The sequence below is a fragment of the Streptomyces sp. NPDC004031 genome (assembly GCF_053604375.1).
Window position 1 is genome coordinate 1 of sequence record NZ_JBSGHL010000057.1, and the last position, 54,059, is coordinate 54,059.

At 75.1% G+C, this 54,059-nt stretch carries 49 protein-coding genes and 2 pseudogenes; 26 read left to right on the forward strand and 25 right to left on the reverse strand.

The genetic code is table 11. From position 1 onward, the window contains the following. Positions 1–368: 368 nt before the first annotated feature. From ACWERV_RS28960 to ACWERV_RS28970, 3 genes are read left to right on the forward strand one after another with little or no spacing between them, the layout of a single operon-like run. On the forward strand, positions 369–2,042 hold the full coding sequence (locus ACWERV_RS28960; protein WP_452938532.1) for a SpoIIE family protein phosphatase: 1,674 nt from the start codon (positions 369–371) through the stop codon (positions 2,040–2,042). 37 nt (positions 2,043–2,079) lie between these two features. Then, on the forward strand, positions 2,080–2,577 hold the full coding sequence (locus tag ACWERV_RS28965) for a DnaJ family domain-containing protein (RefSeq protein WP_452938534.1): 498 nt from the start codon (positions 2,080–2,082) through the stop codon (positions 2,575–2,577). Between the two features lie 12 nt (positions 2,578–2,589). Then, on the forward strand, positions 2,590–3,198 hold the full coding sequence (locus ACWERV_RS28970; RefSeq protein ID WP_452938537.1) for a hypothetical protein: 609 nt from the start codon (positions 2,590–2,592) through the stop codon (positions 3,196–3,198). Between the two features lie 7 nt (positions 3,199–3,205). Here ACWERV_RS28970 and ACWERV_RS28975 read toward each other — a convergent pair whose 3' ends face one another. Continuing rightward, positions 3,206–4,243 (reverse strand): hypothetical protein, encoded by a 1,038-nt coding sequence (locus ACWERV_RS28975; RefSeq protein WP_452938540.1) that lies wholly within the window; start codon positions 4,241–4,243, stop codon positions 3,206–3,208. Between the two features lie 280 nt (positions 4,244–4,523). Between ACWERV_RS28975 and ACWERV_RS28980 the strand changes: the two genes are divergently transcribed. From ACWERV_RS28980 to ACWERV_RS28995, 4 genes are read left to right on the forward strand one after another with little or no spacing between them, the layout of a single operon-like run. Next, complete coding sequence (locus tag ACWERV_RS28980) at positions 4,524–4,991, forward strand: FluC/FEX family fluoride channel (protein ID WP_452938543.1); 468 nt, start codon at positions 4,524–4,526, stop codon at positions 4,989–4,991. Beyond that, positions 4,988–5,395, forward strand: coding sequence for a DUF190 domain-containing protein (locus ACWERV_RS28985; RefSeq protein WP_452938546.1), 408 nt, complete (start codon positions 4,988–4,990; stop codon positions 5,393–5,395). The genes ACWERV_RS28980 and ACWERV_RS28985 overlap by 4 nt, the downstream gene beginning before the upstream one ends. Beyond that, positions 5,392–5,766 carry a fluoride efflux transporter CrcB gene (gene crcB, locus ACWERV_RS28990; protein WP_452938549.1) on the forward strand — a complete coding sequence of 125 codons (375 nt, stop codon included), beginning with the start codon at positions 5,392–5,394 and terminating at the stop codon, positions 5,764–5,766. Before ACWERV_RS28985 ends, crcB begins: the two co-directional genes overlap by 4 nt. A 41-nt stretch (positions 5,767–5,807) precedes the next feature. Continuing rightward, a complete protein-coding gene (locus ACWERV_RS28995; RefSeq protein ID WP_452938552.1) occupies positions 5,808–6,080 on the forward strand; it encodes a hypothetical protein in 273 nt (90 codons plus the stop codon). A 168-nt stretch (positions 6,081–6,248) separates the two neighbouring features. On the opposite strand, the gene ACWERV_RS29000 is transcribed toward ACWERV_RS28995, so the two are convergent. After that, positions 6,249–6,752 (reverse strand): DUF5949 family protein, encoded by a 504-nt coding sequence (locus ACWERV_RS29000; protein WP_452938554.1) that lies wholly within the window; start codon positions 6,750–6,752, stop codon positions 6,249–6,251. 183 nt (positions 6,753–6,935) lie between these two features. On the opposite strand from ACWERV_RS29000, the gene ACWERV_RS29005 reads away from it, so the two are divergent. Continuing rightward, positions 6,936–7,256, forward strand: coding sequence for a chaplin (locus ACWERV_RS29005; RefSeq protein WP_452938557.1), 321 nt, complete (start codon positions 6,936–6,938; stop codon positions 7,254–7,256). An 87-nt stretch (positions 7,257–7,343) separates the two neighbouring features. On the opposite strand, the gene ACWERV_RS29010 is transcribed toward ACWERV_RS29005, so the two are convergent. Further along, complete coding sequence (locus tag ACWERV_RS29010; RefSeq protein WP_452938560.1) at positions 7,344–8,210, reverse strand: tyrosinase family protein; 867 nt, start codon at positions 8,208–8,210, stop codon at positions 7,344–7,346. 32 nt (positions 8,211–8,242) lie between these two features. Next, the gene (locus ACWERV_RS29015) at positions 8,243–8,719 is read right to left on the reverse strand and encodes a tyrosinase family oxidase copper chaperone (protein ID WP_398175554.1); all 477 of its coding nucleotides are present in this window, start codon (positions 8,717–8,719) and stop codon (positions 8,243–8,245) included. A 484-nt stretch (positions 8,720–9,203) separates the two neighbouring features. On the opposite strand from ACWERV_RS29015, the gene ACWERV_RS29020 reads away from it, so the two are divergent. Continuing rightward, positions 9,204–10,511 (forward strand): glycosyl hydrolase family 26, encoded by a 1,308-nt coding sequence (locus ACWERV_RS29020; RefSeq protein WP_452938563.1) that lies wholly within the window; start codon positions 9,204–9,206, stop codon positions 10,509–10,511. 25 nt (positions 10,512–10,536) lie between these two features. Here the strand turns inward: ACWERV_RS29020 and ACWERV_RS29025 are convergent, their stop codons facing one another. The 8 genes from ACWERV_RS29025 to ACWERV_RS29060 all read right to left on the reverse strand — a co-directional run bounded on the left by ACWERV_RS29025 (position 10,537) and on the right by ACWERV_RS29060 (position 21,453). Beyond that, the gene (locus ACWERV_RS29025; RefSeq protein ID WP_452938566.1) at positions 10,537–11,760 is read right to left on the reverse strand and encodes a GNAT family N-acetyltransferase; all 1,224 of its coding nucleotides are present in this window, start codon (positions 11,758–11,760) and stop codon (positions 10,537–10,539) included. Further along, a complete protein-coding gene (locus tag ACWERV_RS29030) occupies positions 11,757–12,416 on the reverse strand; it encodes a lipopolysaccharide biosynthesis protein (RefSeq protein ID WP_452938569.1) in 660 nt (219 codons plus the stop codon). The genes ACWERV_RS29025 and ACWERV_RS29030 overlap by 4 nt, the downstream gene beginning before the upstream one ends. Further along, complete coding sequence (locus tag ACWERV_RS29035) at positions 12,413–13,561, reverse strand: glycosyltransferase (RefSeq protein ID WP_452938572.1); 1,149 nt, start codon at positions 13,559–13,561, stop codon at positions 12,413–12,415. The genes ACWERV_RS29030 and ACWERV_RS29035 overlap by 4 nt, the downstream gene beginning before the upstream one ends. Positions 13,562–13,765: 204 nt before the next feature. Continuing rightward, positions 13,766–14,521 (reverse strand): polysaccharide deacetylase family protein, encoded by a 756-nt coding sequence (locus ACWERV_RS29040; protein ID WP_452938574.1) that lies wholly within the window; start codon positions 14,519–14,521, stop codon positions 13,766–13,768. Next, complete coding sequence (locus tag ACWERV_RS29045) at positions 14,511–16,013, reverse strand: lipid II flippase MurJ (protein ID WP_452938577.1); 1,503 nt, start codon at positions 16,011–16,013, stop codon at positions 14,511–14,513. The genes ACWERV_RS29040 and ACWERV_RS29045 overlap by 11 nt, the downstream gene beginning before the upstream one ends. A 629-nt stretch (positions 16,014–16,642) precedes the next feature. Further along, a complete protein-coding gene (locus tag ACWERV_RS29050) occupies positions 16,643–18,016 on the reverse strand; it encodes an O-antigen ligase family protein (RefSeq protein ID WP_452938580.1) in 1,374 nt (457 codons plus the stop codon). A gap of 159 nt (positions 18,017–18,175) precedes the next feature. After that, the gene (locus ACWERV_RS29055; protein ID WP_452938583.1) at positions 18,176–19,753 is read right to left on the reverse strand and encodes a sugar transferase; all 1,578 of its coding nucleotides are present in this window, start codon (positions 19,751–19,753) and stop codon (positions 18,176–18,178) included. 413 nt (positions 19,754–20,166) lie between these two features. After that, entirely contained in the window at positions 20,167–21,453 is a 1,287-nt protein-coding gene (locus tag ACWERV_RS29060) for a glycosyltransferase (protein WP_452938586.1), read from the reverse strand. A gap of 477 nt (positions 21,454–21,930) precedes the next feature. Here ACWERV_RS29060 and ACWERV_RS29065 point away from each other — a divergent pair, with 477 nt between their 5' ends. The 8 genes from ACWERV_RS29065 (at position 21,931) to ACWERV_RS29100 (ending at position 30,929) form a co-directional block, all read left to right on the forward strand. Next, positions 21,931–22,344: a rodlin gene (locus tag ACWERV_RS29065; protein WP_398175534.1), complete on the forward strand. Its 414-nt coding sequence runs from the start codon at positions 21,931–21,933 to the stop codon at positions 22,342–22,344. A 339-nt stretch (positions 22,345–22,683) separates the two neighbouring features. Then, positions 22,684–22,878, forward strand: coding sequence for a chaplin (locus tag ACWERV_RS29070; RefSeq protein ID WP_398176074.1), 195 nt, complete (start codon positions 22,684–22,686; stop codon positions 22,876–22,878). Between the two features lie 139 nt (positions 22,879–23,017). After that, positions 23,018–23,653, forward strand: a complete 636-nt coding sequence (locus ACWERV_RS29075) for a chaplin (RefSeq protein WP_452938589.1) — start codon at positions 23,018–23,020, stop codon at positions 23,651–23,653. Positions 23,654–23,813: 160 nt separating this feature from the next. Further along, a complete protein-coding gene (locus ACWERV_RS29080; protein WP_398175530.1) occupies positions 23,814–24,227 on the forward strand; it encodes a hypothetical protein in 414 nt (137 codons plus the stop codon). A gap of 193 nt (positions 24,228–24,420) precedes the next feature. Further along, the gene (locus tag ACWERV_RS29085; RefSeq protein WP_398175528.1) at positions 24,421–24,828 is read left to right on the forward strand and encodes a rodlin; all 408 of its coding nucleotides are present in this window, start codon (positions 24,421–24,423) and stop codon (positions 24,826–24,828) included. 230 nt (positions 24,829–25,058) lie between these two features. After that, on the forward strand, positions 25,059–26,006 hold the full coding sequence (locus tag ACWERV_RS29090) for a GlxA family transcriptional regulator (protein ID WP_452938639.1): 948 nt from the start codon (positions 25,059–25,061) through the stop codon (positions 26,004–26,006). A 3-nt stretch (positions 26,007–26,009) separates the two neighbouring features. Then, the gene (locus ACWERV_RS29095) at positions 26,010–26,645 is read left to right on the forward strand and encodes a DJ-1/PfpI family protein (RefSeq protein WP_452938593.1); all 636 of its coding nucleotides are present in this window, start codon (positions 26,010–26,012) and stop codon (positions 26,643–26,645) included. 201 nt (positions 26,646–26,846) lie between these two features. After that, entirely contained in the window at positions 26,847–30,929 is a 4,083-nt protein-coding gene (locus ACWERV_RS29100; RefSeq protein ID WP_452938641.1) for a molybdopterin-dependent oxidoreductase, read from the forward strand. 191 nt (positions 30,930–31,120) lie between these two features. Here the strand turns inward: ACWERV_RS29100 and ACWERV_RS29105 are convergent, their stop codons facing one another. Together ACWERV_RS29105 and ACWERV_RS29110 are read right to left on the reverse strand one after the other, a co-directional pair. After that, a complete protein-coding gene (locus ACWERV_RS29105; protein WP_452938596.1) occupies positions 31,121–31,528 on the reverse strand; it encodes an SHOCT domain-containing protein in 408 nt (135 codons plus the stop codon). A 58-nt stretch (positions 31,529–31,586) separates the two neighbouring features. Beyond that, on the reverse strand, positions 31,587–33,059 hold the full coding sequence (locus ACWERV_RS29110) for a DUF2252 domain-containing protein (RefSeq protein WP_452938598.1): 1,473 nt from the start codon (positions 33,057–33,059) through the stop codon (positions 31,587–31,589). A gap of 179 nt (positions 33,060–33,238) precedes the next feature. Here ACWERV_RS29110 and ACWERV_RS29115 point away from each other — a divergent pair, with 179 nt between their 5' ends. Genes ACWERV_RS29115 through ACWERV_RS29130 form a run of 4 tightly spaced genes read left to right on the forward strand, consistent with a single transcriptional unit; the run spans position 33,239 to position 37,015 of the window. Beyond that, entirely contained in the window at positions 33,239–34,099 is an 861-nt protein-coding gene (locus ACWERV_RS29115; RefSeq protein ID WP_398175518.1) for an ABC transporter ATP-binding protein, read from the forward strand. Beyond that, positions 34,099–34,956: an ABC transporter permease gene (locus ACWERV_RS29120; protein ID WP_452938601.1), complete on the forward strand. Its 858-nt coding sequence runs from the start codon at positions 34,099–34,101 to the stop codon at positions 34,954–34,956. Before ACWERV_RS29115 ends, ACWERV_RS29120 begins: the two co-directional genes overlap by 1 nt. Next, a complete protein-coding gene (locus ACWERV_RS29125; protein WP_452938603.1) occupies positions 34,953–36,398 on the forward strand; it encodes a sensor histidine kinase in 1,446 nt (481 codons plus the stop codon). Before ACWERV_RS29120 ends, ACWERV_RS29125 begins: the two co-directional genes overlap by 4 nt. Next, entirely contained in the window at positions 36,395–37,015 is a 621-nt protein-coding gene (locus ACWERV_RS29130; protein ID WP_452938606.1) for a response regulator, read from the forward strand. The genes ACWERV_RS29125 and ACWERV_RS29130 overlap by 4 nt, the downstream gene beginning before the upstream one ends. Before the next feature lie 303 nt (positions 37,016–37,318). Here ACWERV_RS29130 and ACWERV_RS29135 read toward each other — a convergent pair whose 3' ends face one another. Both ACWERV_RS29135 and ACWERV_RS29140 read right to left on the reverse strand, forming a co-directional pair. Further along, a complete protein-coding gene (locus ACWERV_RS29135; RefSeq protein ID WP_452938609.1) occupies positions 37,319–38,542 on the reverse strand; it encodes a S8 family peptidase in 1,224 nt (407 codons plus the stop codon). A gap of 221 nt (positions 38,543–38,763) precedes the next feature. Beyond that, entirely contained in the window at positions 38,764–39,810 is a 1,047-nt protein-coding gene (locus ACWERV_RS29140; RefSeq protein WP_452938612.1) for an ArsR/SmtB family transcription factor, read from the reverse strand. Between the two features lie 364 nt (positions 39,811–40,174). Here ACWERV_RS29140 and ACWERV_RS29145 point away from each other — a divergent pair, with 364 nt between their 5' ends. Next, positions 40,175–40,843, forward strand: coding sequence for a hypothetical protein (locus ACWERV_RS29145; protein ID WP_452938615.1), 669 nt, complete (start codon positions 40,175–40,177; stop codon positions 40,841–40,843). 114 nt (positions 40,844–40,957) lie between these two features. Here ACWERV_RS29145 and ACWERV_RS29150 read toward each other — a convergent pair whose 3' ends face one another. Further along, on the reverse strand, positions 40,958–41,860 hold the full coding sequence (locus ACWERV_RS29150) for an NAD(P)-dependent oxidoreductase (protein WP_452938618.1): 903 nt from the start codon (positions 41,858–41,860) through the stop codon (positions 40,958–40,960). A gap of 93 nt (positions 41,861–41,953) precedes the next feature. Here ACWERV_RS29150 and ACWERV_RS29155 point away from each other — a divergent pair, with 93 nt between their 5' ends. The 4 genes and pseudogenes from ACWERV_RS29155 to ACWERV_RS29170 all read left to right on the forward strand — a co-directional run bounded on the left by ACWERV_RS29155 (position 41,954) and on the right by ACWERV_RS29170 (position 46,172). Then, the gene (locus ACWERV_RS29155; RefSeq protein WP_452938620.1) at positions 41,954–42,547 is read left to right on the forward strand and encodes a GNAT family N-acetyltransferase; all 594 of its coding nucleotides are present in this window, start codon (positions 41,954–41,956) and stop codon (positions 42,545–42,547) included. 11 nt (positions 42,548–42,558) lie between these two features. After that, positions 42,559–43,152, forward strand: a complete 594-nt coding sequence (locus ACWERV_RS29160; RefSeq protein ID WP_452938622.1) for a TetR/AcrR family transcriptional regulator — start codon at positions 42,559–42,561, stop codon at positions 43,150–43,152. 187 nt (positions 43,153–43,339) lie between these two features. Then, a pseudogene (locus tag ACWERV_RS29165) lies at positions 43,340–43,771 on the forward strand (universal stress protein); the annotation flags it as partial. A 652-nt stretch (positions 43,772–44,423) separates the two neighbouring features. After that, positions 44,424–46,172: a S9 family peptidase gene (locus ACWERV_RS29170; RefSeq protein WP_398175498.1), complete on the forward strand. Its 1,749-nt coding sequence runs from the start codon at positions 44,424–44,426 to the stop codon at positions 46,170–46,172. Here ACWERV_RS29170 and ACWERV_RS29175 read toward each other — a convergent pair. The 8 genes and pseudogenes from ACWERV_RS29175 to ACWERV_RS29210 all read right to left on the reverse strand — a co-directional run. Beyond that, positions 46,152–47,033 carry an SURF1 family protein gene (locus tag ACWERV_RS29175; RefSeq protein ID WP_452938625.1) on the reverse strand — a complete coding sequence of 294 codons (882 nt, stop codon included), beginning with the start codon at positions 47,031–47,033 and terminating at the stop codon, positions 46,152–46,154. The two genes, ACWERV_RS29170 and ACWERV_RS29175, sit on opposite strands and share 21 nt — an antisense overlap. A gap of 112 nt (positions 47,034–47,145) precedes the next feature. After that, the gene (locus ACWERV_RS29180) at positions 47,146–48,375 is read right to left on the reverse strand and encodes a hypothetical protein (protein ID WP_452938628.1); all 1,230 of its coding nucleotides are present in this window, start codon (positions 48,373–48,375) and stop codon (positions 47,146–47,148) included. After that, on the reverse strand, positions 48,372–49,010 hold the full coding sequence (locus ACWERV_RS29185) for a SigE family RNA polymerase sigma factor (RefSeq protein WP_452938631.1): 639 nt from the start codon (positions 49,008–49,010) through the stop codon (positions 48,372–48,374). Before ACWERV_RS29185 ends, ACWERV_RS29180 begins: the two co-directional genes overlap by 4 nt. Positions 49,011–49,489: 479 nt before the next feature. Then, entirely contained in the window at positions 49,490–50,803 is a 1,314-nt protein-coding gene (locus tag ACWERV_RS29190; RefSeq protein ID WP_398175490.1) for an aspartate kinase, read from the reverse strand. Between the two features lie 215 nt (positions 50,804–51,018). Continuing rightward, entirely contained in the window at positions 51,019–51,753 is a 735-nt protein-coding gene (locus ACWERV_RS29195) for a DUF5063 domain-containing protein (protein WP_452938635.1), read from the reverse strand. After that, complete coding sequence (gene recR, locus ACWERV_RS29200; protein ID WP_398175486.1) at positions 51,746–52,345, reverse strand: recombination mediator RecR; 600 nt, start codon at positions 52,343–52,345, stop codon at positions 51,746–51,748. The genes ACWERV_RS29195 and recR overlap by 8 nt, the downstream gene beginning before the upstream one ends. 94 nt (positions 52,346–52,439) lie before the next feature. Further along, positions 52,440–52,772 carry a YbaB/EbfC family nucleoid-associated protein gene (locus ACWERV_RS29205; RefSeq protein WP_078861873.1) on the reverse strand — a complete coding sequence of 111 codons (333 nt, stop codon included), beginning with the start codon at positions 52,770–52,772 and terminating at the stop codon, positions 52,440–52,442. A gap of 385 nt (positions 52,773–53,157) precedes the next feature. After that, a pseudogene (locus ACWERV_RS29210) lies at positions 53,158–54,059 on the reverse strand (DNA polymerase III subunit gamma and tau); the annotation flags it as partial.

Genomic DNA, 54,059 nt, shown 5'->3' on the forward strand with positions numbered 1-54,059 from the left:
CCCGCGCCCCTGGGGGTGCCCGGCGGGGCATCGCGCACCCGGTGCGTGGGTGGGTCGGGTGCCGCCACGGGGCACCTCCTCGGAATGCGCGTACGGCCTCATCCGCACCCTCGACGGAGTCGATGCGCATTCCTGCGGGGGCACCCCGCACCGTCCCCCTCCCGGGCAGGAGAAGCGGCCGTCCCGCCGGTGGGGGCGGAGAACGGCTCGCCCGGCGGGGCAAAAACTCGCTCACCCCCGGAGGGAAGCGCACGCTGGAGGGCAGGGTCGGCGGACGGGTGGAGGTGCGGGTGGGCGGGAGGGCAGGCGGAGCGGGCGCTCCGGAGGACGTCTCCCCGCCCGGAGCGGGTGTTCCGGGCGGGGAGTGGGTGCGTGCTGCCCTCCTGGAGGGCACCGCGGCGGGCGTGGCCGTGCTGGACACGGATCTGCGCTTCGTCTACGTCAACCCGGCGATGGCCCGCCTGAACGGCGTGGCGGCCGAGGCGCACCTGGGCCGTACGATCGCGGAGGTCGTGCCGGGTGTGGACGCGGGGCTCGGGACGTTGCGCCAGGTGCTGGCGGACGGCCGTACCCGGGAGCTGGTGTCGAGCGGGCAGACCCACGCGGAGTCCCCGCACCGGCTGCGGGTGTGGCGTGGCAGCTACCACCGGCTGGAGGACCCGCAGGGCCGTGTGCACGGCCTGGGCGTGGTGCTGCTGGAGGTGAGCGACGACCGCGAGGCGCGCGCGGAGCTGGAGCGGGCCCGGGAGCGGCTGCAGCTCATGGACACCGCGGCGGTGCGGATCGGCCGGACGCTGGAGGTGGACCGCACCTGCCAGGAGCTGTGCGATCTGCTCGTGGAGGTGATCGCGGACGTCGCGACGGTGGAGCTGCTGGCGATGAGCGGCACGGACGGCCGCCGTCCGCCCGCGACGGGCACGCTGCGGCTGCGCCGCGCGGCGCTCGCGTCGGTGCCGGGGCTGCGGGAGGCGGTGCAGCAGTTCGGGGTGCCCGGCGAGCACGTGGACTACCAGCCGGGTTCGGCCGTCCCGCGCTGTCTGGGCGCCGGGCGCCCGCTCGCGTACAACGTGCCGGGCGACGCGGAGATGGGCCGGTCCGCGCCGAACACCGGCCGGGTGTCGGCGTACCGCGCGGCGGGCATCCACTCCGCGCTGGTGGTGCCGCTGGCGGCGCGCGGAGCGCAGCTGGGGACGGTGACGCTGGTGCGGGCGGGGTCGTCGCCGGCGTTCGGCGAGGAGGACGTGACGGTGGCGGTCGCGCTGGCCGACCGCGCGGCGATCAGCATGGACAACGCGCGCCGCTACAGCCGCGAGCACGGCATCGCGGTGGAGCTGCAGCGTGCGCTGCTGGCCACGCCGGGCGGGGGCGCGCAGCCGCAGCTGGACGTCGCGACGCGCTATCTGCCGTCGGGCGCGTCGGATCTGGTGGGCGGCGACTGGTACGACACGTTCGCGCTGCCCGGCGGTGTCACGCTGCTGGCCATGGGGGACGTGATGGGCCACGGTGTGGAGGCGGCGGTGGAGATGAGCCACTACCGCTCGCTGCTGCGGGTCGTCGCGGGCAACGGCGATCCGCCGGACGTCATCCTGGGCCGGATGGACGCGCTGCTCACGGCGGCGGGCACCGAGCGCCCGGCGACATGCCTGCTGGCGCTGGCCGACCCGGAGCACGGCTGCTGCCGCTTCGCCAACGCCGGCCACCTGCCGCCCGCGCTCGTCGATCCGCGCGGCCGGGTGCGGCTGCTGGAGGTGCCGCCGGGGCCGCCGCTGGGCGCGGACCTGGGCGGTACGTACGAGGGGGTGTACGTGCGCTGGCCCGCGGGCGACACCCTGCTGCTCTACACGGACGGCCTGGTCGAGCGCCGCGGCGAGGACATCGACGCCTCCCTCGCCCGCCTGGCCGGCATGGTGCTGCCGCACGCCGCGGGCCCCCTGGACACCCTGCTGGCCCGCGTCGTGCAGCACCTGGCCCCGGAGGCCGCCGAGGACGACGTGGCGGTGCTCGCGGCCCGCGCACGGCCGCTCGGAGCGGCACCGGGCTAGCCTGGGGGCAGCGGCGACGCACGGGGAGGAGTGCGCGATGACGGAACGCAAGCCGCCCGGGGTCTCCTGGGAGACGTGGGCCGACAAGCAGATCCAGGACGCCGAGCGGCGCGGGGATTTCGCGGGTCTGGACGGCGCGGGCAAGCCGCTGCCGTCGCTGGACGAGCCGTACGACCCGATGTGGTGGGTGCGGCGCAAGATGCAGGCCGAGGGGCTGTCCGCGCTGCCGCCGTCGCTGGTGCTGCGCAAGCGGGCGGAGGACGCGGAGGCGGCGGCCGCGGCCGCGCCTACGGAGGCGGTGGCGCGGCGGATCGTGGAGGCGGTCAACGAGGAGCTGCGGGAGGCGCTACGGCGCCCGCCGCAGGGTCCGCCGCTGATGCGCGGGTTCTTCGACGTCGAGCAGGTCGCCGCCGACTGGCGCGCGGCGCACCCGGAGCCGGAACCGAAGCCGGAGTCCGCGGAGCCGGAGGCGGAGCCGCGGGAGGTCCCCGCGAAGGGTTTCCGGCGGCTGTTCCGCCGGACGCGTCCGGCCTGATAGAGAGGGGCGGTGCGCTTCGAATCCGTCCCCGTGCCGCCCGCCGTCGATGCCCGTCCGCGGGACTCCCGGGGCTATCCGGTCCCGGCGATCACTCCGTGGGAGGGCGACCAGCCGCAGTTCGCGCTCACCGACTACGAGCGCAGCGCGAGGTGCGCGCGGGAGCGGCTGTGCTCGGTGTGCGACCGGCTGATGGCGCGCGGCCCGGTGTGGCGGGTGGTGGGCGCGTCGGAGTGCGCGGCGATGGGTGAGGCGTTCGCGGCCGGGCGGCCGTACCGGAACATGGCGCCGACGCTGGAGGGCCCCGGGCACCGGGCGTGCATGCTGTACGCCTCGATGGTCTGCCCCTACCTGGCCCGGCCCAACGCCCGCCGCCGTACGGGCGCCGACTCCCCCGACGACATGACGGACCATGTGGTCAGGGGCGCGGTGCGGGGTGCGACGGGTGCGGTGGTCGGGTTCGCCGACTACGAGTTCGCGATCACGCCGTCGAAGGTGGTCTTCCGCTTCCTCGACATCGTGGAGTTCCTGCCGCACGAGGTGTCCGACACGCATCTGGACGAGTTGCGGGCCGAACTGGCGGCCAGGGCCGCCGAGGTCTCCGGCGGGGTGGACGGCTGAGCGGGCGTCACGCGCGGTACGCGGGCAGCCCGGTGTAGTCGGACACCTTGACGGGCGCGGCCGAGCCGTCGGCCGGAAGCGTCACGATGCCCGCGGGGGTGCGGGCCGCGACGGTCTTTCCGTCGGGCGAGAAGGCCGGCTCGGTGTAGTCGGTCGTGGCGTTCGGGGTCAGGTCCTTGAAGACCGGACCGTTGTCCCCGGGCGTCTCGCGGAAGAGGTGGTCGTGGCCGCCGACCGAGCGCACGAAGACGAAGCCCTCGTCGTCGCCGGGGGCGGGCGCGGGCTCCGAGCCGGGGGCGATCGCGGCGCCCTGCTGCCGCAGGTAGTCGTCGCGGACGTAGACCTTGCCGTCGTCGGCGTTGGCGTAGACGGCCGCGCCGAACTTGCCGGCGGCGTTGGGCCAGACGTTGCCGGTCTGCGGCAGCGGCTTGACGTTCTCGCCGGACTCGTTGCCCAGGCTGAGGACGTGCGGGGTGCCGTTGTGCGCGGTGGCGGCGACACCGTAGAGGCGGGAGACCCCGCCCTTGCGGCCCGCGAAGAAGATGTTGTTCAGCTTCGGGAGCTGGTTGGTGGTGTCCGCGGCACGCACCTGCCAGGTGGGGTGCGACCAGTTCTCGTTGCCGGGGTTCTTGGCGACGATCGTGCGGTTGCTGCCGTCGGGGGCGCTGACGACGAGGTCGCCGTCGCCGTCCACGAAGGCGGCCTTCGTGCCGTCGGGCGACCAGGCGAGGTCGCGGACGACGGTGCCGAAGTCGACGCGGGTGCCGTTCATGACGACGAAGCGCGAGCCGTTGCTGATGGTCAGGCCGTTCTTGGCGGTGCCGTTGAGCTTGGCGGGCTGCACCTTGCCGTCCGAGCCCTGGGAGGGCTCGGTGGAGCCGCCGTCGCCGGTGCCGGTGGCGGTGCTGGTGGCGGACGGGTTCGGGTCGTCGGTGCCGGTGGCGTCCTCCGGGCCGCAGCCGGTGAGGACGAGGCCGAGCCCCGCGGTGACGCTCGCGACGACGGCGACGGCGGCGGCGCGGCGGTTTCTGGAACGTACGGACATGGCTGTATTCCCCCATGGACATGATGTGGTCGTACGCCGATCGCGTTGCCGCGGCGGCGCTGCGGTCATCCTGGCAGGCACAACGTCCCTGCCCTGTGCGCCCGTTGTCACGTGCGTGCAACGGTGTCGCCGACCGCGGCCGGGCGCCCTTCCGGGCCGTCGCACCGGCCGCTCCCCGAACGCGCCGCGAGCCGTTCCGCGGTTTCGCGCCCGTGGTGCGGAGCGGCCGCGCACTACGCTGACCACCGGGGCCCGGCACGGCACGAGAGGACGCCCGCGCATGCAGCAGCCGCAGCCGCCCCACCCGTCTCCGGTACGGCGCGGGGTGCCCGGTCTGATGCACGACCAGTGGCCCGTGGTGGGCGTCGTCGCGGCCGGCGGCGCGGCGGGCGCGTGCGCGCGGTACGGCGCCGCGCTGCTGTGGCCGCAGCGCGCGGGCACCTTCCCGTGGACGACCTTCGGGGTGAACGTCACGGGCTGCGCGGTCATCGGCGCGTTCATGGTGGTCATCACCGAGGTCTGGGCCGCGCACCGGCTGGTCCGGCCGTTCTTCGGCACAGGTGTGCTGGGCGGCTACACCACCTTCTCGACGTACGCCGTGGAGTCCCGGCGGCTCGTCGACGCGCACCAGGCGGCGACGGCGGCCGCGTACACCGCCGCGACCCTGGCCGCCGCGCTCGGCGCGGTGTGGGCCTCGGCGTGGGCGACCCGCGGAGTGCTGGCCCTGCGGGCACGATGGCATCCGTGACCCCTGACACGAATTCCGGCACCGGCCCCGGCGGCGCAGCGGCGGACGGGGAGCGGCGGCTGTCCGGCGCCGCGCTGCGGCTGACCGTCCTGCTCGGCGAGAGCGACCGGTGGCACCACAAGCCCGTCTACACCGAGATCGTGCACCGCGCCCGCCGCGCGGGCCTGGCGGGCGCGAGCGTCTTCCACGGCATCGAGGGCTTCGGCGCGTCCTCCCTGATCCACACCTCGCGGCTGCTGTCGCTCAGCGAGGACCTGCCGGTGGCGGTGATCGTCGTCGACACCGAGGAGCGCGTACGGGCCTTCCTCCCCGAGCTGGACGGCCTGGTGGAGAAGGGCATGGTCGTGCTGGACGCGTGCGAGGTCGTCCGGCACAGCGCCCGGCCGGGGAACGCGACGGCGTGAACTGGCTGCTCGTCGTCGCGGGCGCGGCGGTCGGCGCCCCCGTGCGCTACCTCACCGACCGGGCGGTGCAGTCCCGGCACGACTCGGTCTTCCCGTGGGGCACCTTCGTCGTCAACATGTGCGGCTGCCTCGTCCTCGGCACCCTGACCGGCGCCGCGGCGGTGGGCGCCGCCTCCTCGCACGTGCAGCTGCTGCTCGGCACGGGGCTGTGCGGGGCGCTCACGACGTACTCGACCTTCTCCTACGAGACGCTGCGGCTGGCCGAGGGCGGCGCCAAGGCGTACGCGGCGGGGAACGCGCTGCTCAGCGTGGCCGTCGGGCTGGCCATGGCCTTCGCCGGGGTGACGCTCGGCACCCGCGTGTGGGGGTGAGGCGGCGTGCCCTCGGGGGGCGGTGGGTCGTTGGACGGACCATGAACGTACGCCGATTCCTCAGCAAGGCGGCGGCAGGCTCGGTCCTGCTCGCCGCAGCCACGTCCGCGACCGCCGCCTCCACCGCGTCGGCCCAGGCCGCCGACCTCGGCAGCACCCTCAGCGGCACCGCCGTCACCGCCCAGACGGTGGGCCAGCAGGCCGCCGGAGGGCTGGTCGCGCAGTCCGGCGTGGCCAAGAAGGTGGGCGCCGTGAAGAAGGCCGTCCAGGCCGGCACGGACGCCGTCAACGCGGGCAACGAGCTGGTCAACTAGCGGCGCCCGCCCCTCGCCCGGCCCGCGGCGCACCGGCCCCCTCCCGGCCGGGGCCCGCGGGCCGTTCCCGTCCCGGGGGTGCCGCGGGCCGTCCCCGTCCCGGTGCCACCGGTCGTCGTACGGACGACCGGTGGCCTTGTGGCGTGCGCGGCAGGACGGGGCGGCGCGTCAGGACGTGAGCGAGCCGACCGGGACGAAGCAGTGGGCGGCGGTCGTCAGCGCCGTCTCGTCGGCGAGGAAGGCCTTGAGGTCGTCCTCGGTGACCTGGCGGCCCGGCACGGCCTGCGGCCAGGGGCGGCTGGCGAGGATCACGTACACCGTGCCGCGGCCGCGCGCCGCGGCCGTCCACTCCTCCGGCACCGCGCTCGCGACGTGCAGGTGGGGCATCGTCAGGACCGCCTTGCCACCCTCGACCAGCAGCTTGACGGGCGCCCTGGGCGTCTGCGCCACGTCGAGGATCGCGCCGCCGACCGGCAGCCCCGCCTCCTCCGCGACGGCGAGCGCGGCCGCCTCCGAGCCGGCGGGGCCCTCGACCCCGTCACCGAGGGTGTAGGCCATCAGAAAGGCCATGTCGCGGCCGTCCTGGTGATTCTCTCCGGACCACGGGATCACCATGAAGGTGCCCAGCCGGCTCAGCAATGACGCGTCGGACGCGGAAGTGGTCTGGCTCATGGGCCGGACCCTAACGGCCGGGGGCGCCGGACCGGGGCGCTTGTCACTCCAACGGCGTAATCCGATAACGAATCACCGGTTCAGCTCAACCTGCGTGACTATTGCTGATCCGTTCCCGTTGCCCACTGCGTCAAAGCCGCAGCGTATTGCGGCCGCTCTTTCATCTCAGTCAGGGAGATCTCGATGTCGCGTATCGCAAAGGCCGCGGCCGTCACCGCCGCCGCGGGCGCCGTTCTGGCCGCCGGCGCGGGGATTGCCGCCGCCGACGCCGGCGCCGCGGGCGCCGCGGTCAATTCCCCGGGCGTGCTGTCCGGCAACCTCGTCCAGGTGCCGGTCCACGTGCCGGTCAACCTGTGCGGCAACACCATCAACGTGATCGGCCTGCTGAACCCGGCGTTCGGCAACCAGTGCGCCAACACCTCTTCGGGCACGGCCGTCCCGACCCCCGTCACCAACCCCACCCCCATCGGCGAGCCCACCCCGGGCGACGACGACAACTGGTAGACCGCGCGCTCCCCGTACGCACGAACGGGCCTCCCCGCACCGCACGGCGCAGGGAGGCCGTTTCGCGTCCTGCCGCAGGGGCCGCGGCTACTCCTCGTACCGGTAGTACGGCCGGTGGTCGAACATCTCCGACGGCTTCACGTTCCACGGCGGCATCGGCTCGTCGGCGCTGATCACCCGGCCGCTCTCCGGGTCGTCCCCGGCCAGCGGCTTCACCGGCAGATAGCCGGACTTCGGGTGCTGCCGCTGCCAGCGCACCCAGATGAGGTCGATGAAGGCGTGGTGCAGCCAGAAGACCGGGTCGTTGGGCGAGGCCGCGCCGATCATGTGACCGCCGACCCACTGGTGCACCCGGTTGTGCAGGTAGCCGCCCTTGGTCTCGCTGACCGTCCAGCCCTCGATCTTGTTGCGGAAACCCTGCGTGCCGGGCGCCGAGTTCCACGGCGCGGTGTCGTAGGTGCCGAGCGCGAGCGCCCCGTCCAGCTCGGCCTTGGTGGGCAGCGCGATCGGCCGGTCGGGGCGCCCCATGTTGCGCGTGAGGTACTTCTCGTCGGTCACCCCGAAGGTGATCGGCCACCTGCCCCCGCTGTACGCGAACGGGCCGGTCATCACCTGGCCGTCGCTGTCGCGCCCGTTGCCGCCCATGAAGTCCGCCGACCACAGCGCGGACGTCTCCTTGTCGTCGACCGTCCAGTCCCAGTAGGGCACGGTGACGGTCGGGTCGATCAGCTGGAGGTCGCGCTCGAAGTACAGCACGAACTGCCGGTGCCAGGGGAAGAACGTCGGTGCCATGTGCGCCACCCGCAGACCGCTCTCGCCGTCCGAGGCGAAGTACTGCGCGTGCGTGCGGACGTACTTCTCGTAGCGGCCGGACCGCTTGAGCTCGAGGACGGCCTCGACGAAGCGGGTGCGCTGAGTGCTGGTCAGATTGCGCTGGTTCTTGCGGGTGTTCACCGGTGGCGCCCCGATCGGTGGTGGTACGCGGGTCAGTGGTGGTGCAGCTGCGCGAAGGCCGCGGACAGCTTCGCCCGGCCGATGACGTCGACCGCCGCCCGCGCGGTGGCCAGCGGCGTCGTGTAGGGCTGGTAGTGGTTGGCGGTGCTGATCCAGCTGCCGTCGACCCGGCGCATGAGCGGCAGCGCCTCCCCGTCGACGGTGACGGCCACGCCGTCCTCGCCGGTGTCGGCGACACCCCGGATCCGGCGGCCGCGGTAGACCTCGTCGAAGAGCGCGGGCCGCACCTCGATGTCGCCGCCGCTGCCGTCGGTGCCCGCGGGGCCGCCGACCGCGACCGCTCCGGCCGGGCCCGTCGGCTGACCGGCCGTCAGCATCGGCCGCAGCGCGGCGACGGTGCCCGCCACGGCGGCGGCGGACGTCACGCCGGACGTGATCACCCGTCGGCGGGTGACGGCGGTGCGGGCGGGTTTCCGGCGGCCTTCCCGTGCTGCGTCGGACTCGCTCACGACCGACTCCTCTCGTCCGTTCTCATCGGGTCTCATCGGGTCTCATCGGGTCTCGTCGGGTTCCCTCGGGGCCCATCGGGTCTTGTGCGGTGGCGTCCGGTCTCGTCCGGTCTCGACCGGTCTCATCCGGTCTCATCCGGTGGTGTCCGGTGGCGTCCGAACTCATGCGCTCTCCGTCCGTTCGTGACCGGTCGGCTGCCGGGCCATCATGCAGACACGGCGGCGCAGAATTGCGGATTATCGGTTTATGCGGGCCGGAAGTTCATCCGGGCGAGTGATGCGGCGGCCGGATTCGCACGCGTATGCCATGGGCATATTGACGATACGTCGGAAATCACTGCCAGGGGGCGAGGGGAAATGCGGACCACGGAACTGACCGCGCGTTTGGGCTACTCCGCGACATCGGATTATCGGTCATACGTTATGACTTGCCGGAAGGGGAACACTCATCCCGTCGTTTCCGACGAGCGAGGAGTGACGGACCATGGCCGACCGGCACCGGTGGATCACGGGAGCGGGGGCGGGAGTCGCCACGGCGACGCTGCTGGCGGGCCTGGCGGCGGGCGCGTTCGGCTCAGCGGCCGCGGGCGGAAGTGGGGACGGGGACGGGGGCGGGGGCGGCTCCGCGCGGGCCCGCGCGACCGGCCGGTCCGCGACCCTGTCCTTCCCCTACCTTGGGGCCTTCACCGACTCCGGCGCCGAGGGCGTCGCGAATCTGGCGGGCCTGCAGAAATGGCTCGGCGGCACCCCGGTCCGGGTCGGCCACACCTACCTGCCCGGCGGCACATGGGACGACATCGAGGGCCCCCAGGAACTGCTCCAGCCCTGGGCCGACTGGCGGCGGGCCGCCGCCGACCGGATGTTCGTGCTCAACGTGCCGATGCAGGCGGGCAACGAGGAGCGCACCTCGGACGCCCAGGTCCGCAGCCTGCTGCGGCAGGGCGCGAACGGCGCCTTCGACCCGCACTTCGCCCTCCTCGCCGAGCATCTGGTCGAACTGGGCGTGCCGGACACGGTGATCGTCCTCGGCTGGGAGATGAACGGGACGACCTACGCCCACCGCTGCGGCCCCGACCCACAGGGCTGGCGGGCGTACTGGCGGCGGATCGTCGCGGCGATGCGCGCGGTGCCCGGCCAGAAGTTCCGCTTCGACTTCGCGCCCAGCCGCGGCACGGACGCCGTCCCGTGGACGGAGTGCTACCCCGGTGACGACACCGTGGACGTCATCGGCATGGACTCCTACGACCAGCCGCCCGGCGAGACCTTCGACCACCAGGTCAGCGAGCCGTACGGCCTCCAGGCCCAGGTGGACTTCGCGGCGCAGCACGGCAAGGCCGTCTCCTACCCGGAGTGGGGCCTGTTCCAGAACGGCGACGACACCTCGTACGTCGAACAGATGCTGCGGTGGATGAGCGACCACCACGCGCTCTACCAGACCATCACCGACTACTGCCCGCACGGTGTGTGGCAGTGCACGGCCAACCCGCAGTCCTCGAAGGTCTTCCGGGAACTGCTGTCCGCGCCCACGCCCACGCCAACGCCCGCGCCCGCGAGCGGTACGTCCTCGCCGTCGCCGGGTACGGGGGCGGGGGCGGGCACGCCTGGGCCGGTGCCGGACGCGTCGGGCACGCCGGGTACGCCGGGTACGCCTGCGCGGGCGACGGCTTCGACACCGCCGGGTAAGGCCGCGGGGCCGTCCGGATCGCCGACCGTGTCTCCGTCGGCCGCGTCTCCGTCGAAGGTGCCGGGCGCCGCTGCCGTGCCGAGCCCGTCCGGGGCGGCGCGGGGGTGAGGAGCCGCGGGCGGGCCCGGTGGGGTCAGGTCCGGGGGCGGAGGCGGGCGAGCAGACCGTGCAGGCGGGCCCGCCAGGTGCGCAGGGCGGGCAGTCGGGCGGCCGCCGCGCGGGCCAGCCGCCTGCGGGCGACGGCGAGCGCGTAGCGGGCGTGCAGCGCGGGGCCGAGCGGGCGGCTCGCGAGCATCAGCCGCTCGTTGCCGACGTGTTCGGGCCGCCAGTGGAATTTGTGCGGCTCGGCGCCCCGCAGCAGGCTCAGCACCGGCCGTCCCGCGCCCGCCGCGTGTCGCACGCCGTGCCGCATCAGCAGCGTCGTGACATCGACCTTGGTGCCGCGCAGCGCCGGGTCGGCGCCGTAGAGGTAGCCGCCGGCCAGGGTGGGGGAGAGCACGGTGAGGTTCGCGGCCACGACACGGCCGCCGAGGTGGAATTCGGCGACCGCCGCCTCACCCGCCGCCACCATCGCTGTCGCCGCGCGTGTCAGGTGCGCGGCGAAACGCGGCCGCAGGTGCTCCGGCGTCACCCCGCGGCCCTGCCACTGCACCCGGTGCAGCCGCAGCATGCCCGCCACGGCGTCCGGCACCTCGTGCGGCGCGGCCTCGCGCACGGTGACCCCCGCGGCGTCCAGCCTGCGCAGGTTCGCGCGGATGCGCTGCCCGCGCGAGCTGCCCACGCGTGCGATCAACTCGTCCATCGGCAGCCCCGGGAGCTCCAGGCACACCGACCCGGCGGTACGCCGCTTCGGGCCGTGCCACGCGTCGTACACCGCGAAGGCCGCCGACCCCGGCCGCACTTCCCGCAGGTCGACGACCGCCCCGCGCGCCACCGCGCGGATCCCCCCGGCGAGCGCGCGGGCCACCGCGTCCGGTGCCGTTCCGGCCGCACCGTCCGCGGCGACCAGCACGTCCATGTAGTCCGTGATCCCCCCGCCGAGCGCCACCACGACCGGCTCCGGCCGGTACGTCCGCATCAGCGGCGCCGCTCCCACCAGCACCCCCGCGCTGCGCACCAGCACGACCCGCAGCCGGTCGTGGCGCCGCCCGTAGGCCAGCCACCACGAGTGCAGCCACCCGTGCCCCTGGAACCCCGTCACCCCGGGGCACCGCCCCCACAGCTCGCCCCACTCCCCCGCGAGCCGCGCGAACTCCGCGCTCTCCCGGCACACGCTGACCACGAGCGGCGCCCCGGCCTCCGCTGCAACGGCGGGCGCGGCCTGCGGAGAAGCGGATGGCGACACCTCGGCGGTCACGCGGTTTCCCGGACGGACGGCGCGGGCGCGGGGACGGGAGCGGCTCCTTCGGCGGGGCCGACCGACGCTGCGGGCTCGGCGGGCGCGGGGCCTGCCGGTGCCGGGGTGCGGCGCGGGGCCGGGCGGACCAGCAGCGCGAGGGCGCCCAGCAGGCCGCCCGCACTCCCGCCGACCGCCGCCGACAGGCCCGCGGACGGCGAGGACGGCGCAGTGGGCGCGGCGGCCGGGGCGAAGAGCAGCAGGCTCACGCCCGTCCCGGCGGTGTCCCGGTTGCCGGTCGCGGCAAGGGACTTGGCCACCGCGTTGGCGTAACGCGCCGCCGCCGCCCCGCTCGACGCGGTACCGGTCACCGAGATCATCGGCGCGTCGGGGGAGGTCTGGGAGTCGATGTGCCCGCGCAGCCGCTGCGCGGGCGTACCGGCCTCGGCCTGCGCGCCCGCGAGCACGGCGGTGCCGGTCACCACCCGGCCGTACGCCTGCGCGAACCCCAGCGCGGTCGGCGCGTCGGCGTGCTGCGACACGACCATCACATAGCTGGTCGCGGCGTATTGCGGGGTCGCGGCAATGCCCCAGCCCAGACCCGCGAGCATGCCGAATCCGACGCCCAGCGGCAGCGCGGCCCACCGCGCCGACCTCGGGAGTGCGAGTGCCCTCATACAGGAGCTGCTTTCTTCCGGGCGGACCCGAGCGCCACGGCGTACAACGCCAGGACCCGGTCCGCGGTGTTGGCGATGTGGTAGTGCGCGACCGCCGCGGGCACGGCCAGCCGCACCGGCCCCGCCCGGCGCTGCCGTCCGATCGCCGCGGCGATCTCCTCCGCCGAGCCGCCCGTGCGGCTCGCGCCGGGCGCGTCCTGCGGGGGCAGGTCCTCGATCGCCGGGCAGGCCGCGTACAGCACCGGCAGCCCCGCCGCGAGCGCCTCCACCGCCGCGAGCCCGAAGGCCTCCTCCGCGCTCGGCGACACGAAGAGGTCGGCGGCGGCCAGCACGCCGGGCACGTCCCCGTCCCCGGAGCTGTCCCCGCGCCCGTCCCCGGTGCCGCCGACGATCCTGACCCGGTCCGCGGCCCCCGCCTCCGCGGCGAGCCGCAGCACCCGGGAGCGCTCCGGCCCCGTCCCCGCCAGCAGCAGATACGTGCCCGGGACCGCGGCCACCGCCCGTACCAGCAGGTCGAACCGCTTGCCCGGCACAAGGCGGCCCACCCCCGCGACGACGTAGGCCGCCCGGTCCAGGCCGAGCGCCCGGCGGGCCGCCTCCCGCACGGCGGGGTCGAAGCGGAAGCGCTCCGGGTTGATGCCGTTGGGTACGACATGGATGCGCTGCTCCGGCACGCCCCAGGCGCGCAGCCGCTCCCCGACCGTCGCGGACACGGCGACCGTCCCGGCGCCCAGACGTTCCGTCACGCGGTACAGCGCCCGCGTGCCCGCGCTCAGCGGACGTCCCTCGATCTGCGAGTCCCCCAGCGAGTGCTCGGTCGCCACCACCGCCCGTACCCCCGCCAGACGTGCGGCGATCCGCCCGTACACGCACGCCCGGTACAGATGTGTGTGGACGAGGTCGAAGCCGCCCGCCCGGATCAGCCGCGTCAGCCGCGGCAGCGCGGCGAGATCGCGGTTGCCCCGCATCCCCAGGTCCGTGACCCGGACCCCGTCCGCCCTGATCCCCTCGGCCACGGCCCCGGCGTTCGTCAGCGCGACGACCTCCGCCTCCACGCCCTCCGCCGTCATGTGCCGCACCAGCAGCCTGAGCTGCTGCTCGGCCCCGCCCACCCCGAGCCCGGTGATGACATGCAGCACCTTCATCCCCGTACCCCCGCCGGGAGGCCCGCAGGCCCGCGGTGCGCCTCGGCGGGAGCAGGCGCGTGCCCTGCCGGGCGCGTCAGGGGCGCGGAGAACCACGCGCCCGGCCGGAACGGACCGGCACATCGCCACGCCGCAGCAAGCGGCACCCCCTCCGCAGCCGCCCCAGGCGCGAAGCCGGGCCCCCTTCCCCGCACCCCGCGGGGCCTACGCACCGGACCCCACCCCCCGGCGGAGCACGGAGCGGGCCGCGGGCAGGCGGTGGAGGAGGCCCTTCGCCAGCAGCCGCCCGGCGTGGTCGCGTTCACCGACGTAGGCGCGCGGCAGGGCGTACGGCCAGGCGGCGAGCCCCGCGGGCGGCGTCACCGCGCACGCGTACGCGTACCCGGCGGCCCGCACCGCCGCCACCGCCCGCGCGTCGACGGCCCCGTACGGGTAGCAGAAGCCTGCGGGGGCCTCCCCCGTGAGCGGTGTGAGCATCCGCCTGCTCGTGGCGGCCTCGGCGGCGAGGTCGGCGTCCTCGCACGCGGTGAGGTCGCGGTGGAGCAGCCCGTGCGAGCCGACCTCCATCCCGGCTCGCACGGCGGCGCGGATCCCGTCGGCGTCCAGCAGCGCCCGGCGCGGCCCCTGCGCGTCCCACGCATTGTCGCCGCCGAGCCGGCCGGGCAGCACGAAGACGGTGGCCCGGTGCCCGTACGCCCGCAGCAGCGGCACCGCGCCGGTGAGGAAGTCCGCGTAGCCGTCGTCGAAGGTGAGCCCGACCAGGCCCCGCCCGCGGCCCTCCGCGCGGGCGCGCAGCAGTTCGCCGACGCCGACGCCGGTGAGCCCGGCCCGCCGCAGCCAGCCGAGGTGCGCGGCGAGCCGCCGCGGACTCACGGTGACGTGGTAGGGGTCGGCGCCGCCCTCGGCGACGGAGTGGTACATCAGCACCCACGGTGCCGGTGCTGCGGCGTCAGACGGCATGGCTCAGGCTCCTCAGGGGCGCGCCGACCGCGGCGGCCGCGGCGGCGAAAGCGAGCGGAACGGTCAGGCAGCAGACCCCCGCACCGGCCACGGCCGGTCCGGGCAGCAGCCGCGCGGTGCACCACCCGGCGCCCGCGGCCACGGCGGCGGCGAGCGCGTACCGGGCCACGACCGCCGCGAGCGGGCCCACCCGGACGGGCACCGCCCGCGCGGGCAGCCCGCGCAGCAGCAGCACGGCGGTCACGCTGATCCCCGCGGCATTCCCCGCGGCGATCCCGTACGCGCCCCAGGCCCCCACGGCTGCCGCGTCCGCGCCGAGCGTGACGGCGAGACCCGCGGCCATCGCCGCGACGGGGAACCATGTGGCCCGCGCCGCGGAGAAGTACGGGCGGACGAGCGCGCCGACGAGGCTCTGGCCGAGCAGCCCGAGCGCGTAGACGCGCATGACGGCCGCGGTCGCGGCGGTGTCCGCGGCGCCGAACGCGCCGCGCTGGAAGAGCGCTCCGACGATCTGCGGCGCGCACGCCACGACGTACGCCGTACCGAGCAGGACGACGACGCAGGCGAGCGCGAGGTCGCGCTCCACGCGCCGCCGCGCCGCCTCCCGGTCCCCGGCGGCGAGCGCGCGGGCCACGACGGGGAAGGTCACGGTGCAGACCATGAGCGAGAGCGTCATCGGCAGTTGCGCGACCTTCTGCGCGTAGTTCAGGTGCGAGATGGCCCCGGCGGGCAGCCCGGCCGCGAAGTACCGCTCGACGAGCACCTGCGCCTGCCGGCTCACCGCGAAGACGACCACCGGCACGACCAGCCCCACCGCGAGCCCGCCGCCACCCTTGCCCCGCACGCTGCGGTACGGCCTCCGGGCCTCGGCCCCCGCACGCCCCTGCCGCACCACCCGCAGGAACGGCGGCAGCTGCACCAGCACCATCAGCGCCCCGCCCACCGCGACCCCCAGCGCCGCGGCCCGGACGCCGAACGGGCGGTGGAGCGCCAGCAGGGTCGCGACGATGCCCACGTTGTAGGCCACGTAGATCGCCGCGGGCGGCAGGAAGCGGTGGTGGGCGCGCAGCGCGGCACTGAGGTAGCCCGCCAGGCCGAAGGCGAGCACGGTGGTGGCGGTCAGCCGGGTGCACGCGGCGGCGAGCGCCGGATCGGGCAGCCCCGGGGCCAGGACACGGACGACGAGCGGCGCCGCGGCGCAGAGTCCGGCCGTGACGGCGGCGAGCAGCGCGGCGAGCCGCGGCAATGTGCCGCGGATGAGCACAGACGTGCCGCCCCTGGCGATCGCCGCGCTGAAGGCGGGCACGAGCAGCAGCGCCATCGCGTCCTCGATGAGCACGGTCGCGGCCAGTTCCGGCACGGTCCAGGCGACGAGGAAGGCGTCACTGCCCGCCCCCGCCCCGAAGTACCGCGCGACAGCCTGGTCCCGCACCAGCCCGAGCACCGACCCGCCCACACTGAGCCCCGCGGTGAGCCCCGCAGCCCGCGCCACGAACCCCCGCCCGCCGCCCGGGGGCCCCGCTCCCGGCCCCCCGGCACCCCGCGGGACGAACAACGACCCGGACGCGTCCGCTGCCCCCGGACCACCACCGCCCGACGCATGGTCACCCCGCACTCCGGGCGACGTCTTCCTCGCAGACTCCGGCGAACCAGCACCCAGCGGGGCGCGCGGCGGCCCGGACGCATCCGCTTGCGCCGCCCCCGAACCGCCCCAGCCCGACACACCGTCTCCCCGCACTCCGGGCGATGCCTTCCCCGCAGGCTCCCGCGAACCAGGAGCCATCACGGCGCGCGGCGGCCCGGACGGGTCCGGCGCCACGGTCCCCGGACCACCACCGCCCGACCGACCGTCACCCCGCACCCCGGGCAACGCCTTCCCCGCAGGTTCCGGCCCGCCAACACCTCGCACGCTGGACGACGGCCCGGACGGGCCCGGCGCCGCGGCCCCACCCGCTCCGTCCGGAGCCGCGGTGCGGCTCACGGCGGCCTCCGCCGCGTCGGCAGGCCTCGCCGTGGGTGGTGGGACGGCGACCGTGCCCGCGGGCGTCCTGGCGCCGCGCAGGCGGCTCAGGGCCCGCGTCCGGGCGGCAGCGAGGGCGGCGGCGGGTCGCAGCGGGGCGTTCACCGTTCGGGCCCGGCGGGGTCGGCGGAATCGGCGGGGTCGGCGTGCAGGGCCCACCAGGCCGCGAGGCCGAGCAGGAGGGCGGTCGCGGCGGTGGAGGGGCCGCCGATGTCGGCGTAGCCGAAGTCCGTGCACTGCCACAGCAGCAGGCCCACCGCGCCGAGCCCGGCGCCGCGGGCCGCCGCGGGCGCGGTGCGCAGTCGGCGCAGGCCGAGGACGAGCAGCGCCGCCCAGCCGCCCGCCAGCAGGGTGCAGCCGAGCAGGCCCTGCTCGCTCAGGACGAGCAGGTACATGTTGTGCGGGGAGAGCAGGGGTTCGCGCGCGAAGCCCTGCCCCGCGCCGCCGGTGTCGCTCGCCGAGGAGAGGCCGAGGGCCGCGTGCCCGTCGCGTTCGGCGGGGAAGCGCTTGAGCCCGACGCCGGTCAGCGGGTGCTCGCGCCACATGTCGAGCGCGGCGGACCAGAGGGTGTAGCGGTCACTGACGGAGGAGTCGGGCGCGGCGGTGACCTCCGTGATGCTGGCGGCCCGCGCGCCGATCACCTGCGACCCGGCGCCGAATCCGCCGACCAGGACGACGCCCGCCGCCACGACGGCCAGGAGCCCGGCGAGGGCGCGCAGCACCTGCCGCCGCCCGGCGAGCGGGACCAGCACGGCGCAGGCGACCGCCGTCGCGATCCACGTGCCGCGGCTGAAGGACACCGCGAGCGGTACGGCGAGGAGCGCGGCGCAGCACATCGCCGCGGGCCGCAGCCGTCGCGGGGCGCCAGGCGGCGGCGGGGCGAGGGCGTAGCCGAGGGCGATGACGAGGCCGTAGGCGACGACCGTGGCCATCCCCATGACATCGGAGGGCCCGAAGGTGCCGACCGCGCGGATGTCCCGGCCCATGTACGAGGCGCCGTGCGCCGTGGCGTACTGCCACGTGCCGACCGCACCCTGCACAAGGGCGAGCAGGACGACCGCCGCGGCGACGACCGCGAAGTCCCGCCGGTCGCGCAGCAGCACGACGACGGCCGCGGGCACAGCGACGAAGACCTGCACGTAGCGCAGGAATCCGGTGGCTCCCGCGCCCGGGTCGAGCGACGTCACGGCGGCGACGGCGAACCCCACCAGCGGCGCGCCGAGCACGGCCGCGGCGGCGGCCGTCAACGGCCGGGCCCGCTCCCGCAGGCACCGGACCGCGGCGGTCAGGACGAGGACGGCGGAGGCGGCGTCGGCGGGCGTCACTTTGCCGGACGCGCTCACGTTCCCCGCGGACACCGGCAGGGCCAGCAGCAGCACGGTGGCCAGCGCGGGCAGGAGCGGGGCGTAGCGGCGCAGCAGAGGTGCGACCCGCCCGGCGGCGGAGGGCAGGCCGACGGCGGCGGTGAGCGTCACGGCACCTCACCTCCCCCCGCGCAGGCGGACGAGGGCGCGGGCAGGCGCAGGCCGCCGGTCACCGCACGGCGGCGCAGTATGCCGAGCCCGCGCCATATGCCGCGCGCGGGCCGTGCGCGGCCCGCGCGACAGGAGCAGAAGCGTCATGTCCACGGCCCGTCAGCTCCCCGCGTGGCGGAACACCGTGACGGCGGTGCGCAGCAGGATCGTCACGTCCTGCCAGAGCGTCCAGCTGTCGATGTAGTGGTTGTCGAGCCGCGCCCGGTCGGCGATGGAGGTGTCGCCGCGCAGTCCGTGCACCTGTGCGAGCCCGGTGATGCCCGCGGGCATCCGGTGCCGGTCGGCGTACCCGGGCAGGGTCCGGCTGAACTGCGCCACATAGTGCGGGCGTTCCGGGCGCGGCCCGACGAGGCTCATGTCGCCGCGCAGGACGTTCCACAGCTGGGGCAGCTCGTCGAGGGAGGTACGGCGCAGGAGCCGGCCCGCGCGGCTCATCCGCCGGTCGCCCGCGACGCTCCACAGCGTCGCCGACTCGCGCTCGTCGGCGGGGCGCAGGGTGCGGAACTTGAGCAGGGTGAAGGGCCGCCCGTGCAGCCCGATGCGCTCCTGCCGGAAGATCACGCCGGGGCCGTCCGCGAGCCGTACGGCCAGCGCGCACACGCCGAACACCGGTGCCAGGCACAGCAGCGCGGCGGCGGCGAGGGCCGCGTCCAGTGCCCGTTTGGCGCCCCGCGCGGTCCGGGCGGCGGTCGGCGGGTACGGGTCGAGCCGGTGGCACGCGTACCCCCACAGGTGCCCGCGGGCGGACCGCCCGCGCCCGTACGGCAGGGCGCCCTCCGCGCCTTCGACCCGCCACAGCACGCACCCTTGTGCGGCCAGCAGCCGCACCGTGGCAATGGTGCGGGCGTCGGGCACCGCGGATCCGGTCACGACGGCGTGCCGCACGGCGTTCTGCACCACCGCCCGCGTCACCTCGCCCGGCGACGGCAGCACGGGCAGGACCGGCGGCGGCAGATGCGGCGCCTGCTGCACGGGTACGGCGACGGGAACGGCGATGGGAACGGACGAGGGCGCCGCGGACATGGCCGCGGACGGCTCGGACTCCTGCGGGGCGGGCCGCACCGGCGCGGGCGCGGCGAGGCCCACCGGGCGCATCCCGTACTCGGGCCGCGCGTGCAGGACCGCGGCGATACGCCCCGCGGAAGCCGCGTCCGCCGCGACGACCAGCGTCGAGGCGGGCCTCCTGCGGGCCGCGAGGCGCCGCGCGCCGTACACCGCGGCCCGCAGCGCGCCCGCCACCGTGACGGTCACGCACACGGCCGCGAGCAGCGCCGACCAGCCGGGCGCCCCGGGCGCCGCGACCGCGGCGAACAGACCCCAGGCCAGCGCCGTACGCCCGGCGATCCCGGGCAGTTCGGCGAAGGCCCCGGGCGCGAAGGCCGGACGGTAGTGCCCGGCCCGCTGCTGGGCCACCAGCAGGCACCCGGTGACGACCCCGCAGGCCAGCGCCGCCCGTGGCGGCAGGACGGCCAGCACGCCCGTGAGGGCCCCGGCGCAGTCCGCGGCGGCCAGTACCATCCCGACGCGCTCCCGCGCCGCCCGGCGCCGCGGCAGCCCCGCCGCACGCGGTACGGACCCGCCGCCGTGCTCGTCGTGCGGACGGGCCCCGGCGGACGCGTACCTCCCGTCCTCCGCACCGGCCCGCCCGTGCTCCCGCCCGGCGCCGACAGCCGCCACGCCCCCGTCCTCCGCGGCACCACCCACGTCGTACCCCCCGGACAGCCCCGCCCCGGCACCGGCCTGCGGAAGCACCCCCGCGGCCACCGCACCCTCCGGCCGCGAAAACACCCCCGGCGCACCGCCGCCCCACGCTTCACCCGTGTCCGGGCCACGGGAAGCACCCGCCCCCGCACCCGCCCCCGCACCCGCTCCCGAGAACACCCCCGCGACTTCGCCGTCCGCGGCCGCACCGGCCTGCGGGCCCGCCCCCGCCGCGCCCGCAGTCTGCGGCGTCTCCGCCGCGGGACCGGGCCGGGCCGCGGCCGTGTCGGCGGGCTCCGCGTCCGGGGGGAGGCGCAGGCGGGCGGCGGGGACGGGGCTGCCCTCTTCGGCGCCGGGCCCGGCCGGGGGAGCGGGTACGGGTTCCGGGGTCACCGCGGCAGCCGCCGCGGGCGGGCGGGGAGCGGGAGCACGTCCCGGTAGAGGGCGGCGACGTCCGCCGCGGCGCGGGCCGCGTCGTGGTGGGCGCGGGCGTGCGCGAGGGCCCGCAGTGACGCGGCCGTGCGCAGCGGCCGGTCCGTGAGCAGCCGCAGCAGCGCGGCCGCCAGCGCGGCCGGGTCGCCGACCGGGACGACGCAGGCGTCCGCGTCCTGCGGGTGCAGGGTCTCGCGGGCACCGCTGACGTCGGTGGTGACCACCGGGCGCCCGCAGGCCATCGCCTCCAGCGGGGCCAGCGCCATGCCCTCCCAGCGGGAGGGCAGCACCACCACGTCGGCGGCCTGGTACCACGGCAGGGTGTCGCGGGCGGCGCCCGCGAGCAGCACACCGGGCGGCGCGCCCGCGAGCAGCCGCTGCCGCTCGGGCCCGTCGCCGACGAGCACGAGCCGCGCCTCGGGCACCACGGCGGCGACCGCGGGCCACGCCCGCAGCAGCACGTCCTGGCCCTTCTGCGGGCACAGCCGTCCGACGCACACGACGAGCGGCGTGCCGGGCCCGGCGTCCGACAGCGCGGGCAGCGCGGCCCGGACGGCGGCCGGTTCGGCGGCGGGGGTGAAGCGGGCGAGGTCGACGCCGTTGCGCACGACCGCCCAGCGGGCCCGTACGCCCGCGGCGAGGCCCGCGCGGCGTTCGGCGTCGCTGACGCACAGGACGCGGTCCGCCCAGCGCGCGGCGTACCGCTCCCAGGCGCGCGCGGCACGCGCGGTGGGTCCGCCGACCGCGTCGAAGGACCAGGCGTGCGGCTGGAAGACGGTGGGCAGGGTGCCGCGGACGGCGAGCCGGCCCGCCAGCCCGGCCTTGGCGCTGTGCAGATGCACCAGGTCGGGCCGCGCCTCCCGCACCACGCGCGCGGCGGCTGCGGTCTCGCGGGCCAGCCAGGGGCCGGGTGCGCGCCGGGCGTCCCAGCGCACGACGCGCGCGCCCGCGCACGACGCGGCGGCGGCGAGCGGGTCGGGCCCGAGCGACACAGGTCCGTGCGCGGAGGCGGGGCCGGGCGCGGGCCCGACGGGGCCACCGGAGCCGCCCCCGGCCGTACCGTCCGCGGCGCGCCCCGGGTACGGGGCAGGTCCGTCCGGGGCCGGGCAGCCGACGACGACACGGGCTCCCGCCCGCACCTGCGCGCGGACCAGGTCGACGACGACGCGGGCCACCCCGCCCTCGACGGGCTGCGCCAGATGCAGCACCGTCAGACCGGCGAGTCCGTCGTGATGTTGCGGCATCGCGCGCCGTTCTCCCTCTACGAGCCCGTCAAACCCCGCCACTCGGTCCCGCGGGCCACCGCACGGCCCGCGCGCTCCTCCGGTCTCCCGGGCGTTCTCCCACGCATGCCGGAACCGGTCACGCCATCGCCGGAAACCGGAAGCGCCGGAAACCCCGGAATCAGAAATGCACCGTCGCAGACACCGCGTCGAAAATCACGCAAGCCGCGCGAAAGAGCGCATTATTGCGCCCTCTTACGACCATCACACCGCCCGCACCCGAATCCGGCACCCACCACCGGACGTACTTCCCGGGGTGTCGTGTTGACACCGCGTCAACACAACGACCCGGCATTCACCCCCGCACCTGGCGAAGCCCTTCCGCCGCGACCACGACTATCCAATCGGGTGAAACGTCATTACCAATCGCGCGCCGCGGGGTTGGTCACGGCGACCCGTCTTCCGGGGCACACCACTCCCGTTCGCAAAGGATCCACCGTGATCAAGAAGTTCCTCGCCACGGCTGCCGTGGCCGCCTCCGTCGCGGGCATCTCGGCCGCGGTCGCCGCCCCGCAGGCGATGGCCCTCGGCAACGAGAACGGCACCACCACCGTCAACGGCAACGGCGCCGAGCAGAACTACGGCAACACCTACACCAACGGCTACATGAGCCCGTCGTTCGCGCTGGTCCAGGGCTCGCTCAACAAGCCCTGCCTCGGCCTGCCGCTGAAGGCCAACGCCGGCTCGCTCATCGGCGTCGTCCCGATCACCGTCCAGGACCTCAACGTCCTCACCTCGCCGCAGAACCAGCAGTGCGTCGAGAACTCGACCCAGTCGCAGGGCGACGAGCCGCTCTCGCACATCCTGGACAACATCCCGGTCCTGTCCGGGAACGGCGAGGCCAACGGCTGAGCACGAGCGCGTCCGGAAGGCCCGCAAGGGCCCCCTCGCGCGGCTCCGGCCGCCGGTGCGGAACCGGCGGCCGGAGCCGTTCCTGCTCCTTCTGCATTTCCCTCCCGTATGTCAAATCCACCCTCCATTCGAGTGGTTGATGGCCTCGGGAGAAGCAAGAGGAGTCACCTGGCGGCATCAATGCTCGTTGACTGATCGGCGCGGTGCGCACGGGCCCGTCATCCGGGACCGGCCGGCACGAAATCCGTGGCGGCGCTCCATCCGCAGGCGCCGGAAAAATAGAGGAGTAGAAACGTGAAGAAGCTCACCAAGGCAGCGGCCTTCGCCGCGGGCACCGTCATGGCCATGGGTATCGCCACTCCGGCCTTCGCCAGCTCCGGCGCGATCGGTGGCGCGGCCAACTCCCCCGGCGTGCTGTCCGGCAACCTGGTCCAGGTTCCGGTCCACGTCCCGGTGAACGTGTGCGGCAACACCATCGACGTCATCGGCCTGCTGAACCCGGCCTTCGGCAACGTCTGCGAGAACAACGGCTGACGACGGCCGTACGCCGATCGACACCGACGGCCGGGCGACACCGCCGGCCGCTGGCCAGGAGCCGCCCCGGGCCGAGCGCGCAGCGCACTCCGGGGCGGTCCGTCATCTGCACCACCCTTTGCACGAGCGGAGAAAGTCCATGCGACGACAGATTCTGAACCGGGGTCTGCTCACCGTTGCTGCGGCAAGCAGCATCCTCGCGGTGACGGGAGGTTACGCGCACGCGGACTCCGCGGCAGAGGGCGGGCAGAACGCCCCCGGCCACTCGGCCGAGGACCTGTCGCAGCAGGCCGAGGGCGCGGCCTCCTCGTCGTCCGCGGCCCCCTCCGCCGGGGCCTCCTCGCAGACGGACGGAGCGGCCATCGCCGCCGCCGCGAACGCGGCCGCGGCCGGTGGCGGCGGCGCGACCGCCCGGGGCGCCGCGGAGGGCTCGCCGGGCGTGCTGTCCGGCAACAGTGTGAGCGTCCCGGTCGACGTGCCGGTGAACGCGTGCGGGAACTCGGTGGACGTCGTGGGGCTGCTGAACCCCTCGTTCGGCAACTCCTGCGCGAACGGCACGCCCGCCCCGCAGGTGGTGCCGCCGCAGCGCACCCAGCCGCCCGCCGTCACCCCGCAGACCCCGACGCCCGAGGTGCACACGCAGCTCGCGGAGACGGGCGCGTCGAGCGGTGTCCTGGGCACCGCGGCCGGTGCGAGCGCGCTCCTGCTGGCCGGCGGCACCCTGATCTACCGGCGTTCGGCACGGGCCGCGCGCATCCGGCGCACCTACTCCTGAGCGGCGGCCGCCGCCGAGCCGTTCCCGCGCGACGACGCGGGGCGCCGACACCGCGCTCTATCGGGTGATTGTCGGGCGGCGACGCGGCACACAGTTTCCGTCGCGCTCCGTAATCGTTGTGCGTGATGACAGACATCCCGCGCTACCGAAAGGGTGGCAAGTGAAGTACTCGAAGGTCGCAGCGGTCGTGGCCGGTTCCGTGATGGCAGTCGGTGTGGGAGCCCCCGCGTTCGCCTCCACCACGGACACCGCGAACCCCGTCGACGCCCGCACCATGAGCACGATGCCCACCAGCATCAACGGCGGTATGGACCAGGCACTCGCCCAGCAGCCGCTGCAGAAGGCCGCTGACAGCGCGAACCTCGACTCCACGACGCGCACCGTCGACGACGCGAGCGCCACCCTCCAGGGCAAGGCCCCGGCGGCCGGGCTGGTCGGGGACGCCACCGGCGCCACCCGGGACCTCGCCTCGTCCGACATGCTGACCAACGCCGTGCCGGGCGCCTCGCTGCTCGGCGGGCTGCCGCTGGGCGGTCTGCTCGGCGGACTGCCGCTGGGCGGTCTCGGCGGCTGACCCGCCGTCGGCCCGTAGGTCCGCGGGCCCGCAGGTCCGAGGGCCGAGCCGCGGACCGACGGGCCGTCAGGGCAGCGGCGGGCCCGCTCCACCATCGGAGTGAATCGCCGGAACCAAACCCTCCCTGAGCGGTTGATCAGATCGCTCAGACCTTCCACGAACCGTGCCACCGAGCACCGCAAAGGGACACACAATGATCAAGAAGATGCTCGCCGGAGCCGCCCTCGCCGCTTCCGTCGCCGCCGTCGGCATGACCGCCGCCCCGGCCATGGCGCTCGGTGACGACCAGGGCACCACCACGGTCAACGGCAACGGCGCCGAGCAGAACTACGGCAACACCGTCACCGGCGGCACCCAGAGCCCGCAGCTGAGCCTGGTCCAGGGCAGCCTCAACAAGCCGTGCCTCGGCGTTCCGGTCAAGGCCAACGTCGGCTCGCTGATCGGCCTGATCCCGGTCACCGTCCAGGACGTCAACGTGCTGACCTCGCCGCAGAACCAGCAGTGCGCCGAGAACTCGACGCAGGCCCAGGGCGACGAGCCGCTGTCGCACATCGTCGACGACATCCCGGTCCTGTCCGGCAACGGCACCGCGAACGGCTGACACGTCCGCACCGCCCCGCGCGGTGCACCGAGGGCCGCCGGCGACATGTTCGCCGGCGGCCTTTCGCATGCCCGCGGGCACATCGTCCGGTGGGTGCGGCGGTGGCAGGAAAGGTGGGAGATCCGTCATTGCCGCCGTCCCCGGGCCGCTGCCACGCTGAGGACGTGACCGGCCACGGAGAACCCGCCGGCGGCCCGCCCCGCCCCCCTGGCGGCCGCCCGTCCCACGACGTGCTCGTCGTGCTCTTCGACGGCGTGCAGAGCCTCGACGTGACCGGGCCCGTCGAGGTCTTCGCCGCCGCCTCGTCCACCGCGTCGAACCCCGCGCCCTACCGGGTGCGGACCGCGTCCCTGGGCGGCGGTCCGGTCCGCACCAGCGCCGGGCTGCGACTGCTGCCCGACGAGGACCTGCGCACCGCCGCGCCGCCCGGCACCCTGCTGGTGCCCGGTGGCTCCGGCACCCACCGGCCCGACCCGGAGGCCGTCGCCCGGGTCGCGGCGCTCGCGCCGGACGCCGTACGCGTGGTGTCGGTGTGCACGGGGGCGTTCCTGCTCGCCGAGGCGGGGCTGCTGGAGGGCCGCCGGGCCACCACGCACTGGGCCTACTGCGCCACGCTGGCCCGCCGCTTCCCCGGCACAGACGTGGATCCCGAGCCGATCTTCGTACGGGACGGGAAGTATGCGACGTCCGCGGGCGTCACCGCCGGGATCGACCTGGCGCTCGCGCTCGTCGAGGAGGACCTCGGGCGGGACGCGGCGCTCGCGGTCGCCCGCGGCCTGGTCGTCTTCCTGCGCAGGCCCGGCAGCCAGGCGCAGTTCAGCACGCAGCTGGCCGCGCAGCTCGCCGAGCGGGAGCCGCTGCGCGAGGTCCAGCGCTGGATCACCGAGCACCCGGAGGCGGACCTGTCCGTCGACGCGCTCGCCGCCCGCGCGGCGCTCTCCCCCCGGCAGTTCGCCCGCGCCTTCCGCGCGGAGGTCGGCGTGCCGCCCGGCCGGTACGTCGACCGGGCGCGTCTCGAAGCGGCCCGGCGGCTGCTGGAGGACACCGACGGCGGGATCGCCGAGGTCGCCCGCGCCGCGGGCTACGGCACCCCCGAGGCGATGCGCCGCGCCTTTCTCCGCACCCTCGCCCTCCCGCCGGCGGAGTACCGCCGGCGCTTCCACAGCGTCAGGAGCTGAACCGTGCAGATCGCCGCCCTGCTCTACGAGGACTTCACCGCGCTCGACGTCGTCGGACCGTACGAGGTCCTGTCCCGCATCCCGGGTGCCGAGGTCGTCTTCACCGCCGTCCAGGCCGGGCCCGTACGCACCGACATGGGGCTGTCCGTGACCGCGGACAAGCCGCTCGCCGAGGTCACCGCGCCCGATCTGGTGCTGGTGCCGGGCGGGCCCGGTACGCAGGCCGCGCTCGGCGTGCCGGAGATCCTGGACTGGCTGCGGGCCGTCGATCCCGGGACGGCCTGGACCACGTCCGTGTGCTCGGGCTCGCTGCTGCTGGCCGGCGCCGGACTGCTCACGGGGCGGCGGGCCGCCTCCCACTGGCTCGCGCTCGAACACCTCCCGCTGCTCGGGGCGGTGCCCAGCACGGACCGGGTCGTCATCGACGGCAAGTACGCCACGGCCGCGGGCGTCTCCGCGGGCATCGACCTCGCCCTGACCCTCACCGGCCGCATCGCGGGCGACGCGGTGGCCGAGGCGATCCAGCTCGTCGTCGAGTACGCCCCCGAGCCCCCGTACAGCGCCGGTTCGGTGACCACCGCTCCCCCTTCCCTGGTCGAGACCCTGCGCGCCACCCAGCTGCGCGTCCCGGCCCTCTGACGCCCCCGGCGGGGCCCCTCACCGCCCCGCTCCCCGGCGTGTAAGGAGCGCGTAACCCCAACCGGCCCGCGGAGTGACCCAGGCGAAATCGGCTGCGCCTAGCGTGTGCACGGGCGCGGCCGCGGCGGCCGCGGGTGGGAGGACCCGCAGGTGACCACGACGGTGCGCACGGCGTGCGCGTACTGCGGCGTCGGCTGCGGCATGCTCCTGGAGGTGGGGGCGGCCCCCGACGGCCGCCGGACCGTCCTGCGGGCCCGCGGTGACGCCTCGCACCCGGCGAACCACGGCCGTCTGTGCACCAAGGGCGCGACGACCGCGGACATGCTCGCGGCGCCCGGCCGCCTGACCACCGCCCTGACGCGCGCCGAGCGCGGCGCGGAACCGGTGCCCTCGCCCGCGGACCGGGCGATCGAGGAGACCGGCCGCCGTCTGCGCGCGATCGTCGACGAGCACGGCCCGGACGCGGTGGCGCTGTACGTGTCGGGCCAGCTCAGCCTGGAGGCGCAGTACCTGGCGAACAAGCTCGCCAAGGGCTTCGTCCGCACCAACCAGATCGAGTCCAACTCACGTCTGTGCATGGCGAGCGCGGGCAGCGGCTACAAGCTGTCGCTGGGCGCCGACGGCCCGCCCGGCTCCTACCAGGACCTGGACAGCGCCGACGTCTTCCTCGTCATCGGCGCGAACATGGCCGACTGCCACCCCGTGCTCTTCCTGCGGCTGATGGACCGGGTCAAGAAGGGCGCGAAGCTCGTCGTGGTGGACCCGCGGCGCACCGCGACCGCCGCGAAGGCCGATCTACACCTCCAGCTGCGCCCCGGCACGGACCTCGCGCTGCTCAACGGCCTGCTGCACCTGCTGCACGCCGAGGGCGCCACCGACCCGGACTTCATCGCACGCTGGACCGAGGGCTGGGAGGCGATGCCGGACTTCCTCGCCGACTACACCCCGGCGGCGGTCGCCGCGACGACCGGCCTGGCCGAGCAGGACATCCGCCGCGCCGCCGAGCTGATCGGCGGGGCGGCCGACTGGGTGAGCTGCTGGACGATGGGCCTGAACCAGTCCACGCACGGCACGTGGAACACCAACGCCCTGATCAACCTGCACCTGGCGACGGGCGCGATCTGCCGCCCCGGCAGCGGCCCCTTCTCGCTGACCGGCCAGCCGAACGCCATGGGCGGACGCGAGATGGGCTACATGGGCCCGGGTCTGCCCGGCCAGCGCTCGGTGCTGGTCGCCGAGGACCGCGCCTTCGCCGAGGAGCTGTGGGGCCTGCCGCCGGGCACGGTCCGAGCGGACGGCGTCGGGCGCGGCACCGTGGAGATGTTCCGGCGGATGGCGGACGGCGACATCAGGGCCTGCTGGATCATCTGCACCAACCCCGTCGCCTCGGTCGCGAACCGCCGCACCGTCATCGAGGGCCTGGAGGCGGCGGAGTTCGTCGTCACCCAGGACGCCTTCGCCGACACCGAGACCAACGCGTACGCCGACGTCGTGCTGCCCGCCGCGCTGTGGACGGAGTCCGAGGGCGTCCTGGTCAACAGCGAGCGCAATCTGACGCTCGCCCGCAAGGCCCTCGACCCGCCCGGCGAGGCCCTGCCGGACTGGCGGATCATCGCGGGCGTCGCGCGGGCCATGGGCTACGGGGACGCCTTCGACTACGCGGGCGCCGAGGAGATCTTCGACGAGATCCGCCGCGCCCACAACCCGCTCACCGGCTACGACCTGCGCGGTGTGACGTACGGGCGGCTCCGCGACACCCCCGTGCAGTGGCCCGCCCCGACCGCCGACGGCCCCGACCGCAACCCGATCCGCTACGTCCGGGAGGACGGCGGGCTGCGCTTCCCCACCCCCAGCGGCCGCGCCGTGTTCTTCCCGCGCCCGCACGTGCCGCCAGCGGAGATGCCGGACGACGACTTCCCCTTCGTGCTCAACACCGGACGGGTGCAGCACCAGTGGCACACCCTCACCAAGACCGGCCGGGTGGCCAAGCTCAACCGTCTCAACCCGGGCCCCTTCGTGGAGCTGCACCCGGCCGACGCCGCCGCCCTCGGCATCGCCGAGGGCGACGCGGTCGAGGTGGCCTCGCGGCGCGGCCGGGCCGTGCTGCCCGCGGTGCTCACCGACCGCGTCCTGCCCGGCTGCTGCTTCGCGCCCTTCCACTGGAACGACCTGTTCGGCGAATACCTCAGCGTCAACGCGGTGACGAGCGACGCGGTCGACCCGGTGTCCTTCCAGCCCGAACTGAAGGTCTGCGCGGTGTCGCTCACCCGCGTCGCGGCGACGCCCGCCGCGGAAGCACCCGCACAGGCCCTCCCGGGGCCCGCCACGCCTCTTCCCGGGCCGGACGCGGGCCCCGGGCCCACCGGGGGCGAGCAGGCGCCGCACGCGGCCGCGAGCGTCTTCGGCGTGGCGGACCTGGCCCCGCCCGTGCTCGACGAGCCCGAACGGCGCTACCTGGTGGGCTTCCTCGCCGGGCTGGGATCGGGCCTCGCCGGGGTGCCCGTGCTGCCGCCGGACGCGCCCTTCACGCCCGAGCACGCGCAATGGGTCAACGGGGCGCTCGCCGGGATGTACTCGCGGCTGCCGGGCACCTCGGCGGCCGCGGCCCCGGCGGCGCCCGCCGGGCGGGACGTCGTGGTGCTGTGGGCCTCGCAGACCGGCAACGCCGAGGACTTCGCCGCCGCGGCCGCCCAACGGCTGGCCGGGACCGGGCACCGCGCCACCCTCCTCGGCATGGCGGACGCCTCCCCCGGCGCGCTCCCGGCCGCCGCCGACCTGCTGCTCATCACCAGCACCTTCGGCGACGGCGACGCCCCCGACAACGGCACCGGCTTCTGGGACGCCCTCACCGCGCCCGACACCCCGCGGCTCGACGGCCGCCGCTTCGCCGTCCTCGCCCTCGGCGACTCCTCCTACGCCGACTTCTGCGGCCACGGCCGCCGCCTCGACGAACGCCTCGGCGAACTGGGCGGGATCCGCCTGGCGCCCCGCACCGACTGCGAGCCGGACTACCAGACGTCGGCGGGCGCGTGGCTGGACCAGGTCCTCGCCGCCCTGTCCGCGCCGCCGGCCGCGCCCGAAGCCGAGGTTGTGCCCGTACCCGCGCCCGCGGCCCCACCCGCGGCCGTACCCGTGCCCGCGCCCGCCCGGCAGCGGCCCGCGTCCGGCACCGCCCGGCTGACCGGCAACCGGCTGCTGAGCCTGCCGGGCGCGGCCAAGGAAGTGCGCCGCTTCGTCCTCGACACCCGCGACAGTCCCGTCCCGCTGCCGTACGAGGCGGGCGACGCGCTCAGCGTCACACCGGTCAACGCGCGCTCCCTCGTGGCCGAGTGGCTCGCCGTCACCGGTCTCGCCGCGGACACCGCCGTCAGCCTTCCCGGCACCGGCGAGGTCCGCCTGGGCGAGGCCCTCACCCACCACCTCGACATCACCCGCATCACCCCCGGCCTGCTGCGCTTCCTCGCCGAGCGCGACCGCGACCACGCCCGGGGCCGGCTGCTGCGCAAACTGCTGCGGCCCGACAACAGCGACGAGCTGGCCGCGTGGTCCTGGGGACGGCAGGCGGTGGACGTCGTCGCGGAGCACGCGGTGCGCGCCGAGGCCGCCGAGTGGGCGGCGGTGCTCAGGAAGCTCCAGCCGCGGCAGTACTCGATATCGTCCAGCCCGCTCACCGACCCGTACGCCATCGCGCTGACCGTCTCCGTCGTCCGGTACGAGAGCCCCGGCGGGCGGGCCCGCGGCGGTGTCTGCTCGCCCTTCCTCGCCGACGCCGAGCCCGGCACCGAGGTGCCCGTCCAGGTCCGCCGCGCCCCGCACTTCCGGCCGCCCGCCGACCCCGGCACCCCGATGGTCATGATCGGCCCCGGCACCGGCGTCGCCCCCTTCCTGGGCTTCCTCGCCGAGCGCCGCGCCCGCGGCCACCGCGCGCCCAACTGGCTCTTCTTCGGCGAGCAGCACCGCGCCACCGACTTCTACTACGCCGACGACCTCGCCGCCTTCCAGGCCGACGGCACCCTCACCCGCCTCGACACCGCCTTCTCCCGCGACCAGCGCGCGAAGGTGTACGTCCAGGACCGGATGCGCGAGCACGGGCCCCTGCTGTGGTCCTGGCTCCAGGACGGCGCGCACCTGTACGTGTGCGGGGACGCCGCGCGGATGGCCAAGGACGTGGACCGCGCCCTGCACACCATCGCCACCACCCACGGCGGGCTGCGGCCGGACGCGGCCACCGCCCACCTCAAGCAGCTCGCCGCCGACAAGCGCTACGTACGCGACGTGTACTGAGGTACTGAGGTACTGAGCACGGACGCGCTACCGCGCACAGACGTGCGCCGGGCAACAGACGTGCGCCAGGCACAGACGCAGGACCCGGCACAGACGTGCGCCGGGGGCCGACAGCGGGACGGGCCGGTGCGCCGCCGTGCCTTCGGCGACGCACCGGCCCTTCCCGCCCCTCCGCCTGCGGTCCGGCCCGCTCAGCTGAGGATCTTCTCCTTCGCCCGCTGGAACTCCTCCTCGGTCAGGTGCCCCTCGCGCTTCATCTCGGCCAGCTTGGCCAGCTCGTCCGCGGAGCCGCCGGACCCGGCGGTCTTGCGCACGTATTCGTCGAAGTCCGCGCGCTGCGCCTTGGCGTGCCGTGCCTCGCGGCGGCCCATGCTGCCGCCCCGCACGCACACGTACACGAACACGCCCAGGAAGGGCAGCACCAGCACGAAGATCAGCCACCCGGCCTTCGCCCAGCCGCCCAGGTCGTCGTCACGGAAGACGTCCACGACGATGCGGAAGAGCAGGAAGACCCACAGCACCCACAAGAAGACCCACAAGGCGGTCAGGAAGGCGCCGAGCACGGGGTAGTCGTACGCGAGATAGACGGTGTCGCTCATGGGTTGCCTCCGGTTCTGCGTGGTGAGTGCGGTCGGCGGGAAGTGGGTTCGGCCGCGGTCACGGTGACGTGGTGTCGGCCGCCGTCACGCGGCCGTCGGACGCGGCGGCCGCGAGGGCGCGGAAGTCCGCCTCGTTGCGGTCGGCGTAGGCCTCGGCGAATTCGCCGAGCGCCCGGTCCAGGACGTCGCCGGTGCCGGTGTAGGCGGCGATCGCGACGGGGTCGCCGGAGCGGGCGTGCGCGCGGGCCAGCGAGGCGCCGCAGACCTGGGCGAAGAGCCGCAGCATCTTGGGCGTCATGGTCTCCGGCCGGGCGATGCCCTTCCAGTCGCGCAGCTGGCGCACGTAGAAGTCCCGCTGCCGCCCGTCGAGACCGGTGACGCGCACCCAGCCGAGCAGGATGTCCCCGGCGGACTGCATGAGCCGCTGCCCCTCGACGACCCGCCGCCCCTGGTGCCCGCGCCCGGCGCCGGGGCCGCCGGTGTACGGCGCGAGGACGGACCGCCCGGCCTCCTTGGCCTGGAGCACGAGCGGATCGTGCGCGTCCCGGCCGACCGCGAGGATCACCCAGCAGCGGGTGCCGACGCTGCCGACGCCGACGACCTTGTGCGCCATGTCGACGACCTCGAAGCGGCTGAGCAGCAGCTGCCGCTCGGCGGGCAGGCTCTGCGCGTAGCGGTGCAGCAGCCCGCGCAGCCAGTCGGTCAGCTCGCCGCGTCCGCCGCGCCCGGCGTCCTGCGGCAGCAGGTCGCGCAGCGGGGTGATGAGCGGCGGGTCCGCGATGATCTGCGGCTTCCCGTCGACGACGTGCGCCAGCCGTCCGAAAGCCTGTGCGGTGTCCCGGCCGCGCGCCTTCTTCAGCGCCTTGCCGGTGCGTTCGCGGACGGCCTTGCCGGGGTGCCCGGGGGGACCGCCGGGCAGCAGGGCGCCGAGCTGGTCGGTGTCGTCGAGGGCGTACCAGACGTCGAGGGTGTCCATCTCCGCGAGCAGGTGCATGCGCTCGCGGTAGGACGCGACGGCGCCGCGGACGACCGCGGTGCGCTGCCCGCCGGACAGGCCGCGGGCGCGGGCGGCGATCTCCAGGCTGGTCGCCAGGCGTTTGAGGTCCCATTCGAAGGGGCCGGGCAGCGTCTCGTCGAAGTCGTTGATGTCGAAGACGAGGTGCCGCTCCGGCGAGGCGAGCAGCCGGAAGTTCAGCAGGTGGGCGTCGCCGCACAGCTGCGAGGTCAGGCCGGTGTGCGGGGCCGCGCCGAGGTCGGCGGCCATGATCGCGGCGGCCCCGCGGTAGAAGCGGAAGGGCGACTCCAGCATGCGCCCGTAGCGGATCGGCACCAGCTCGGGCACCCGGTCGGCGGACTGCCGCTCCAGCACCGCGACGGGGTCGAAGCGCTCCGGTCCCGCCTCGTAGCGGGCGTGCGCCGAGCGGGGTATGTGCCGCCTGACGGACTTGCCGTGCGCCGCGCGCTCCGCGGTGCTGCGCCGCGGAGCGGCCAGCTCACCCGCGGACGCGGGGTCGTGGTTGTTGCGCCCCATGGGCCCCACCGCCCTCCGGTGCCCCCATCATCACCCCGGTCCGCGGAAGCCGCCACGCGGGCGTACCCGCCCCGGCGCAGGCCGCGGGCCCGCGGCCCGGACGCTGTCCACCGTTCGGTGGACCCCGCCGTGGCCGTACGGCCGTTCCCCGGCCGCGAGCGCGGCGGGATCGTGGACGCATGACGGACGACGTGGTGACGGTCCGCGGGCTTCGCAAGCGGTACGGCGAGGTGGACGCGGTCAACGGGGTGGATCTCGACATCCGGCGCGGTGAGGTGTTCGGGATCCTGGGGCCCAACGGGGCCGGAAAGAGCACGACGGTGGAGATCCTGCAGGGCCACCGGCGGCGCGACGGGGGCGAGGTCACGGTGCTCGGGCAGGACCCGGGCCGCGCGTCGCGCGCCTGGCAGGCGAGGGTGGGGATCGTCTGGCAGGACGAGTCCGCGGCGGCGGAGCTGACGGTCGCCGAGACCGTACGGCACTTCGCCCGCTACTACCCGCGGCCGCGCGACCCGGCCGAGGTCATCGACCTGGTGGGCCTGACGGCGAAGGCGGGCGCGCGCACCAAGGCATTGTCCGGCGGCCAGCGGCGCCGCCTCGACGTGGCGCTCGGCGTGATCGGCGGCCCCGAGCTGCTGCTGCTCGACGAGCCGACGACCGGCTTCGACCCGGCGGCCCGGCGGCAGTTCTGGTCGCTCATCCGCAGCCTCGCGGCCGAGGGCACCACGATCATCCTGACCACGCACTACCTGGAGGAGGCCGAGGCGCTGGCCGACCGGCTCGCGGTCATCGCCGCGGGGCGGGTCGTCGCGGAGGGCGCGCCCGCCTCGCTCGCCGGGCGCGCGCAGGCGCGGGCGACCGTGCACTGGGCGGAACCGGACGGCACCGCGCGCAGCACCGAGACGGACACCCCGACCCGTACGGTCGGCGAGCTGGCCCGCCGCTTCGACGGCGAGATCCCCGAGCTGCGGGTCACCCGGCCCACGCTGGAGGACGTCTACCTGAAACTCATCGAACCCGCCGGATCGGGGGCAGCGTGATGGCCGGCACCACTGCGACGAAGGCGGCCGCCGCGCCGCGCACCACCGACGGGACCGCGCTCCCGGGCGCCTGGCGGCTCGGCCTGGCGCGCGGGGCGATGGAGATCAGGCTCTTCTTCCGGCTGCGCGAACAGGTGATCTTCACCTTCGCCTTCCCGATCGTCTTCCTGTTCCTCTTCGCGTCGATCTTCCACGACGACATGGCGCACACCGGCTCGACCGCCTCGCAGTACTACGTGGCGTCGATGACCGCCGCGGGCATCATGTCCACGAGTTTCCAGTCACTGGGCATATCCATCGCCGTCGAGCGCGACGAGAAAGTGCTGCGGCGGCTGCGCGGCACCCCGATGCCACCGGCCGCGTACTTCCTCGGCAAGATCTGGCTCGTGCTCGTCACCGGGCTGCTGGAGACGGCCGCGTTGCTCGCCTTCGGCGCCACCGTCTACGACGTCGACCTGCCGTCGGACGTCACCGGCTGGCTCACCTTCGGCTGGATCTTCGTGCTCGGCATCACCGCGTGCGCGCTGCTCGGCATCGCGATCAGCAGCGTCCCGAAGTCCGCGCGCAGCGCCACCTCGGTGGTCGTCCTGCCGTTCCTGGTGCTCCAGTTCATCTCCGGCGTCTACATCCTCATCGACACCGTGCCGGACTGGATGCTGACCGTCAGCTCGTTCTTCCCGCTCAAATGGCTGTGCCAGGGCCTGCGCGGGGTGTTCCTGCCGCACGCCGCCGCCGCGCTGGAGCCCGCGGGCAGCTGGGAGTACGGGCGCACCGCCCTGGTGCTCGCCGCCTGGTGCGTCGGAGGATTGGTGCTGTGCCTGCTGACCTTCCGCTGGAAGAGCCGGAACGACGGGTGAGCGCGCCACCGTTCGGGGACGGGGGGACGTACGTGCCGGCCCCCGCTCCCGTACCGGAGCCCGCGGCCGAGCCTTCCGCTCCCGCACCGCCCGCCGCGGACTCCGCCCGCGGCGAGCACGTGTGGGAGCGCAGCTTCCTGCCGTGGGACGTGTACTTCGCGGTGGTGTGGCTCGGCACGGTCCTCTTCGCGCTCTCCGCCGAGAGCCCGGGGCTGCGCGTCCGCGTCGTCGCGGCGGGCCTGTTCTGCCTGCCGATCCCCTGGTACCTGTGGAAGGGCCGGCCGCTGCTGCGCCGGCAGGCCGAGACGACCGGAAGCACCGCCGCCGCCCGCTACCTGGCCGGGCTCGTCGTGCTCTTCCTGCCGCCCGCCGCCCTCGTCGGCGAGACCCGGCTGGCCACCTTCGCCCTCGTCCCGCAGTGCTTCATGCTGCTGCGGGTGCCGGGCGCGCTCGCCGCCGTGGCCGTCGTCAACGTCACGCCGGTCGCCGCGTGGGCGGTCGTGTGGCGGCCCAGCACCCACGACGTGTTCTACAACTCCGTCTTCGGCATGGTCACGCTCGCCTTCTCCGCCGTCTTCGGCAGCTGGATCATCCGCATCATCGAGCAGAGCACGGAACGGGCCCGGCTGGTCGCCGAACTGGACGCCAGCCGCGGCGAGATCGCCCGGCTGTCCGCCGAACGCGGCGCCCTCGCCGAGCGCGAGCGGCTCGCCCGCGAGATCCACGACACCCTCGCGCAGGGCTTCACCAGCCTGGTCATGCTCGTCCAGGCCGTCGAGGGCGAGCTGGGCACCCACCCCGAGCAGGCCCGCCGCCACCTGGAACTGATGGGCCGCACCGCCCGGGAGAACCTCGCCGAGGCCCGCGCCCTCGTCGCAGGCAACGCCCCGACGGGCCTGGACGGCGCCTCGCTGCCCGACGCCCTGCGCCGCCTCGCCGCCCGGCACGCCGAGCAGAGCGGCGCCCCCGCGACCGTCTCCGTCACCGGCTGCGTACGGGGCCTGCCCCCGGCGGTCGAGGTCGTGGCCCTGCGCAGCTGCCAGGAAGCCCTGGCCAACGCCCGTCGGCACGCCGGACCCGCCGTCCCCGTGGCCCTCGACGTCGACTACGCCGCCGACGCCCTCCACCTCGCCGTCCGCGACACCGGCCGCGGCTTCGCCCCCGAGGCCGCGCCGGGCCCCGGCTACGGCCTCCCGGGCCTGCGCGCCAGGGCGGCGGAGCTGGGCGGTACGGCCACGGTCAGCAGCACGCCGGGCGCCGGTACGTGCGTGACGGTGCGTCTGCCGCTGACCCGCGGGACGGCGCCGGGGGCGGGCGGGGCCGCCGCACGGCCCGAACCGCCGGGCCCCACCGACACACTGCCCGCCCTCACCGACGTGCCGTCCCCGTACCCGCCCACGTACCCGCCCCCGTCCGCCGACGCCCCGAGGAGCGCACCGTGATCCGCATCCTGCTCGCCGACGACCACCCCGTCGTCCGGGAGGGCCTGCGCGCGATGCTGGACGCGGAAAGCGACCTGGACGTCGTCGGGGAGGCGTCGAGCGGCCCGCAGGCCGAGGCGCAGGCGGCCGCGCTGCTCCCGGACATCGTGCTCATGGACCTGCGCATGCCGGGCGGCGGGGGCGTCGACTCCATCGTGCGGATGACGGCGGCCGGACTGCCCTGCCGGGTCATCGTGCTCACCACCTACGAGACGGACGGCGACATCCTGCGCGCGGTGGAGGCCGGGGCCGCGGGCTACCTCCTCAAGGACCTCGCCCGCGGCGAACTCGCCGACGCCGTCCGCGCCGCCGCCCGCGGCGAGACGGTGCTGGCCCCCACGGTCGCCGCCCGCCTCGTCGACCGCCTGCGCACCCGCCCCGAACGCCCGCACCTGTCCGAGCGCGAGACCGCCATCCTCCGCCTGGTCGCCGAGGGCTGCACCAACGCGGAGATCGGCCGCCGCCTGTTCATCGGCGAATCCACCGTCAAGACCCACCTGCTGCGCGCCTATGCCAAGCTCGGCGTCGACGACCGCACCGCCGCCGTCACCTCGGCGATGCGCCTCGACCTCCTCTGAGCGCGACCGGGAACCCCGAAAAGCCCGGTACATTGCCACGCCGTCACCATAGGTGCCGGATCGGCCGCGGGGCGGGGGTCGGCCTCAGCGCAGGTTCCGTACCGTCGTCAGGTCGTACACGCGCCCCGCGTGGCCGTCCTCCGTCAGGGCCGCCGCGGCGGCCTCCGCGACGTCCCGGGTGTCGACGAAGCCCACCGCGGCCCCCTCGGGGTGCGCTACCGCCGGGCACACGACGCGCGAGCCGCCTCGTAGGGACGAGACGGCTCGCGAAGGCCCTGGAAGGGCGCGTACGGGGCTGCGGGGTCACAGGCCGCCGGTGTAGAGCAGGTTGTTCGGCGAGCCCGCGCTCACCGTCAGCACGCCCTGCGTGGAGGCACTGAGCAGCCAGCTGCCGACCTCCACCGCACCGGCGGTCGGGTGCGCCGCCTTGTAGAGCAGCGCCACCCCCGCGACGTGCGGGCTCGCCATCGACGTACCGGACTCCGCGACGCTGCCGCCGCCGATCCGGGCGGAGACGATGTCCTGGCCGGGCGCGTAGATGTCCAGGCAGCGCCCGAAGTTGCTGAAGCTCGCCTGCTGGTCGGAGGGCGTGGTGGCGCCCACGGTGAAGGCGCCGCTCGCACTCGCCGGGGAGACGTTGCACGCGTCCTCGCTGCTGTTGCCCGCGGCCACCACGGGCAGCACCCCGGCGTCGGCGACCGCGTCGGCCGCGTCGTTGACAGCGGGGGAGTAGTCCCCGCCGAGCGAGGCGTTCAGCACCGCGGGCTGCTGCGCGTTCTTCGCCACCCAGTCGAACCCGGCGATGATCCCCGCCCAGCTGCCCGTCCCGTCGCAGCCGAGCACCCGCACGCTGACCAGCTTCGCCTGCGGCGCGACACCGAAGGTGGCACCGCCGACCGTGCCCGCCACGTGCGTGCCGTGACCCTGGCAGTCCTGCCCGTCCCGCCCGTCGCCGATCGCGTCGAAGCCCGGCACGGCCCGGCCGCCGAACTCGCTGTGCCCGTAGTCGATGCCGGTGTCCATGATGTACGCGGTCGCGCCCGCGCCCTTGCCCACCGTGTTGAACTGCCCGTCCAGCGGAAGCTGTCGCTGGTCGATGCGGTCCAGCCCCCACGAGTTCGCCTTGACCCTGCTGCCGGTCGGGTCGAGCGGCGGCGCCGCGGTGTCCGTCGTGTGCGCGAGCCCGAAGGCGGTCACCGAGGCGTTCTGCTCGACCGACGTCACCCCCGGCATCCTGCGCACCGCGTCCAGCTGCGTCGCCGTGAGCGTGATGGCGAAACCGCGCAGCGCGCTGCTGTAGGTGAAGAAGGGCACGACGCCGATCTTCTGCGCCGTCGACGCCGGGTCCAGCGTCCTGTCGAGCGTGACGATGTACTGCCCGGCGATGGCGTTGTCGTGCGTACGCAGCGGGGCGAGCGGCGCCTCCGGCGTGGGCAGGGGAATGGCGGCCACGGCAGGCGTACCCGCCATCACCAGCGGTGCGAGCACCAGGGCGGCGGCCGACAGACCGCGCGCGAACAGACGCATGGGAAGCTCCCAGGGGGACGTCGACAGTCGTGGCAGAGCGCGCACGAGCGTTCCTACGATCTGACGATCGGTCCCCCTCCCCCCACCCGACACACGTATCCCCCGCCTCCGGACCAGCCGAATGGCCTCCCGCCGGGGACGCGTGGGGCGCACCCGGGCGGAACCCGGGGGAGAACCGCGGGACGGCCGCCCTCCGGGGGGCGCAGGGCCACGGGCCCCGCTCAGCCACCACCCCCGCCACCACCGGCGAGCAGCAGTTCCACCCCCAGAGCCGTCAGGCTGTGATGGCTCCACCGGCCGCTGCGCCGCGTCACCACGAGCCCCGCCCGCCGCAGCACACCCACGTGCTCACTCGCCGACGCGGGCGACAGCCCGACCCGGCGGGCGAGCTGGCCGGTCGTCACACCGTCCGCGACGACCTCCAGCACCGCCGCCCTGCTGTGCCCGATGAGCGCCGCCAGGCCCTCGTACGGCGCCCCGCCGCCCGCCGCGGGCGCGAACGGGTGCGGCGCGTCCGTACCCGTTCCCGCGCCGACCTCGTAGTAGAGCGTCGGCTGCTCGTCGTCCGGATCGCACGGCACATATCCGCCGAAGGCCCCGGGCGCGAGGACGAGCCCGCGCCCACGCAGGTGGTAGTCGTACGCGAGCGGCGCCACCGTCCGCACCTCCAGCACCGGCGGCCGCCACCGGATGCCGGGCCCGAGGCCGCCCAGCACCCGCTCGATGCCGCCCTCCCCCAACTGCCGGGTGCGTGCGGCCCGGTCGGCGGCGAGCGCCACGGAGATCCGGCGCCAGTACGGCGCCACGGCCACCCGGTGGTAGCTGCGGACGGCCGCGGCGAGGCCCTCCACCGTGGCCGGGTCCCCTGCGGCGAGGTCGCGGGTCCAGCCGGGCAGCGGGCGGTGCCGTCCGACGTACTCCAGGTCGGCGCGCAAAGCCCGCGAAGGCGTGCCGAGCAGCCGCTCCAGCTCGTCGTCGAGGCTGTCCAGGCCGATGTGCGGGCGCAGGAAGCGCGGCACGGGGTGGGCCGGGTCGGAGGCCGTGAGCTGCCCGAAGTACGTCTGCCACGGCCGCTGCCGGGGCGACGCGGGCACGGGGGCGTCGAGGAGCGCGAACCCGGCACGTACGAGCCGCCGCCAGTCGTCGAGCCGCGGCGCGCCCGCCCGCTGGGTGAGCCGGAAGGCGCTGAAGGTGGTGGCCGCCAGCGGGCTGGGGCGGCCCGCGATCCGGGTACGGGCGAGGTCGGTCAGCGTGAAGTGGATGCGCACGGACGTCCCCCTTCGCGACAGCTCCTGCTTCGGCCTCCGCTCCGGCCTGCGCTTCGGCGTTCGCATCGACCTTCGCTTCGGCCAGGGCCGAAACGTACCGCCGTCGTCCTCCTCGCCCGGCACGGTGGTGTGCGCGGCGCTTTCGAGCGTACGGGGGGAGCCCGAAAGCGCCGCCCAGGGTCGGTTGTCCGCCGTCCGGGCGGTGCCGCGCGCACATGAGGCAGAGCGACCGGCCACGGTGCCGCCCGACGGGAACACCGGCCGCACGGCAGCGCGCGGCCGCACACGACCGGCGCGCGGAACAGCAGGACCCGCGTCGCCGCAAGGGGGCGGCGGCGCGTACACGGAAACGGGAGGACGTGGCATGAAGACACGGCAAGAGGCTGCGGGGGACCGGGCAGGCGCCCCGGACACGGGCGAGGGCGCACGGGGCGTACGGACCGCCCGGCGGAGCCCCGCTCGGGCGGCGGGCGCGGCGGCACTGGCGGCGGGCGCGCTGGCCGCCGTCCTCGCGGCACCGGCCCAGGCGCAGGCGGCGCCCGCGGACGCCGCCGTCCCGGCCCTGCCGGGCGTACCGGCGAACGTGCGGGGGCTCCAGGGCCCGGTGGTGACCCATCCGGACGAGTCGCCCCGGGACTACCCCGCGGGCGAGGTCTGCGCCTTCCCCACGCACACCGAATTCCCGGTGAGCGACCTGCGGATGCGGACCTGGACGGACTCCGCCGGCACCCCCGTCTTCTCGATCGAGGACGGCCCGCTGCTCATGAAGGTCACCAACCTGGACAGCGGCGAAAGCATCGTGCGCGACATCTCCGGCACGGGGGTGATCACCTATCCCACCCCCGACTCGTACGTCCTGAGCGGCAACGACTGGTCGGCCGGTTTCCACACCACCGACCGGCCCGTCCACAACAAGTGGATCGTGGCGAGCACCTTCATGTCGGTGAAGGTCACCACGGTCGGCGGCACGACCAGCAGGGAACTGCTGGCCCTCAGCGGCCCCTCCGAGGACATCTGCACGACGCTGTCCTGACGGGCCCGCCGTCCGCGCTGCCCCGGCCCCCACCCCGGCACGGCGGACGGCAACGCGGGCGGCCGGACCGCGGCACATGGTGACGGCGTGGCATATGCGGCGCCGTCACCTGCCCTACCGCTTCTCGCGCACAGACGTGCGGGCCTCGATGGCGTGCAGGACGGCGACCATGTCGCCGTCGCCGTGGCCCATTGCCACGGTTTCGCTGAAGAGCGCGTGGCAGACGTCGAGCAGCGGGGAGGCGAGCCCGGCCGCGCGCGCCGCGTCGGCGATGAGCCGGTTGTTCTTCAGCACGTCCACCGCGCCCGCCTGGACGGCGAAGTCGCGCTCGCGCAGCTTGGGCGCCTTCATCCGCGAGACCGCGCTGGCCATGGGCCCGGCGTCGAGCACGGCGAGGAAGCGGTCCCGGTCCAGGCCGTGCCGGTCGGCGAAGTGGTAGGCCTCGGTGAGGCCGGTGACCATGGTGATCAGGAAGAGGTTCACGGCGAGCTTGGTGACCAGGGCGTTGGGCACCGGACCGCAGTCGAAGGCCTCCCGGCACATGGGCGCGAGCAGCGGCCGTACGGCCTCCGCCGCCGTCGGCTCACCGGCGAGCATCGCGACCAACTGCCCCGCTTCCGCGGGCACTCGCGACCCCGACACCGGCGCCTCGACGTAACGCCCGCCCGCCGCAAGGACGTCCGCCTCCAGCGCGTGCGAGTAGTCGGGGGAGGTGGTGCCCATGTGCACGAGCGTCCGCCCCCGCACCCGGTCGGCGAAGGCGTCGGTACCGCGTCCGAGCACATCGTCCACGGCCGCGCCGTCCGCGAGCATCAGGAAGACGACGTCACAGGTGCTCAGCACATCCGCGGCGGACGCGGCGACGACCGCCCCGGCCTCCCGCGGTTCCGCGCACTTGGCGGGCGTCCTGTTCCACACCGTGAGCGGCGCGCCCACCGGCTGCCGCCGCTGCAGGTTGAGCGCCATGGGCCGTCCCATGACGCCGAGCCCGAGAAAGCCGATCCCTGTTCCGCGCATACGGGCGCGCCCTTTCCGCCGTGCCGCCGGGGCGTCCCGGGACGGGCCGAGGCCGGGTTGCGGCCTATGACCGGCGTCATAATACTGGTCTTTATGACGAACGTCATAGGGACCTCGGCCCGACGGCAGCCGCCGCTTCCCGCGTCGGCCCAGGGGGAAACGGCGTACGGCGCCCCGCGCACCCCCTCTCCCGCTGCCGCTGCCGGACGCTGGCGGGCCGAGCCCGTCCGCCCCTGCGCCGCGCCCGCACTGCACGCCCTGTTCGCGGCCTGCTCGCCCGAGACGGTCCGGCTGCGCTTCTTCGGCCCGGTACGCGCCCTGCCCGCGGAGTATCTGGAGCAGGTCCTCGCGGGCCGCCCCGAGCGCCACGACGCGGTGGTGGCGTATGCCCGGGGCGGTTCGCGGGCCCGGCTGACCGGCCTGGCCAGCCTCGCCCTGCCCGCGGACGGAACAGCCGCGGAACTGGGCGTCCTCGTCGGCGACCCCTGGCAGCGGCAGGGCGCCGGCCGCGCGATGCTGGAACTGCTGCTCGACCGGGCGCGCGCCCGCGGCGTCCGGCGCGTCGCGGCGACCGTCTTGCCCGGCAGACCCGCCCTGCTCGGCGCGCTGGCGCGGCACCTGCCCGTCGCGCGGGTGGCGTACACCTCCGACGGCCCGAGCGGCGTCTATAAGCTGGACGGACCCTGAGGAGGCCGGCGATGACTGCACCCCGCACCCACGGCCCGCGGGAGCGTATGGTCTTCGCCGCGGCCCAGCTCATCCGGCGCGACGGCGTCGGTGCGACGGGCATGCGCGACATCGCCGCCCACGCCGAAGCCCCGCGCGGATCCCTCCAGCACTACTTCCCCGGCGGCAAGGAACAGGTCGTCAACGAGGCCGTCCGCTGGGCGGGCGGCTACGCGGGCAGGCGCGTCGACCGCTTCCTGGCCGCGCTGCCGGAACCCACCCCCGGCGCCCTCTTCGCCGCGATGGCGCAGCAGTGGATCGACGAGTTCGAGTCGACGGGCTTCCTCACCGGCTGCCCGGTGGCCGCCGCCACCGTCGACTCGACGGCCTCCACTCCCTCGGCCCGCGCGGCGACCGCCTCCGCCTTCACGGCCTGGACCACCCCGCTGACCGCCGCCCTGGTCACCCTCGCCGTGCCCGCCGAGCGCGCCCCGGCCCTGGCCACGCTGATGATCTCCACCCTGGAGGGCGCGATCCTGCTCTGCCGCGCCCACGAGTCCACCGCGCCCCTGACCACGGTCACCACCGAGCTGACCCCCCTGCTGGACGCGGCCGCCCGCGCCTGAGCCCCGGGCCCCGTGGCGCGCAGGGCCAGGTCCCGTACGGCCGGGGCAGTCCACCGCGCGCGAACCCGGTGGCCCCGCCCCGGTCGTGCCGTCCCCGGTCGCGCCGCCCCCGGCCAGTGCTTACGCTCCGAATCAGCGGGTAGCCGCTCATCCGTCCACCCGCCCGCGCGAGCGAAAGGCCGACAGGATGCCGAACGACACGATCATCGTCGGGGTCGACGGCTCGACGCCCTCCGTCCAGGCCCTGCGCTGGGCCGGCCGCCAGGCCGAGCTGACCGGCGGACGGCTCATCGCCGTCATGGCCTGGGAGCTGCCGGGCGCGTTCGGCTGGGCGGGCGTCCCCGGCCTCCCGGAGGACCTCGACATGGAGGAGCCCGCCGCCCAGGCCCTCGCCGAGGCAGTCGCGGAAGCCCTTCCGCCGCGGCAGGCGGAGAGCGTCGAGCAGGTCGTCGTCCTCGGCAACGCGGCCCAGGCGATCCTGGACCGCGCGGACGAGGAGGACGCCGATCTCATCGTGGTCGGCGTCCGCGGCCGCGGCACCTTCCGCGCCACCCTGCTCGGCTCGGTGAGCCACAGCGTGACCGTCCACGCCGAATGCCCGGTGGTCGTGGTGCGCGACACCGAGGAGCCCGACGAAGCCGCCGGGGCCGAGGGGACCACCGGGGCCGAGGGGACCACCGCCACCGCCGCGTCCGGCGGATCCACCAGGACCACCGGGACCGCCGGGAGCGCCGCGTCCGGCGAATGACCGGAACCGGCGAGGCCGATGGGACGGCCGGGACCTGACCGGGACCGCCGGGTCCTCCGGGACCGCCGGGACCACCGAGGCCTCCCGGTCCTCCAGGACCGCCACAACCACCGAGGCCGCCGGAACCCCGCACAACCCGCCTCAATGACAACCCGACCCCCCGCTTTGTCAGGCCCCTGCCCAGAGTTGTCCACAGCCTGGCCGAGGGCCGCTCGTGAGGCGTGCCCGGCGGAGCATGATGGAGGGCATGAACGAGACGACCGGATCCGCCAGCGGGTCCGCACCCGCATCCGAAGCGGCGCCCGCCGTATCAGCCCAGCCCCTACCCCCCGCATCGCCCGCGGCTGTCCCGGATGCCACCACCACCGCGCCCGGTGCGCCGGCCACCCTCACGGCCCCGCCCCCCGCGGAGGCGCAGGAAGCCCCCGCGAGCCCCGCGGCCTCCCCCGCGCGGCGCACCACGTCCCGGCGCGAGCCCCACGGCCGCCTTCCCGACTGGGAGAAGAGGTACCGCGCGCCGCGCGTGGGCCTGCCGGAGTGGGCGGAGGACGCACCGGAGCGCAATCTGTACGTCTCCGACGTGACGGGTACGTACGAGCTGTACGCGTGGGATCGCCGGACGGGCGAGCGCCGCCAGGTCACCGACCGGCCCAACGGCACGACGGACGGCACCCTGAGCCGGGACGGCGAGTGGGTCTGGTGGTTCTCGGACACGAACGGGGACGAGTTCGGCGTGTGGATGCGCCAGCCGTTCGGCGGGGGCGAGGACATACCGGCCGCCCCCGGCCTCGCCCCGTCCTATCCCGCGGGCGTGGCGCTCGGCGTCGGCGGTGTCGCGGTCGTCGGCCGCTCGACGGACGACGAGGGCACGACCGTGCACGTCGTGCCCGCGGAAGGCGCGGAGCCCTACGAGATCTACCGGCACGAGGAGTCCGCGGGCGTCGGCGACCTCTCCGAGGACGGCACGCTCGTCGTCATCGAGCACACCGAGCACGGTGACGCGATGCACAGCGCCCTGCGGGTGCTGCGGGTCGCGGACGGCTCGGTGGTCGCGGAGCTGGACGACACCGAGGGCGGCGAACGCGAGCTCGGCCTCGACAGCTGGGGCTTCGCCCCGGTGCCCGGCGATCCGCGGCTGCTGGTCGGCCACCAGCGCTCCGACCGCTGGCTGCCGCTGATCTGGGACGTGGAGAGCGGCGAGCAGATACTCCCGGCGATCGACCTGCCGGGCGACGTGCAGGCCGAGTGGTATCCGGACGCGGGCGCGCTGCTGCTGGTGCACGATTACCACGCCCGCAGCGAGCTGTTCCGCTACGACCTGGCGGACGGCACGCTGACCGCGCTGGAGACCCCGCGCGGCTCGGTCAGCGGCGCCACCTCCCGCCCGGACGGAACGGTGGAGTATCTGTGGTCCTCGGCGGAGCGGCCGCCCGCCGTGCGCTCCACCACCGGAGCGGTCGTGCTGGAGGCGGCCGGGCTGCGGGCACCCGACTCGGTGCCGGTGGAGGACGTCTGGGTGGAGGGACCGGGCGGCCGCATCCACGCCCTGGTCCAGCGCCCGCCCGCCGCCGGGCCGGACGCGGGACCGCTGCCGACGGTCTTCGAGGTCCACGGCGGCCCGACGTGGCACGAGTCGGACGCCTTCGCGGCCGGCCCCGCCGCCTGGCTCGACCACGGCTTCGCGGTGGTGCGGGTCAACTACCGCGGGTCGACCGGCTACGGCCGGGAGTGGACGGACGCCCTCAAGCACCGTGTGGGCCTCATCGAGCTGGAGGACATAGCCGCGGTCCGCGCCTGGGCGGTGGAGTCGGGGCTGGCCGACCCTGCTCGGCTCGTGCTCACCGGCGGCTCCTGGGGCGGCTATCTGACGCTGCTGGGCCTCGGCACCCAGCCGGGCGACTGGGCGGTGGGCATAGCCGCGGTGCCGGTCGCGGACTATCCGACGGCGTACGCCGACGAGATGGAAGCCCTCAAATCGCTCGACCGCACGCTCTTCGGCGGCTCCCCCGCCGAGGTGCCCGAGCGCTACGAGGCCTCCTCGCCGCTGAGCTACGTGGAGCAGGTCAGCGCGCCGGTGTACATCAGCGCGGGGATGAACGACCCGCGCTGCCCGATACGCCAGATCGACAACTACGTCGAGCGGCTGCGGGAGCTGGACAAGCCGCACGAGGTGTACCGCTACGACGCGGGCCACGGCTCGCTCGTCGTGGAGGAGCGCATCAAGCAGGTCCGGCTGGAGCTGGCCTTCGCCCTACGCCACGTGGGCGGCTGACCCGGCCTTCGCCCCGGTTCCGGCCCCGGGCCCCGCGCTCGGGCCGGACGGGGGCAGCAGACCCAGCTCGGCGTCGGCGCGGGCCTCGGCCTCCCGCCGGGCGAGCCGGAAGTACATGAAGACGACGAAGCCGGCGAAGACGAACCACTGGCCGGTGTAGCCGAGGTTCTGGAAGGCCTTGAGGTCCAGTCCGCTGTTCGGTGGCGCCACCGGAGGCACGGCCTTGAGGGGCGCGGCGGCCTCGGTCGCGGTGATCCAGCCGTTGTAGACGGGATACGGAAGGAGGTTGACCAGGGACGCGGCGCTGATGATGCCCAGCTGTCCGGAGGGGAGCCCGCCGGGCGCGGTGGGTACCCCGTTGCTGCCCGCCGCCTCGGGGTATTGCAGCGCGCCGATGACGGTGACCTCGCCGGAGGGTGCGGCCGGCACCGCACCGCCGCGGGCACCGCCGTCCGCCGGGGCGCCCGAGGGCACCGTGCCCGGCAGCCAGCCGCGCACGACCGGCAGCGCGGCGCCGCCGTCGAGCCGCAGCGGGGTGAGCACGTAGTAGCCGTCGCGGCCGTCGAGCCGGCGGTCGGGGACGAGCAGCTGGTGCGCCGTGTCGTAGCGGCCGGTCGCGGTGACCCGGCGGCCGGAGGCGTCCGAGGGCACCTCGGCCCTGGTGTCGGGCAGCACCCCGCCGAGCGGCACGGGCTTCTGCTCCGCCGCGTGGGCCTGGGAGTTCTTGGCGTCCCGGTGCTGGTCCACCCGGAATTCGAAGCGGCTCAGCTGCCACGTGCCCATGAAGACGCACACGACGACGGCGAGCACCACGAACACGCCGACGGCCAGCCAGCGCGGGGTGAGCAGGAACCGGTACACACCCCCACGGTACGGGGCAGCTCCGCGCCGTCCGCCACCGGGACCCGGTCGGGAGCCGGTCAGGACCCGGGCCCGTGCCCGGCTCCTGGTCAGGACGGCGTGCCCCGGCCGGTCAGGGGCTCGCGGGCGGGCTGTCCGCGATCGGGGCGGTGGTGTAGACGGTGCCGGCGCAGGCGTCCTGGAGGGTCGGGCCGACGATGAGCGGCGCACCGGCCGCGGGGGTGTGGGTCAGTGCGATGGTGGCAGGCGCCGCCGTCCCGGTCGGGGTGCCCGCGGACTGGCCGCTGCCCGCCGGGCTGTCCGACTTCGCCGCGGCGGCGGAGCCCGCGCCGTCCTTGCCGTCGGCCGCCGCGGGACCGCCGGTGTCCGTCGGGGTGGGCGTCGCGGTGGGGCTGGCCGTCGGCGAGCCGGTCGGCGGGCAGCCACCCGGGCCGGTGTCGGCGGGCACCCAGGCGAAGGCCACCTCGTAGGTCTGGCCCGGGGCGAGGACGAGCGGCTGCCCGTCGTCGGCGGGCGGGGGCAGCTCGGTGGCGGCGTCGCCCGCGGTGTGGTTGACGACCGTGATCTGCGCGGGGTCGGCGGCGCCCTGGGCGATGGCCCCCACGGCGGCCGGGCCGGGCGGCACGGTGCAGGTGGAGGTGGAGACGTTCGCGACGCGGAACCAGCCGTGGATGTGCCCGTCGGAGTCGGGGACGGCACTGCTGCTGCCCCTGCCGAGCTGGGCGCTGGAGCAGGCCGGGGCCGCGGGCGTCGGCAGGCCGCCGGGGCTGGTGACCGGTCCGGCGGAGTTGCCGTCCCCACCGGAGGCCGAGGTCTGGCGGCCGGAGTCGCCGTCGCCCGGCCCGGTGCGGTCCGCCCCGGCGTCGCCGCTGGTGCCCCAGGCGTCGGCGCGGCCGTTGTCGTCCGGCTGGGAGGCGCGGGGGCTCCCAGGTCCGGCGGGGGCCGCGGACGGTCCGCCGGTGGCACCGGCGGCGTGGACGAGCGCGGGCACCGCCGCGCCGACCAGCAGCAGGGCCGCGACGCTGCCGGCCATCGCCTGCCGCCGGTGCTGCCGCCGGGCGGGCACGGCGTGGCGCAGGTGCTCCAGCGCGTCGGGCGCGGGCCGCAGATCGCGCACGGCCTGGTGGAAGAGGACGCGCAGCGCCTCCTCCTCCCCGGCGGCCCGGCGATCGGCCTCGCGGAAGGCGCCGGTCGCGGACCCGGCGTCGGCCGCCGCGTCCCAGGCGGGGGCGGGGGCGGACGGGGAAGCCGGGGCGCGGTCCGGGTCGTCGGGGGTGTGGTGGTGCCGGTGGTTCATGGCTTCGGGGGTGTCGTCGTCGTGTGCGTCGGGGGCCGCGGTCATGTCGTGCTCTCCATCGCGACCCGCAGGGCGGCGATGCCGCGCGAGCCGTACGCCTTCACCGAGCCGAGCGATATCCCGAGCGTCTCGGCGACCTGGGCCTCGGTCATGTCGGCGAAGTAGCGCAGCACCAGCACCTCGCGCTGCCGCCGCTGCAGGGAGCGCATCGCGGCCTTGAGCTGGTCGCGCTCCAGCAGCTCGTACGCGCCCTCCTCCGCGGAGGCCATGTCGGGCATGGGCTTGGAGAGCAGCTTCAGCCCGAGGATGCGGCGGCGCAGGGCCGAGCGCGAGAGGTTGACCACGGTCTGGCGGAGGTAGGCGAGGGTCTTGTCGGGGTCGCGGACCCGGCTGCGCGCGGAGTGCACCCGTATGAAGGCCTCCTGCACGACGTCCTCGCAGGACGCGGTGTCGTCCAGCAGCAGGGCGGCCAGCCCCAGCAGGGCGCGGTAGTGGGCGCGGTAGGTCTCGGTGAGGTGGTCGACCGTGGTGCCGGCGGCCATCGCGGCGTCAGTGCCCTCGCGTCCGTCTGCTCGTCCCGCGGCGGCGTCGTCCGCGAGTCCCGTGCCCGGCCCCCCGCCGGTCGACACCGGGCCGGGCGCGGCGGGTGTCACTCCCGCCACCGGCCAGGGCGCGATCACCGGGAGCCCTCCGTACGGCGCCCGCTTCGTTCCGGCGGGGCGTGCCGCTCGGGCCGGGTCGGCCGGGCGCGCCGGACGGACGACGGGTGCGACCGCCGCTCGTCCCAGTGCCGTATCGATAGCCAGTGCCTCCGCCACGCCAGTTGGACACGCATCCCCCTGTCAGGGTTGTACGCGCAAGGCATCCCGCCCGACGGAGCGTCATATATCCCCATGCGCACCAGCTCTTCCCTCAGCGCCAGATTTGCACCGACGGCCCCCGTTCACATTCGGTGTGTGCAGCACCCCGGACAGCACCCGGTGGCGCGCTGACACAAAGACGCTCCCCCGCGGCCTGCGGTTGCGGCCACGGGGGAGGAAATTCTCCAGGGTTGTACGGGCGGATTCAAGTGGTCCAGACCACCATCCGACCGGATTCAGCCAGATCCGATCCGATTCGTCACATTTTCATCCATCGGATCGGCGGCGGGCGGCAGCGGTCAGCGGCCGGTGCCGCCGTAGACCACGGCCTCGTCGCTGTCGCTGTCCAGCCCGAAGGCGGTGTGCACCGCCTGCACCGCCGCGTTCACGTCGTCGGCCCGGGTGACCACCGAGATGCGGATCTCCGAGGTCGAGATCAGCTCGATGTTGACCCCCGCGTTGGACAGCGCCTCGAAGAAGGTCGCCGTCACCCCCGGGTTGGTCTTCATCCCGGCCCCGACCAGCGAGATCTTGCCGATCTGGTCGTCGTAGCGCAGCGAGTCGAACGCGATCACGGTCTGCGCCCGCGACAGTGCCTCCATCGCCTTGTGGCCCTCGGCCTTCGGCAGGGTGAAGGAGATGTCGGTCAGCGCGGTCGTGGCGGCCGACACGTTCTGCACGATCATGTCGATGTTGATCTCGGCGTCCGCGATGGCCCGGAAGATCGTCGCCGCCTCGCCCGGCTTGTCCGGCACGCCGACGACCGTGATCTTCGCCTCCGAGGTGTCGTGCGAGACACCGGAGATGATCGCCTGCTCCACTGGGCTGCCTCCTTGCGATACGTGGTGCGGCACCGGCCGCGGTTCCAGGCCCGCGGGCCGTTCGTTGCTGACCCAGGTGCCCGGGAGCCCCGAGAAGGACGAGCGCACGTGGATCGGGATGTTGTAGCGCCGCGCGTACTCCACACAGCGGTGCAGCAGCACCTTCGAACCGGAGCTCGCCAGCTCCAGCATGTCCTCGAAGGCGATCCAGTCCATCTTGCGGGCCTTCTTCACCACCCGCGGGTCGGCGGTGAAGACGCCGTCGACGTCGGTGTAGATCTCGCACACCTCGGCGTCCAGCGCCGCGGCCAGCGCGACCGCCGTGGTGTCCGAGCCGCCCCGCCCGAGCGTGGTGATGTCCTTCTTGTCCTGCGACACACCCTGGAAGCCGGCGACGATCGCGATGTTGCCCTCGTCGAGCGCGGTACGGATCCGGCCCGGCGTGACGTCGATGATCCGCGCCTTGTTGTGCACCGAGTCGGTGATCACACCCGCCTGGCTGCCGGTGAAGGACTGCGCTTCGTGGCCGAGGTTTTTGATCGCCATCGCCAGCAGCGCCATGGAGATGCGCTCTCCCGCGGTCAGCAGCATGTCGAACTCGCGGCCCGCCGGAATCGGCGACACCTGCTCCGCGAGATCGATCAGCTCGTCCGTCGTGTCGCCCATCGCCGAGACCACCACGACGACCTGATGGCCGTTCTTCTTGGTGTCCACGATCCGGCGTGCGACCCGCTTGATGCCTTCGGCATCGGCGACAGAGGAGCCGCCGTACTTCTGCACGACAAGGCCCACGTGCGCTCCTCGCTCAGGGATGTGAATGCGGTCGGCCCAGTTTAACGAGCAGGCACGATTCGCCCGGAACGTATCGCATGGTGAGATGTGACGCCCAGAGGATGATCACTCGATCACCCCGGCCCGTCACCGGCCACCCGTGCCCCTCGGCGCTCCCCCAGCGTTGCCCCCCAGCACTCCCCGTCAGCGCTCAGCCGTCCGGCGGTCGCGGGCCCTCACCGTGCCGGCCGCAGCCCCATCGTCCCCAGCTCGGCCTCCATGACGCGGCCGGCCTCCTCCGCCAGCTCCTCCTCGTCGTCCGCCTCGCCGCCCGTGTCCAGTCCGTCCAGCTCGTCCAGCGGGCTGTCCAGCCGTACGTGCGCCACCAGCGACTGCAGCGCCCGCAGGCTCGCGCTCGCCGTCGAACCCCAGTTGGACAGGTACGAGAACTGCCACCACCACAGCGCCTCCGACACCCGCCCGGCCCGGAAGTGGGTGAGGCCGTGCGTGAGATCGGCCACCACATCGGCCATGTCGTCCGAGATCCGGCAGGCCACCGGCGTGGACCGGGGCACGTACGGGTCGAAGACCTCGGAGTAGACGTCGATCGGCTCCAGCAGCGTCGCGAGCCGCTGCCGCAGGTCGTCCTCGTCGGGCTCGGGCCCGGCGTCGGGCTCGTAGCGCTCGTCCGGCACGAAGTCCTCGTGCGCCCCGAGCCGCCCGCCCGCCAGCAGCAGCTGCGAGACCTCCAGCAGCAGGTACGGCACCGCGCTGTCCGGGTCGTCGCCCTTGGCGACCTCGCGGACCGAGAGGATGAAGCTCTCGACCTGGTCCGCGATCTGGACGGCGTACTCGTCCGGCTCCTGCTCGCGCGGCAGGTCCACCACGGGGTCGGCGCCGGCCGGGGCGCCGCCCGCCGCCACCGCGCCGGTGGGACTCTCCTGGCTCCTGTTCACCACGGTCTCAGACATCGAGCAACCGCCTCCCTTCGAAGGCCCGCCCCAGCGTGACCTCGTCCGCGTACTCCAAGTCGCCGCCCACCGGCAGGCCGCTGGCCAGGCGCGTCACACGCAAACCCATCGGTTTGACCGTCCGGGCGAGGTACGTCGCGGTCGCCTCGCCCTCCAGATTGGGGTCGGTCGCCAGGATCAGCTCGGTGACCGAGTCGTCGGCGAGCCGGCGCAGCAGCTCCGCGATCCGCAGATCGTCCGGCCCGACCCCGTCGATGGGGCTGATCGCCCCGCCCAGCACGTGGTACCTCCCGCGGAACTCGCGGGTCCGCTCGATCGCGACCACGTCCTTGGGCTCCTCGACGACGCAGATCACCGACGGGTCGCGGCGCGGGTCCCGGCACACCCGGCACAGCTCGTCCTGCGCGACGTTCCCGCACACCTGGCAGAAGCGCACCTTCGCCTTGACCTCCGCCAGCGCGTGCGCCAGCCGCCGCACATCGGCGGGATCGGCCTGCAGGATGTGGAAGGCGATCCGCTGCGCGCTCTTGGGACCCACGCCGGGCAGCCTGCCCAGTTCGTCGATCAGGTCCTGGACCACGCCTTCGTACACGCCGGGTCGCCTTTCGGGGAGGAGGGGGGTGGGGGCTTCGGCCGCCTGCCGTCCGGTCGCCGGACCGGGGCGGGCGGGGCCGACGGCCCGATGATCAGAAGAGTCCGGGCAGTCCGCCGCCGAGACCCTGCGCGAGCGGCCCCAGCTTGCGCTGCTGCACTTCCTGTGCCGCCTCCGTCGCGTTGTGCACGGCGGCGACCACGAGGTCGGCCAGCGTCTCGGTGTCCTCCGGATCGACGGCCTTGGGGTCGATCACCAGCGCGCGCAGTTCGCCCGCGCCGGACACGGTCGCCGTGACCAGCCCGCCGCCCGCCGTGCCCTCGACCTCGGTCCTGGCCAGCTCCTGCTGGGCCGCGGCCAGGTCCTGCTGCATCTTCTGCGCCTGCTGGAGCAGCGCCTGCATGTTCGGCTGACCACCGGGAATCATGGTTCGCTCCTGCCTCGCATCGTCCGCCGGACGGGCTTCGTCCTTCGGTCCGGGGTCGCCCCCGGCTGTCGTACCGTTTCTTCGTACCGCTTGTTCGTACTGCTTCTTCGTACCGGGTTCTCGTCCCGGATCGGTCCGGCACCGGATTTTTCATACCGGTCCCGGTCCGTCTTTCGATCGTCTCGCACCCTGCCGTCCGTGACACGCCGAGCCTACGTGCTCGCCCCCTGCCGCGCCCTACGCCGTACGGAGGATCGCGCCGCCCGCGGACTCCGACGGGAGTAGCGGGTGCGGTGGCCCTGCGGCGTATCCGCAGGGCCGTCTGCCCGCTGCGGGGCAGGTCAGTCCCGGTCGGCGGGGACGAGCGCCGGGGCCGCGCGGGCCGTCAGTCGTGCCGGATCTCCTCGATCACGGTCGCCCCGAGCTCGCGGATGAACAGATCGTGACCGCTGAGTGCCGAATCGACGAGGTCGGGGTCGTCGTCCTCGGGGATGTCGTCCTCGATCGGGGGCGGCACCTCGTCCGTCATGAGCCGCGGCCGCTGCCCGCCGGACGCCTGACCGGGCGGTACGTCCCCGGGCCCGGACGGGGCGGGACGGGGCGCGGGCGGTGCGGCCACCGCCGTCCCCTGACCGGCCACGGCGACGCCGCCCGGACCGCCGGGCGCGGTCTGCCCGCCGGGCGCGGTGGCCGCCGGGGCGGTACGGGCGGGGGCCTGGGCCGAGCCGTACGCGTCGGGGCTCGCGGGCGGGGGCGGCGCCTGGGGGGCCTGCGGGGGGGCGGACGGGCGGGGGGCGCCGGGCGCACCGCCGCCGAAGCCGCCGGGGGCGCTGCCGCCACCGCCGCCGAAGCCGCCCGCGGGGCCGGGACCGGGGCCGGAGCCGCCGCCCGAGCCGCCGCCGGAGGGGTCGACGATGGCCTCGATCCGCCACTGCACGCCCAGGGCGTCGCTGATGGCCTGCTTGAGGACGTCCTCGCTGCCGTTGTTGGCGAAGCTGTTGCGGGCCCCGGGGTTGTCGAAGCCGATCTGCAGCGTCTCGCCGTCGAAACCGGAGACCTGGGCGTTGTTGAAGAGCAGCATCCACGTGAGGCGGCGCCTGCTCTTGACGGCCTCCAGGATCTGCGGCCACATCTGCCGTACCCGCGAGGGATCCCCGACCCCCGCGGAGCCGCCGCCCTGCGGAGCGGCCCCCCCGGACGCGGCAGCGGCGGCCGGCGCGGCCGCGGGCGCCGCGGCGGTGGGCCAGTTCGAGGAGCTGACGAAGGAGCTCCAGAAGGTCATCACCA

What these genes read in the sequence shown, in the direction of transcription:
- ACWERV_RS29135 (WP_452938609.1), bottom strand. Translation starts at nt 38,542, where the DNA reads ATGCGTCTGTTCGCGCGCGGTCTGTCGGCCGCCGCCCTGGTGCTCGCA.
- ACWERV_RS29205 (WP_078861873.1), bottom strand. Translation starts at nt 52,772, where the DNA reads ATGATTCCCGGTGGTCAGCCGAACATGCAGGCGCTGCTCCAGCAGGCG.
- ACWERV_RS29120 (WP_452938601.1), top strand. Translation starts at nt 34,099, where the DNA reads ATGGCCGGCACCACTGCGACGAAGGCGGCCGCCGCGCCGCGCACCACC.
- ACWERV_RS29160 (WP_452938622.1), top strand. Translation starts at nt 42,559, where the DNA reads ATGACTGCACCCCGCACCCACGGCCCGCGGGAGCGTATGGTCTTCGCC.
- ACWERV_RS28995 (WP_452938552.1), top strand. Translation starts at nt 5,808, where the DNA reads ATGAACGTACGCCGATTCCTCAGCAAGGCGGCGGCAGGCTCGGTCCTG.
- ACWERV_RS29145 (WP_452938615.1), top strand. Translation starts at nt 40,175, where the DNA reads ATGAAGACACGGCAAGAGGCTGCGGGGGACCGGGCAGGCGCCCCGGAC.
- ACWERV_RS28975 (WP_452938540.1), bottom strand. Translation starts at nt 4,243, where the DNA reads ATGTCCGTACGTTCCAGAAACCGCCGCGCCGCCGCCGTCGCCGTCGTC.
- ACWERV_RS29155 (WP_452938620.1), top strand. Translation starts at nt 41,954, where the DNA reads ATGACGAACGTCATAGGGACCTCGGCCCGACGGCAGCCGCCGCTTCCC.
- ACWERV_RS29195 (WP_452938635.1), bottom strand. Translation starts at nt 51,753, where the DNA reads ATGTCTGAGACCGTGGTGAACAGGAGCCAGGAGAGTCCCACCGGCGCG.
- ACWERV_RS29020 (WP_452938563.1), top strand. Translation starts at nt 9,204, where the DNA reads ATGGCCGACCGGCACCGGTGGATCACGGGAGCGGGGGCGGGAGTCGCC.
- ACWERV_RS29035 (WP_452938572.1), bottom strand. Translation starts at nt 13,561, where the DNA reads ATGAAGGTGCTGCATGTCATCACCGGGCTCGGGGTGGGCGGGGCCGAG.
- ACWERV_RS29030 (WP_452938569.1), bottom strand. Translation starts at nt 12,416, where the DNA reads ATGAGGGCACTCGCACTCCCGAGGTCGGCGCGGTGGGCCGCGCTGCCG.
- ACWERV_RS29115 (WP_398175518.1), top strand. Translation starts at nt 33,239, where the DNA reads ATGACGGACGACGTGGTGACGGTCCGCGGGCTTCGCAAGCGGTACGGC.
- ACWERV_RS29075 (WP_452938589.1), top strand. Translation starts at nt 23,018, where the DNA reads ATGCGACGACAGATTCTGAACCGGGGTCTGCTCACCGTTGCTGCGGCA.
- ACWERV_RS28980 (WP_452938543.1), top strand. Translation starts at nt 4,524, where the DNA reads ATGCAGCAGCCGCAGCCGCCCCACCCGTCTCCGGTACGGCGCGGGGTG.
- ACWERV_RS29110 (WP_452938598.1), bottom strand. Translation starts at nt 33,059, where the DNA reads ATGGGGCGCAACAACCACGACCCCGCGTCCGCGGGTGAGCTGGCCGCT.
- ACWERV_RS29150 (WP_452938618.1), bottom strand. Translation starts at nt 41,860, where the DNA reads ATGCGCGGAACAGGGATCGGCTTTCTCGGGCTCGGCGTCATGGGACGG.
- ACWERV_RS28965 (WP_452938534.1), top strand. Translation starts at nt 2,080, where the DNA reads ATGACGGAACGCAAGCCGCCCGGGGTCTCCTGGGAGACGTGGGCCGAC.
- ACWERV_RS29100 (WP_452938641.1), top strand. Translation starts at nt 26,847, where the DNA reads ATGCTCCTGGAGGTGGGGGCGGCCCCCGACGGCCGCCGGACCGTCCTG.
- ACWERV_RS29070 (WP_398176074.1), top strand. Translation starts at nt 22,684, where the DNA reads ATGGCCATGGGTATCGCCACTCCGGCCTTCGCCAGCTCCGGCGCGATC.
- ACWERV_RS29180 (WP_452938628.1), bottom strand. Translation starts at nt 48,375, where the DNA reads ATGACCGCGGCCCCCGACGCACACGACGACGACACCCCCGAAGCCATG.
- ACWERV_RS29040 (WP_452938574.1), bottom strand. Translation starts at nt 14,521, where the DNA reads ATGCCGTCTGACGCCGCAGCACCGGCACCGTGGGTGCTGATGTACCAC.
- ACWERV_RS29060 (WP_452938586.1), bottom strand. Translation starts at nt 21,453, where the DNA reads ATGCCGCAACATCACGACGGACTCGCCGGTCTGACGGTGCTGCATCTG.
- ACWERV_RS29005 (WP_452938557.1), top strand. Translation starts at nt 6,936, where the DNA reads ATGTCGCGTATCGCAAAGGCCGCGGCCGTCACCGCCGCCGCGGGCGCC.
- ACWERV_RS29085 (WP_398175528.1), top strand. Translation starts at nt 24,421, where the DNA reads ATGATCAAGAAGATGCTCGCCGGAGCCGCCCTCGCCGCTTCCGTCGCC.
- ACWERV_RS29105 (WP_452938596.1), bottom strand. Translation starts at nt 31,528, where the DNA reads ATGAGCGACACCGTCTATCTCGCGTACGACTACCCCGTGCTCGGCGCC.
- ACWERV_RS29000 (WP_452938554.1), bottom strand. Translation starts at nt 6,752, where the DNA reads ATGAGCCAGACCACTTCCGCGTCCGACGCGTCATTGCTGAGCCGGCTG.